38 protein-coding genes and 1 pseudogene (2 of these 39 running past the window's edge) are annotated in these 57,671 nt (G+C 47.6%); 8 read left to right on the forward strand and 31 right to left on the reverse strand.

Annotation, left to right across the window (positions count from 1 at the left end):
• On the forward strand, positions 1 to 599 hold the end of the coding sequence (locus NYE58_RS27355) for a VirB4 family type IV secretion system protein (protein ID WP_341003529.1). Its footprint begins 1,216 nt before the window's first position; the window shows 599 of its 1,815 coding nt (coding positions 1,217-1,815); the start codon falls outside the window, past its left edge; the stop codon is at positions 597 to 599.
• 96 nt (positions 600 to 695) lie between these two features.
• On the forward strand, positions 696 to 1,712 hold the full coding sequence (locus tag NYE58_RS27360) for a hypothetical protein (RefSeq protein WP_341003530.1): 1,017 nt from the start codon (positions 696 to 698) through the stop codon (positions 1,710 to 1,712).
• Positions 1,713 to 1,837: 125 nt separating this feature from the next.
• Here NYE58_RS27360 and NYE58_RS27365 read toward each other — a convergent pair whose 3' ends face one another.
• The 5 genes from NYE58_RS27365 to NYE58_RS27385 form a co-directional block, all read right to left on the reverse strand.
• Positions 1,838 to 2,581, reverse strand: a complete 744-nt coding sequence (locus NYE58_RS27365) for a phospholipase D-like domain-containing protein (RefSeq protein ID WP_341003531.1) — start codon at positions 2,579 to 2,581, stop codon at positions 1,838 to 1,840.
• Between the two features lie 220 nt (positions 2,582 to 2,801).
• Entirely contained in the window at positions 2,802 to 4,556 is a 1,755-nt protein-coding gene (locus NYE58_RS27370; protein ID WP_341003532.1) for an ATP-dependent helicase, read from the reverse strand.
• 108 nt (positions 4,557 to 4,664) lie between these two features.
• The gene (locus NYE58_RS27375) at positions 4,665 to 6,662 is read right to left on the reverse strand and encodes an AAA family ATPase (RefSeq protein ID WP_341003533.1); all 1,998 of its coding nucleotides are present in this window, start codon (positions 6,660 to 6,662) and stop codon (positions 4,665 to 4,667) included.
• Positions 6,663 to 6,973: 311 nt separating this feature from the next.
• Entirely contained in the window at positions 6,974 to 8,059 is a 1,086-nt protein-coding gene (locus NYE58_RS27380; protein WP_341003535.1) for a hypothetical protein, read from the reverse strand.
• A 976-nt stretch (positions 8,060 to 9,035) separates the two neighbouring features.
• Positions 9,036 to 9,191, reverse strand: coding sequence for a hypothetical protein (locus tag NYE58_RS27385; protein WP_179089108.1), 156 nt, complete (start codon positions 9,189 to 9,191; stop codon positions 9,036 to 9,038).
• Positions 9,192 to 9,559: 368 nt separating this feature from the next.
• On the opposite strand from NYE58_RS27385, the gene NYE58_RS27390 reads away from it, so the two are divergent.
• Positions 9,560 to 12,214, forward strand: coding sequence for a cellulase family glycosylhydrolase (locus NYE58_RS27390; protein WP_341003536.1), 2,655 nt, complete (start codon positions 9,560 to 9,562; stop codon positions 12,212 to 12,214).
• 115 nt (positions 12,215 to 12,329) lie between these two features.
• Here NYE58_RS27390 and NYE58_RS27395 read toward each other — a convergent pair whose 3' ends face one another.
• A complete protein-coding gene (locus NYE58_RS27395) occupies positions 12,330 to 12,782 on the reverse strand; it encodes a helix-turn-helix domain-containing protein (RefSeq protein WP_341003537.1) in 453 nt (150 codons plus the stop codon).
• 78 nt (positions 12,783 to 12,860) lie between these two features.
• Positions 12,861 to 13,841 carry a response regulator gene (locus NYE58_RS27400; protein WP_341003538.1) on the reverse strand — a complete coding sequence of 327 codons (981 nt, stop codon included), beginning with the start codon at positions 13,839 to 13,841 and terminating at the stop codon, positions 12,861 to 12,863.
• 94 nt (positions 13,842 to 13,935) lie between these two features.
• On the opposite strand from NYE58_RS27400, the pseudogene NYE58_RS27405 reads away from it, so the two are divergent.
• Positions 13,936 to 14,138, forward strand: a pseudogene (locus NYE58_RS27405) (IS630 family transposase); the annotation flags it as partial.
• Positions 14,139 to 14,274: 136 nt separating this feature from the next.
• On the opposite strand, the gene NYE58_RS27410 reads toward NYE58_RS27405, so the two are convergent.
• From NYE58_RS27410 to NYE58_RS27490, 17 genes are all read right to left on the reverse strand, one after another.
• Positions 14,275 to 17,034, reverse strand: coding sequence for an alpha-mannosidase (locus tag NYE58_RS27410; protein ID WP_341003539.1), 2,760 nt, complete (start codon positions 17,032 to 17,034; stop codon positions 14,275 to 14,277).
• Between the two features lie 17 nt (positions 17,035 to 17,051).
• On the reverse strand, positions 17,052 to 18,038 hold the full coding sequence (locus tag NYE58_RS27415; protein ID WP_341003540.1) for a DUF1861 family protein: 987 nt from the start codon (positions 18,036 to 18,038) through the stop codon (positions 17,052 to 17,054).
• Positions 18,035 to 21,037 carry an alpha-mannosidase gene (locus tag NYE58_RS27420; RefSeq protein ID WP_341003541.1) on the reverse strand — a complete coding sequence of 1,001 codons (3,003 nt, stop codon included), beginning with the start codon at positions 21,035 to 21,037 and terminating at the stop codon, positions 18,035 to 18,037. The genes NYE58_RS27415 and NYE58_RS27420 overlap by 4 nt, the downstream gene beginning before the upstream one ends.
• A 10-nt stretch (positions 21,038 to 21,047) precedes the next feature.
• Positions 21,048 to 22,364: a glycoside hydrolase family 125 protein gene (locus NYE58_RS27425; RefSeq protein WP_341003542.1), complete on the reverse strand. Its 1,317-nt coding sequence runs from the start codon at positions 22,362 to 22,364 to the stop codon at positions 21,048 to 21,050.
• A 36-nt stretch (positions 22,365 to 22,400) separates the two neighbouring features.
• Positions 22,401 to 24,794 carry a GxGYxYP domain-containing protein gene (locus tag NYE58_RS27430; protein WP_341003543.1) on the reverse strand — a complete coding sequence of 798 codons (2,394 nt, stop codon included), beginning with the start codon at positions 24,792 to 24,794 and terminating at the stop codon, positions 22,401 to 22,403.
• Positions 24,795 to 24,861: 67 nt separating this feature from the next.
• Positions 24,862 to 25,716: an ABC transporter permease subunit gene (locus NYE58_RS27435; protein ID WP_052416690.1), complete on the reverse strand. Its 855-nt coding sequence runs from the start codon at positions 25,714 to 25,716 to the stop codon at positions 24,862 to 24,864.
• Between the two features lie 23 nt (positions 25,717 to 25,739).
• Positions 25,740 to 26,639, reverse strand: a complete 900-nt coding sequence (locus NYE58_RS27440) for a carbohydrate ABC transporter permease (protein WP_341003544.1) — start codon at positions 26,637 to 26,639, stop codon at positions 25,740 to 25,742.
• Positions 26,640 to 26,716: 77 nt separating this feature from the next.
• Positions 26,717 to 28,066: an ABC transporter substrate-binding protein gene (locus tag NYE58_RS27445; protein WP_341003545.1), complete on the reverse strand. Its 1,350-nt coding sequence runs from the start codon at positions 28,064 to 28,066 to the stop codon at positions 26,717 to 26,719.
• Positions 28,067 to 28,180: 114 nt separating this feature from the next.
• Positions 28,181 to 29,347 (reverse strand): GntR family transcriptional regulator, encoded by a 1,167-nt coding sequence (locus NYE58_RS27450; protein ID WP_341003546.1) that lies wholly within the window; start codon positions 29,345 to 29,347, stop codon positions 28,181 to 28,183.
• Between the two features lie 166 nt (positions 29,348 to 29,513).
• Positions 29,514 to 30,275 (reverse strand): Cof-type HAD-IIB family hydrolase, encoded by a 762-nt coding sequence (locus tag NYE58_RS27455; protein ID WP_341003547.1) that lies wholly within the window; start codon positions 30,273 to 30,275, stop codon positions 29,514 to 29,516.
• Positions 30,272 to 30,970 carry an MgtC/SapB family protein gene (locus NYE58_RS27460; RefSeq protein ID WP_341003549.1) on the reverse strand — a complete coding sequence of 233 codons (699 nt, stop codon included), beginning with the start codon at positions 30,968 to 30,970 and terminating at the stop codon, positions 30,272 to 30,274. Before NYE58_RS27460 ends, NYE58_RS27455 begins: the two co-directional genes overlap by 4 nt.
• Before the next feature lie 12 nt (positions 30,971 to 30,982).
• A complete protein-coding gene (locus tag NYE58_RS27465; protein ID WP_341003550.1) occupies positions 30,983 to 31,933 on the reverse strand; it encodes a DUF1861 family protein in 951 nt (316 codons plus the stop codon).
• 30 nt (positions 31,934 to 31,963) lie between these two features.
• Positions 31,964 to 33,535 carry an extracellular solute-binding protein gene (locus tag NYE58_RS27470; RefSeq protein ID WP_341003551.1) on the reverse strand — a complete coding sequence of 524 codons (1,572 nt, stop codon included), beginning with the start codon at positions 33,533 to 33,535 and terminating at the stop codon, positions 31,964 to 31,966.
• 50 nt (positions 33,536 to 33,585) lie between these two features.
• Positions 33,586 to 34,458, reverse strand: coding sequence for a carbohydrate ABC transporter permease (locus NYE58_RS27475; protein ID WP_341003552.1), 873 nt, complete (start codon positions 34,456 to 34,458; stop codon positions 33,586 to 33,588).
• Between the two features lie 47 nt (positions 34,459 to 34,505).
• Positions 34,506 to 35,441 (reverse strand): ABC transporter permease, encoded by a 936-nt coding sequence (locus NYE58_RS27480; protein WP_341003553.1) that lies wholly within the window; start codon positions 35,439 to 35,441, stop codon positions 34,506 to 34,508.
• 198 nt (positions 35,442 to 35,639) lie between these two features.
• Positions 35,640 to 37,244, reverse strand: coding sequence for a discoidin domain-containing protein (locus tag NYE58_RS27485; protein ID WP_341003554.1), 1,605 nt, complete (start codon positions 37,242 to 37,244; stop codon positions 35,640 to 35,642).
• 114 nt (positions 37,245 to 37,358) lie between these two features.
• Positions 37,359 to 40,604, reverse strand: coding sequence for an alpha-mannosidase (locus tag NYE58_RS27490; protein ID WP_341003555.1), 3,246 nt, complete (start codon positions 40,602 to 40,604; stop codon positions 37,359 to 37,361).
• Between the two features lie 245 nt (positions 40,605 to 40,849).
• Between NYE58_RS27490 and NYE58_RS27495 the strand changes: the two genes are divergently transcribed.
• Both NYE58_RS27495 and NYE58_RS27500 read left to right on the forward strand, forming a co-directional pair.
• Complete coding sequence (locus NYE58_RS27495; protein ID WP_341003556.1) at positions 40,850 to 44,137, forward strand: S-layer homology domain-containing protein; 3,288 nt, start codon at positions 40,850 to 40,852, stop codon at positions 44,135 to 44,137.
• A gap of 202 nt (positions 44,138 to 44,339) precedes the next feature.
• On the forward strand, positions 44,340 to 46,658 hold the full coding sequence (locus tag NYE58_RS27500; protein WP_341003558.1) for an AraC family transcriptional regulator: 2,319 nt from the start codon (positions 44,340 to 44,342) through the stop codon (positions 46,656 to 46,658).
• Between the two features lie 86 nt (positions 46,659 to 46,744).
• On the opposite strand, the gene NYE58_RS27505 is transcribed toward NYE58_RS27500, so the two are convergent.
• Positions 46,745 to 47,308: a glycosyl hydrolase-related protein gene (locus NYE58_RS27505; protein WP_341003559.1), complete on the reverse strand. Its 564-nt coding sequence runs from the start codon at positions 47,306 to 47,308 to the stop codon at positions 46,745 to 46,747.
• Between the two features lie 230 nt (positions 47,309 to 47,538).
• On the reverse strand, positions 47,539 to 49,191 hold the full coding sequence (locus tag NYE58_RS27510; protein WP_341003560.1) for an extracellular solute-binding protein: 1,653 nt from the start codon (positions 49,189 to 49,191) through the stop codon (positions 47,539 to 47,541).
• A gap of 1,026 nt (positions 49,192 to 50,217) precedes the next feature.
• Between NYE58_RS27510 and NYE58_RS27515 the strand changes: the two genes are divergently transcribed.
• On the forward strand, positions 50,218 to 50,385 hold the full coding sequence (locus tag NYE58_RS27515; RefSeq protein WP_341003561.1) for a hypothetical protein: 168 nt from the start codon (positions 50,218 to 50,220) through the stop codon (positions 50,383 to 50,385).
• A gap of 140 nt (positions 50,386 to 50,525) precedes the next feature.
• A complete protein-coding gene (locus NYE58_RS27520) occupies positions 50,526 to 51,074 on the forward strand; it encodes a hypothetical protein (RefSeq protein ID WP_341003562.1) in 549 nt (182 codons plus the stop codon).
• A 247-nt stretch (positions 51,075 to 51,321) separates the two neighbouring features.
• Here the strand turns inward: NYE58_RS27520 and NYE58_RS27525 are convergent, their stop codons facing one another.
• The 5 genes from NYE58_RS27525 to NYE58_RS27545 form a co-directional block, all read right to left on the reverse strand.
• On the reverse strand, positions 51,322 to 53,565 hold the full coding sequence (locus NYE58_RS27525) for a helix-turn-helix domain-containing protein (protein WP_341003563.1): 2,244 nt from the start codon (positions 53,563 to 53,565) through the stop codon (positions 51,322 to 51,324).
• Positions 53,566 to 53,583: 18 nt separating this feature from the next.
• Positions 53,584 to 54,465, reverse strand: a complete 882-nt coding sequence (locus NYE58_RS27530) for a carbohydrate ABC transporter permease (RefSeq protein ID WP_341003564.1) — start codon at positions 54,463 to 54,465, stop codon at positions 53,584 to 53,586.
• Positions 54,466 to 54,480: 15 nt separating this feature from the next.
• The gene (locus tag NYE58_RS27535) at positions 54,481 to 55,395 is read right to left on the reverse strand and encodes an ABC transporter permease (RefSeq protein WP_341003565.1); all 915 of its coding nucleotides are present in this window, start codon (positions 55,393 to 55,395) and stop codon (positions 54,481 to 54,483) included.
• Between the two features lie 77 nt (positions 55,396 to 55,472).
• A complete protein-coding gene (locus tag NYE58_RS27540) occupies positions 55,473 to 57,032 on the reverse strand; it encodes an extracellular solute-binding protein (RefSeq protein WP_341003566.1) in 1,560 nt (519 codons plus the stop codon).
• 427 nt (positions 57,033 to 57,459) lie between these two features.
• Positions 57,460 to 57,671 carry the 3' end of an MTP-1 family protein gene (locus NYE58_RS27545; RefSeq protein WP_341003567.1) on the reverse strand. The gene runs 754 nt beyond the window's last position, so the window shows 212 of its 966 coding nt (coding positions 755-966); its start codon lies beyond the right edge, outside the window — the gene reads right to left on this strand; the stop codon is at positions 57,460 to 57,462.

Here is a 57,671-nt window from a genome sequence, read left to right on the forward strand (position 1 = left end):
AAGAGCTAGCACTCCTCCTCTTTGACATCGCAAATGGCGGAGATTCTTTCCTCTGGAATGGTCACAGCACCATCCAAACCCATAGCCGCTGCATTTGCCTAGATACACACTCCCTCCAAAACACCAGTGACAACATTAAGCGCACCCAATATTTTAATCTACTCTCTTGGTGCTGGGAGCAGATGTCTCAGGATCGCACAGAACGAGTTTTACTGATCTGTGACGAGACCTATTTAATGATCGACCTAAAAGTTCCTCAAAGCTTGGTATTCCTTCGTAATGTCGAAAAGCGTGCCCGGAAATATGAAGCCGCACTAGCCATCGTCTCCCACAGTGTTGTTGATTTTCTTGCTCCAGAAATCAAGATGTATGGGCAAGCTTTGCTGGATATACCTTGCATTAAGATCTTGATGGGCACAGATGGAAAGAACCTTCAGGAGACTAAAGATTTGTATAATCTAACAGATGCCGAAGAAGAACTTCTCGCCAGTAAGAAGCGTGAACATGCTCTTCTTATGATTGGCTCTAAACGTATCCATGCCCATTTTGAGATTCCCAATTATAAGTTTTCTTATATGGGATCTGCGGGAGGGCGTTAATGATGAAAAAACACAAACAGATTATAGAGCTATTCTTTTACATCGGTCTGGTCATCGTTGGAGTCAGTCTCTTACTGCTGAAATGAGGGGTAACCTATGATCTTATATCTAACAAGCGAGGCTCACGTCAATTTACTGGATTTTTTGGAGCAGGAGCTTCCCATCAAAAGATTAACTGGAAGCTTTAACCTCCTGTCTTTTGTGGTGAAGGATATGCGGAATTTTTCTCATGCCAGCTTTGTTGTAATAGATCGAATGGCAATAAATGAATCCGACGAGGACTTAATTCAAGCACTGCTTTCATATCAAACGATTTATGCGATGCACATTGTCATTATAGATGAGGGGCTGCCGGCCGGCAGCCCTTTGGTTCAACAGCTAATTCAAATTGGAATTTTTGAGATTGTAACGGGTACAGAAATTGAGCAACTCCAAGAAGAGTTAAAAGAGTGCTTTTCAGCTCACGGCATGCAGCGGTTTAAACCCGAAGCACCTCCTGAGATAAAAGAAGAACAAATATATACTCCCCCTCTCCCCGAGCATATAAAATATCATTTTGCCTGCACCAATCTAAGAGTGGCTGTCGCAGGTAGTGATCGACGCGTTGGAACTACAATAACGGCAATGAACTTGGTATCCTGGATTAATGAACACGGTGGAACGGCCTGTTATGTAGAGGCTAATACAAACAACCATTTAGCCCATATTATTCATTTATATGAACCAGAGAAAACAGGAAATGCATATAAGTTAGAAGGCAATGATCTTTATATGACAGAAGAATTGAACCGGGATTACAACATCATTGTGATGGATTGTGGAGTGCTTAGCGAACAGATTCAGGAGAGTTTTTCTGCAGCAGATATTCGGATTTTATGCGGGTCTGCAATGCCTTATGATTTAGCTCGATTTTATCGAGTCATAGAACGATGCAGGAATTTAACTATACAGTCGCTTGGATTGTTTGTTCCAAATGATTTAAAACCGTACATGCTTGAAACAATTGATCCTTTAATTTGCTTTGGAGAATCTTCAAACAACTTATTCAATTCTTTTACCAATAATGCTTTACATCGAAAATTGCTTTCAGCTTATATCATAGCAGTATTATAAATCTTGAAAAAATAATCCATTAAAAAAGTTGGGCAAAGCAAAGATTACCTGCCCAACTTACATTCAAACCAGATTCTCAATAACTACACCCATTCACATCTGGCTATTTTTAGTTTAAAAAACTATTATTTATTTTCTAAATATAATCTCATAAATTCGTCTGCGAATTTCCTTACGAAATCCCTATCCAATGCAGTAGCTAAAGTCTCGTCGTTTTCCCTTGCATTATTGCTCCAATTATAAGATCCATGCATAACAAATTCAAAATCAATAATACAGAATTTATCATGAAGTCTGTTCTTACCGTTTAAGGGAACCTTAATTGTTTCAAAATTTGCTACTAATTTCCCCATTAAAAATCTATTGCTTTCTTCATCTGAAGTAATGATTCTAATTTGAACACCAGCATTTTTTCTAAGTAGTAATTCGCTGAAGATCTCTTTGTCAGTAAACCAGGCTACAGCAACCCAAATTGTATATTTTGCATTTCGAATACCTTGAACAATTGTATCCTTTATTTCGTCGAAGATGGCATCATGTTCTTTAATTGACTCTACATCAATTAATTCTACTGGTTTTGGCTTAATGAATAATCCCCATAGTGAATATTCTTCTGTATCGATGTATACAATTCCAGCCAATTTTTCAAATTCAGCTTTTAATTCATTTGCAGTTTTTAGTAAAGGAACCGGAACTCGTAGGTCTATGTACTCTTTGCGCTGATTAGGAACTCTTGTAAATTCACTTGTTTTCCGATATGAAATTATAGAATGTCTTAAAATGCCAAGTAATTCATCCCTTTTACTTTTATAATGATCATCATATTTTACCATTTCAAGCATTGTTCTCAAAAAAGTTTGTTCTTCCATAGCGCCCCTCCAACTTTTTTTTGCATTTCTATTTTACCATATGGAATATCAAACCATTAAATCTGCATAAAGCTCCAAATAGACATATTATAAAAATAAACAAAATAAGGCCATAGTTCATCCTCAATTTTGGCCTTATTTCAAGTAGCAACTTGTATAAACTTTTGATTTTGATTAATTTTTTATTGTGTAGGTTTTATCCGACTTTCTTCAATCCTCTTTAATTAAATACTTGTGCTAAGTGACGATTTGCATTATACGGTGTTCCTCTATTTGTGTTTCTTCCTGATTCCGCTATTAAAATCAAATTATTTCTAGCCCTTGATGATACAACATAAAGTAGTTTTTTCGAAATTTCATTTTCATCAATTTCATGGGAGAATATGTTATTCCAATGAGGAAGGTAACCCCATAAAAGACAAAAACCTATTACTGTATCATACTCAAGTCCTTTACATTTGTGTGAAGTAATAAAAGTTACCCCTCCTGTTTTAGCAAACCCATTTTTATATACTGATATAGAATCTCCTAATCCAATTCTTCTTTGCTTAATCAAACATTTTTTTTCAAATTGTTCTAGCTCCAACATTAAAACTTGAAACATATTAATATTTACATTCACCTTACTAAAAAAGTATACAAATGCTTCCTTTAAATAATCTATTCCAAGTACAGTGCTAGTGGTAAATGAATTGCATATCTTCAATATTTTTTGTGGACCAATTTCAATATTAGCAATCTCGGGAATTTTCACTATAATTAATTCCCAAAAGTATTTAGCCCACTTTATGCGTTGTATTACTTTGTCTGGTGCAGGAGTAGATAAAAATAGCTTAGAAAGATGAGAAAAAATATTATTCTCATCTCTACACAAAGGAGACAAGCCAACAGCATCTAAAGGAATTTCAGGCGCTATTTGTTTAATTGCTCTTGCCATATTTATTAGCGGTATCCATTGAGGAGCAATTACGGCTATATCCTTAAATGGAATACCCTTATTATTATGTAGATCATATAACATTTCTTTGATGAAATTAGCTAGATCACCAACCGATACTATATTGTTGTATGTGATTTGTGAAATGTGATCTTTATTATCTCCCTTTGCTTCAATCCTCTCCCCATATATCTGAAAATTACTATATATATCTACGATTTGCTGAGTTGACCTGTAGTTACCAATTAAATTTTTTTCATGTATATGATAGCCACCAATGCATTCTTCTATTTCTTGATGTGTTTTCGCTACCCCTCCAAGTGTTTGATAAATACTCTGATTGGGATCGCCAACAATTAATAACTTAGTTTGATTTCGGCTGGCTTTAATGAGTTCACCAATTATTTGATATTGTAATTCTTGTGTATCTTGATATTCATCTACTAGTAACCATTTAAAAATAGTGGATAAATTTTTGGCTATAGAGAAATTATCCCTCAATAATTTATATGAATAATACAAAATCAAATCAAAGTCAACAAAACGTTCAATTTTCAGCTTACGATCATACTCACGGAGAAGTACATCATTTTCTTCATTTAGGTTTGTAAATTCACCATTTGCATTACGACGAGTGCTGTAATTAATCCAGCCCAAACTCATAGTATCCTTAATACTATCAATAATTTCTTCTGCATCTTCTTCATCTATGAAGGAATATCCATACCTTAACTCTTCAATAAGATGAGAAAATGGCTTCAATATCCATTGTGTACAAAAAGAATGGATTGTGCCTCCCCAATAAAATTGATCATCAATGCAATTAGCCTCTAATCTATGCTCAATCTCTTCAGCCGCTAGGTTTGTATACGTAATAGCTGCAACTTTTTGATTTTTCTTAAGCTTATTTCCTTCATAAACCAACTTTGCAACAAGCGTTCGTGTTTTCCCACTACCTGGACATGCAGTGACCAATATATGATCATTAAATTCAACAACCTCTTTCTGTTCAGTATTTAGCGAATTAAGGAGCTTCAATAATTTTGCCCCCTTAGAAGTATAAATTTTGTAATAATACTTTCTTGATTCAGTTGGCAGAAGGAGTTAACAATATTAGCAGCAGTAGGGTTTGTTCCGTACAACAGCTCAACATAATCTAATTAAGCTTCTGTAACCAGTATTACCCAAATGGTATTGAATTATTGAGAGTATATGTCTTGTATCTATTGAGGCAGCAAATGCTATTGCATTAAGTAAATAATCGGGAATAATAGTATCCTCATCTAAACGCGCTGCAATTGCCAGGGCCAGCCAGCCCTTCCCCTCCATTTTGGCTAAGCGTAATATTTCTTTTCCATAAATGCTGATATCTCGATTCCTAATCTTTTCCACAGCATTATTTTGATCTACAATACGCTGGTATATATCATTTCGAATCACATTCTCAATGAGATCTTCATTTCCTACTTTTATTAATTCAACTTCAAAAGTAGTGGGAGCATAAAAGACTGAAAGATAGTCATTACCTACACAATACTCATCCAACTTTTGTTTTCGTTGTTCTCCAGCTATTTGAGAATCTCCGCACTTTTTTTGAAAGGCTTTATCTGCATAATTATCATCATCTAGTGGTACTATCGAGAGATCATTGTCGGTAACGATAGCGCATTTTCTTCTAATTCTTTCTTCTGAGAACAAGCATGCTATATTAGTAAATTGGGTACTACCAACATTAATGATACTAATTCCAATCTCATCCAATGTTATTCCAAAGACCTTCTTCACCATTTCTGGAATAAGTATAAGTTCAGCATCACCTTCTACAAGTATCACAGATTTTGCAAATAACAGCGTCGATCTCGTAGCATCAAGATAGCGTTCTATCTTTCTTACCTCATTAGTGCTTAGTCCCGTACTAGGTTGGGATACTTCACAGCAATTATCCTGAAGATAAACGATGTTTACAGAGTTCAAAGAACTGGATGAAGAAATATGGCTTGAATGGGTGGTCAATATTATTTGGGTATTTTCATGATATTGATATTTTTGAAACAAAGTCTTTTGAATATGATTATGCAAATGTGCTTCGGGCTCTTCAATTAACAGAAAGTGTGCCGCTTTATTCTGATCATTGTCAAGCTTACTGTATTCCTCAAGTTTTAATGCTAGGTAGAGTAAATTTGCGCCACCAAGACTCATCTCGTTTAAATCACCAATATAGTCCTCACCAATTATTTCACCCGCTCGAATATTCAATGCCTTTAAAGTTTGTTTGAAATCGTCCGACAAATTAGAGTTAATCTCTATTCGAGGTGCATATGTATGTCCCACGGTCTTATGCAATGACTGAGATACTCCAACTGCCAATTCTTTAATTTCACGCAAATTTGTTATGTGCAGGTTCAATTCTCTAATAGTACTACTGACTGCTTCCGTACTTGATTCATCAATATTAAGATTGCTTAATAATCTGAGTAATGGTGAAGTTCTTGGATTTTTCAAATCCCCAATAACATCTCTCAGTGCTTTGGCATAAGTACAAGCAAAATCATTTTTAAAGATTAGTTGGTTTGCTGGTATTCCGAGTAAAACGCTATCTTCCTCATCGGGATTAGGAAAACTAAAATTAGTAAAATCCCCAACTAATGCTTTATATATCTCATCATCACAAAAGTCAGCTGAGCCCTTACCAAACAAAACCGACTCATAATTATTAATCTTCAATGAAGAAAGATAGTTTACAAATTCTTCGTCATCTGCCCACTCCTCCGTCATGTCGTATAGCTTCTTCCGTACTTCATACTTCGGTCTAAAGTATAGATTTAATGATCCACTATTTTCAACAGTATGGGTTCCTTGAAAGACTAGAGCTTGAGACGAGTCTTCGTCTGATAGGTTTTCAAAATAGAGACTTATAACGATCCAATGACCACGCCAATTTACTAGGGAGCGATTAAAATCTGTATCTAGAAGATTCGTTGAAGATCTTGGTAAATTTTCGTCAATTATAATTCTTAATGCATATAAGGCATTCGTTTTACCTGATCCATTAGCTCCTATTATTGTATTTACTCCATCTTTGAAAACAAAGGATGCCCTTTTAAAGTTCCGAAAGTTCCGAATTTTCAAGCTTGATATATGCATAATAACCTCCGATTTACTAAATTACGTCGAATCTTCAAGCCACATTATTTCAAAATTATACCATGTATTCAAACTACTATATAGGTTATACGTCATTAGATCTTACAGAAAGAGGGGAGTTTATTTTCACACAAAAAAAAGAAGAAACCCATGGCTATAGCCCGGGTTTCTTAATTGTTAGTATCTCTTAAAATTGATCTCAATAATAATTTCAATTTCGTTGATTGCTCAATAGATTTATTTTTTTACCTGTTGTTACTCAATCAAGTCGTATACATGTTATTTTACAACATTAAAATAATTCACAACTTTCATTCTTCTAGAACATCCTCGAATTTCCATATTCCATCACGCTCGACACCATGAGAGTTAGGCTCTCCAACGTCTGGAAATATTTTTATCGAACAATTTAAGCATTCTGCAGCAATTGACTTGACCCAAATACTTAAAGGTGCTCCCTCTCCGTCAGTATCAAAGTCAGTTTCATTACTAACAAGAAGTGTTTCCTTGCCACAAACAAAGCAAGTAACAACATCCATATCATTAATAGCATTTACAATTGCATTAGCTCTTTCTTCTACCTGATCAAAGTCTAAACTCCAGGCAGGTATTGTGTAGCACGCAAGTCCATATGCTTTAAAAAAAGCAATACGCTTATAATTAATTCGATCTCGTCCTGATCTTATTATTTCGTTTATTGGGTCTAATGGAGCTTTTCTATACTTCCAATAAGATTCTAAGTTATTGTAATTACTTACTTTTATACATCTCGACACTAAAGGTAGTACATTTTGAGAAATAAACTGATCCAACTCATTAATTCGCAGGACATATAATCCCTTATGCCAAACCCTATTTCTTAACTGATTTAAGTCAACTAGGGTTTGCTTATTTTCGCTAATGATCTTTGATACTATAGGTATACTACCATCATTAAGTTTCATTAAGCTTATTACTCGATTTAGTGATGTCATAAATTCTGCAGTATTGTCTTTTGTTAAGTCTTGTGAATTCTTGTTCAAGAGTATATCCAAAATTAAAGTAGAGTTATCACCATCTAGCTTCACCTTATATGCTAGTTTTGGATGCACACTAGCCAATACATCCTTCAATAAAAGCTCGAAAAAATGGTGAAAATGAAATATGCATTGTAGATACACTTCTTGATAGTCTGTATTGTCACAGAATGAATCAATGCGTTCCATAGAAAATTCATAGAAGGCATCGTCTTCATCGACATACATATTTTTAACTATGCCTTTCTCAGAGGCTACCTGATAAGTTTTAAAATATGATTTATGAGCTATTCTTAACGAAGCGAGCGCAGATTTAGTAACGTTTTCTTTATTCTTAACCTTCCCAATCAAACGTCCATGTAGCTTATTCAACTTAAACAAGTTTGACTACCCCCAGGTAATAATAACGTTTATTCCCCTTAAAATGTATGTATCCAGAACCTATATTATCACAGCCTTATTAAATTAGCTAAATTAACGTATTAAAAATGAATACCTTTGCTCTCACATGACAAACAGCGCATAACCTTTCATATGCGCTATTCCTTAATCTTGAGCTTTTGTGGTAATTCAATCTCTCATTTCTTCCAACTCATAAGTGTGTGAAATCACACATAACTGTAGAGTTTTATATCAAGCATTCGCCTTATTAAATATTCAACAAAAACCTAAATCTAAGGGTACTGCCTCCTATTTGCGAGACAGGGATTTAAAACAACTTGCAAGTTTAAGCAATAGTAGCCAGAATTCTATCGGCGACTGGTTATTTCGTTTGAATTCGGAATGAGTTATAGTGGTAATGTAGTCTCGAAGGTGTTTCACGATTGCCTTCGTTGTGCAGGTTAACCCTTCAAAATAGAACGTTTCAGACTTTAGCGTGGAGTGAAACAATTCAATGGAGGCATATTTCGACACAATTTCGCCGTTGTAAAGGTCCTGAATGCTCGAGAAATACAACACTTTACCGCCAAATAGCAAATAGATAATGTCCTTGACGAGCCTTTGCATAGACGCTTCGACGTGAAATTGGCGCTGGAGCAGATTTTCAGCTGGTTGTACAGGTTGCCCGGTGACTTTCGTTTGTCACCTTCACGCAGCACCGGAGCTCCTCACGCTATATAATCCGCTGGACTCGTTTGTAATTTATGCGTTGTTCTCTTCTAAGTAGTGCTGTAATTCAATACCCGTACCGGAATTTATGGCGGATCCCCCCGAATGTTCTCTACCGTCTTGTCCACATCCTTTGTCCCCAGAGCCTCTTTCCATAAATAGGTTGCTTATGAACAGCCCTCAGACACCGTCACTCTATCCACTAGCAGCAGCGACTGCTTTTCCCCGCAGACTACTCCAAACGGTGCTATTCACCTTTTCTACACCTTCTCATCCATGTTTTTAACTGTGTGTTAATTCGTATTCCCAGTTCTTCCATACCCCCTCGTACCGGAATTCCTACCGTTCCCATTTCGATAATTTTCATCTTTAGTTCTACCAGGTAACTCACTCTAGTCGCCAATGCAAAAACACCTCCAAGGTTGTCTGCCTATCTTACGACAGGTTTCATTCTCTAGAAGATGTTTGGATTCATCTCACTTTATGGGAGCAGTCCTTTGGTTGACGGTCTTTTGTTTGTTTAATTTTTTCCATTACCACTAATTCAGTTATACTTGTGATCACAATAAGCTAAAGATCAGAATCCCGTCTTTGCAAATAATATCGAACTTGTAATAGCAACTAACCAAGATATTGTCATTCTAAGATTAGAACTCCAAACGTCCACACATTCCATCCCGTTCATCCCCAAATCTGCGCATGAAACAGCACAATGGTCCATACATTGAATGAGGGATCAAGGAGATCACTTAAATGGAGGAGGGTACAAAAATGCAGAAGAAAAAAACTGCTCGGAGAACTTTAAAGGCATTATTGAGTCTCATTATGCTGTTTTCCGCAATCGGTTTCGGAGTTGAATCCACGGCAAATGCTGCAGCAGGCTTGGGAAGCGCGGACTTTCTAAAAACGAACGGAACCACCATCCGCAAAGCAAGTGGCAGCGGGGAGACCGTTCATTTAAGAGGGACCAATGCGGGAGGCTGGCTGGTCCAGGAAGACTGGATGAATCCAACCAATGCACCTGACCAGAAGACCATGATGGATACATTGAAGTCCCGGTTTGGCGCCGCAGTGAGAGATCAGCTGGTGGCTGTCTATGAAGACAACTATTGGACTACGCAAGACTTCGATAATCTCGCAGGCATAGGGATGAATGTAGTCCGGCTGCCCTTTTCTTATATGAATCTGACCGATGATAACGGAAATTTGAAAGCGGATGCATGGAAAAGACTGGACTGGTTCGTAAGCAACTGCAGCCAGCGGGGAATCTATGTCATCCTTGATATGCACGGCGCTTTCGGCTCGCAGAACGGCATGGACCATTCAGGCGAAATTAATGACGGCAATCAGCTGTACGGCAGCCCGTCCAACCGGGAGAAGACGCTCGCGTTATGGGAGAAGATTGCCGAACATTTCAACGGCAATCCCGCCGTTGCCGGTTATGACATTTTGAACGAGCCGGGAATCAAAGCCGCAGCCACCACCAGTCTGCAATGGGATTTCTATAATGAAATCTACAAACGGATCCGGGCCAAAGATTCCAATCACATTGTTATTATGGAATCCTGCTGGGATGCAGGCAATTTGCCTAACCCGAGCCAATACGGCTGGACGAATGTAGTCTATGAATACCACTACTATCCATGGGATGCGGTTTCCAGCACCTCCGGCCAGGCTTCTTATATTGCGAGCAAGGTCGCTGACATCACAAGCCACAACTATGGCGTTCCGACCTATATAGGGGAATTCACCTCTTTTGACCAAGAGGATGCCTGGAAGAATACCATGTCATCCTTCAATCAGCAGGGATGGAGCTGGACGACCTGGACCTACAAAGTAACCGGAACCAACTCCTCATGGGGAATTTACACCCATAATCCGCAAAAGGTGGATATTTATAACGACTCCCAGGATACCATCCGTCAGAAATGGTCAGGCGTCGGCACCTCAAACGCAACCGTGAACGCTAAGATCCACAATGTTATCAAAGCCTATCTGCCTGGAACGGTCAGCCCCGGAACCGGCGACGGCGGTGTTACCTTCTACGAAAACGATAATTATGGCGGGCTTGCCGTTATGCTCGGAGCAGGCTCCTACGATTTGAATCAAATGGTGGCGGCCGGAATTCCTAACGACAAAATCTCTTCAGTCAAGGTGCCTTCCGGGCTGAAGGTTACCCTGTACGAGAATCTGAACTTTGGCGGGGCCCAGCGGGTTCTGACCTCGGATGTATCCCAGCTCAGCGATTTCAATGATAAGACCTCTTCCATTAAGATTGAAAAAGCCGGTGCGACTCCATTCAGTGACGGCGAATATTATCTGACCTCGGTGGCCAATGGAGGCGTGGTTACGGCTGATAATGCTGGGGCGGAACCGCTAGCGGCCATCCGGCCTGCCATTGGTGGCGCATGGGAAACACTCTCGTTGAAAAACAACAGTGATGGAAGTGTCTCCTTCCTGTCGCAAGCCAATCAGAAATATATATGTGCGGTGATTGATGAATCCAACCAGCTACTGGCCCGCAGCACCTCCATCGGCACCTGGGAGAAATTCCAGCTGGTCAGCCTGGGTGACGGCACTTATGGAATCAAAGCCAGCGCGAACGGCACATTTGTGCAGGCCAATATGGATAATGGCGGCAGACTGGAAGCGACCAAGGATCAAGTGAACGGTGCCTGGGAAGCCTTCAAAATCACCAAGGTCGGTGACAGCTCGGGCTTGGTCTATGACGACAGTGTGGCCTCGAAAAAAGCGGAGTTTTTTGTGGATGCGGGCTATCAGGGGAAAGCCGTCCAGCTTGGAGTCGGCACGTATAACTATAACAGCCTGGTCAGCAAGGGGTTGTCCAACGACGCCATTTCATCTGTCAAAGTGCCCAAAGGCTACAAGGTAACTCTATATAATGATGATAACTATAGCGGGGGAACCAAGGTTTTATTTGAGGATGCATCATCCTTAGGGAGTTATAATGATAAAGCCTCTTCATTGAAAATTGAGAAGGCCAGTCTCGCCAACCTTGCTGCCGGTAATTACTGCTTCACCTCGATCGCGAACAACAAAGTCGTCACGGCCGACAACAGCGGCAAAAATCCGCTGGTCGCAAACCGCGATTCCTATAGCGGTGCCTGGGAGACCTTTACGCTCGTGAACAACAGTGACGGCACGGTTTCCTTCCGCTCTGCGGCCAACAACCAATATCTGACCGCTGTCGTTGATGAAGACAGCCAGCTATTGGCGAGAAGCACCACCATCGGAAGCTGGGAACGATTCTATATTGAGAGTATTTCAGGCGGACAATACGGTATCTATGCCGCCGCCAACGGCAAATACATCAATTCAGACCAAAATAAAGGCGGCAAGCTGCTGGCCAACAGCGAAACGATAGCCGGTGCCTGGGAAGCCTTCTGGATTACCCTAGTCAACTAAGAGCAGGAGAATTTGACGGTGAGTTAATATAAGAGCAGCAGCCACTCTGCTATTGCAAAATGGCTGCTGCAATTATTATCTCAAAACACTAACTTGATGATATTTCGATCATTAACTATAAAGGCTGATTTTCTTCACTTTTCATCATATGCTCTTTTCTATACTGGCCGGGACTAGCGCCTACATGCTTCTTGAACACTTGACAGAAATAACGCTGGTTATCATATCCGACATTAGAAGATGTTTTCGAGATTTTGAAGCTGCTTTCCCACAGCATCTTTTTCGCTTTCCGGATACGCAGCCAAGTGACATATTCAAGAATCGTCTGCCCGGTTGATCTGGAATATAAGTTGCTTACATAGGAAGAATTGAGATCGAACCGCTCAGCCAATTGATCAAGCTGGATATTCTCATGGTAATGAGATTCGAGATAAGCTTTGATTTCATGAACCACCTTTTCTTTCAGGGTGGTCTTCGTTATGTTCAAATAGAATTGCACGCTTAACGCCAAATCCTGGCACTGCTTCTGCAATGATATCCAATCCGGTGCTTCCAGCATCCTGTCCATCAGCTGCGTGCGGTCGCCGCTCACTTTCTCAAGCTTGATTCCATAGTCCTGCTCGATCAGATCATGAAGCCGGTTAGCCTATTGGATCCCCGCCTTCTTCAGGGAAGCAGAAGCGATCAATCGCCCTGCCCCCCATTCCACCAAGCTTCCCAGCAGCTCTTCGAATTCTTTATAAACGTAGCGGACGCAGGAATTCACCTGGTCAGACCAGTCGGAGAGCCATCTCCCGGAAACGTGACAGATCTCCGTCCACCGGTCCGCCTCCATAACCGGCATGCCGAAGAACAAAGCCATTTGGCATGCCTGCTCGGCTAACAAAAAAGAGAGATGCGCCTGCATGACTCCAGTCACAACCTCACCGATTCCGACTGACAACGCAATACCATCCGGTGAGCTGTCACCCGAAAATGCCGCGGCTTCCGCCATCAGGATATCCGTTAATACTGCGCAATCCTCCAGACTCGTCATGCACAACAGGATGATTTTCTGCTGCTCGTAGAGCAGCTCCACAACAATTCCGCGATCTGCCAGGAAGCTTAGAAGAGCATCTGTAACGTTATTGTTCTTCATACGTTCTACCCAGACCGCTGACGGGCTTCCGATCAGGATGGCCGCAAACTGGTTGTATCGTTCATATGGCGTTTGATCAAACGACCGGCTTGTCCCGTGAACGATGAGATCGGTAAATACCACTTGATTGAGTGCTCTGGCGAATCGAAGCTCCGGGCGATTTCCCGATTGCTCTGATTTGCGCTCCAGACGCTGGATCGCCCTTGAGACGGTCTTCGCTACTTCACCCAGCTCCGCGGGCTTGACCAGATAATCCACGGCCTCCAGCTCTATGGCCTCCTTGGCGTATTCAAACTCGGAATAGCCGCTCACGATAATGCATTTCGCTTTGCATCCTTTCCCCTTCAGGGTGCGGATCAGATCAAGCCCGTTCAGGCCTGGCATCCTAATATCGGTCAGGACAATGTCCGGGTTCGACCGGAGAATCCTTTCCAGCGCCTGCCTGCCGTTGTTGCCGTCCCCACGATCCTTATCCCGGAAGCGTTCCAATCAATCATGGCCGACAGCGTTTCGACCACGAGCTGCTCATCATCCGCTATAAACAGTTTATACATAACGCGATCCCACCTCCATGGCCCGGTGATTAAATATTGCTGAAATTGAGCTGAGCGTCATGACGCGTCAATGTTTAACCAGACGGATTCCGTCGATGGATGAACTAGCTACTGATTTCCCACTCGCTCAGTTAGTACTCGGAATGCTTCTCAAAAAGGTGTAGATTGGCAATTCACTACCGAAGATGCGCGGATCAAACTTAATACATTATATCCACAATTTAAAGATTGATGCTCTACTAGCTTTAGCAAATTCTCTACAAGACTAGACCCCTGACAGTATCTACTGTCAGGGGTCTAGTCTTAAATTGCAACTTATGAAATTGAACTCTTCGCTGAGGCAATTCAACTGCGGAGGCCGGAATTCATCAGGAATCCGTTTTCAAGTTCCCCCGCCGAACACCGACCGTAACGATCTCGCAGGAACCCACAGTCAACGTTATCCCGTCATCCTGGGTAGTATGAGAAAATTCCTTCCCCCTGCGTTCCAGCACATCACTTTCATAGAAGCTTCCTTCCATACGCAGCTGTAAGTGGGCGGCTTCCGGCTGCATGTTAAACCACCGGAGCGTCAGATCTCCCGATTCTTCTCCGATCTTCGCCGAGGAAAAAGCGATGCCTTCCCCTTCCCAGGCGAGCAGCCGGTAGTCGGGGACTAGTGGCCCTTCGTGCAGTCCGGTCTGGATGGCTGTCCACGGCACCTGGAATTGGTATGCCGCCGGATAAGCTTCCAATGCCCCTTCACCCGCATGCGTCATAAGAAGCAATTCCGCTGTATGCCTGCCCAGACACTGGGCTTCAGGTGTAGGGAATATCCCCCAGTCTCCCAGCTCGGATACCGAGCGGAGCAGCGTGACAGCGATCGTATTGCGGCCATCCCGCAGCACCTCGTATTCATGCAGTCCGAGGTTTGCAACCGTAAGCCCCTGCACGCCGTCACTTACATCCACGAATGCCTGCTGATGCTGCGTATTGCTCGGATTCACCCACTCCGCAGCCGGTTCGTTATCCCTTACAGCCACCTCGAAGATCGAGTCCGCACGGTGAACCGCCGCCTGCAGATCTGTCGGGAACAGCGCCCGGATGCGGTGATCCGTTGCTTGATTGTCCAGTTCAACACGAAGACGGATGCCGGCGGCGCTTCGTTCCAGGCTGACCGTAGTCGTAATCATCAGCGGGACGGTTTCTGCCCTCCGCTGTGATTTGCGCTCCGCATAATAGACCGCTTCGCGCTTCTCCTCTTCGAACCGCTCCTCTGAACCAGCCGGAATATTCAAACGATGAATGATCTGAAGTGCAGCGCGGTATGGCGTATTCTCTGCAATCGTGATCTCGGCAGCGATGCCGCGTGTCGTGATCGCCTCCTCGCCATCCGGCTGCTTATACATATATTCATTTCCGATGTCGCCGGTGTCCTCATATACGCCCAGATCACGGTATGCATGGCCGCTGGTCAAATCCGTGACTGTGAATGAACCGTCATCCGCAACCTCCAGGCGCAACCTGCCGTTATCAAGCACACGGTCAGATCTGAGCAGAGAATGCTCTTCTTCCGGTACCCTTCCACCGGCATGCACCCAGCCATAAGTTCGTAGGCCAAGCGCCGGCACATCCACCGCTTCGAAGGTGAGACGAACCCGGCGGCTCCAATACGGCTGGCGGAACTTATCGTCCGGAAGATCATACCCAAACTGCAGACCAAGATCCTCCATCCGGCAGGAAAGGATTTGATCCTCACTGTTTACTAGCACCCGTCCGGTAATATCGGCCGCCTTCATCCGCTTGATCATCTCTGACCCTGCCAGACCTTCACGGAAATAAATCTTGGCAGCCTCCAGTTCAATAGTAACCGTCCCGCTGCGTTTCCAGCCCGTGGTGTTGAAGACCACAAACGGCAGGGCATCATTGCCATACCGGCTCAGTCCGCTCGTATTGACCTTGCCGGCTATGGCAGTTTGGCTTCCGCCGATAAGCGCTTCCGCGACATCGCGGCTCTTAGCAAACCGCGTAATCATCTCACGGTGAACCTCATCCACACTGCAGCCGCAAATGCTGTCGTGGGGATGATTCTGCATCAGCGTCTTCCACGCATAGGTGAACAAATGATGAGGATAGGCTTCGCCAATCGTGTGTGCGATCGCCGCCAAGGGTTCAGCCACACCGCTGAGCAGCGACTGCCCGCGCTGGTTTAGCTGCTTCAGATAGATCCGCGCGGAGGCGGTATTGACCAGTGTCGACCATCCGTCCGTCCGCTGGCTACGAAGCTCCCCCTTCACCACTGACAATCCCTCCGGCTGCGCTTCTCTCAGCGAATCTAGGTATTCCCCGAAGCTGGAATGAACGAACTCCGTCTCTGGATACAGCTCCCGAGCCATGGCAAGCGCCTCAGACAAATCCGTCTGTACCGGCTGGTGGTCACAGCCGTTCATGAACAGAAGCTGCGTTGTCGAAGCATACTTGCCGGCATCAGCCAGCTTATGCTTCCAGTAACTTACGGCTTCTGCTTCATCCACCGGAATTTCCATGCCATTGCTGTACCAGTTCGCAAACAGAATGCCCAGCACCTGCGAGCCGTCCGGCCCTTCCCAGATCAGCTCCGAGAAAGAGGATTCGTATCCGGCATCGGAGACGGTGTTGTTGAAGCCAGTGGGCTTCACGCCCCGCCCGAACACGGCATTGTCAATGCCGGCCTGGCGGAGAATCTGCGGCGCTTGCCCGATATTCCCGAAGGTATCCGGGAAATAGCCGACCTTCGCAATCCTTCCGTACTGCGCCGCATCCCGGTGCCCGATTTGCAGATTGCGCAGATTGGCTTCGCCGCTGGTCAGGAAGGCATCCTGAAGGATATACCAGGGACCAATGGAGATACGCCCTTCTTGGATGAACCGTTTCAGTAGCTCCTGCTTCTCCGGACGCACCTGAAGATAATCCTCGAGAATAATAGTCTGACCGTCCAGATGAAAGCTGCGATAGTCCGGGTCCTGCTCAAGCGCATCCAGCAAGGTATCCATAAGTCCAATCAACAGCACATGGTGTTTCTCATATGGCAAATACCATTCCCGGTCCCAGTGGGTATGCGGGATGATATGTGCCGTTTGACGGACGGCATTCGTTTTGCCTTTTGTCATGAAGCGTTTCTCCCTTTCTAATTGACTATTCTGCCATGGCCTTCAAAAGGATTATCGATGGTAATCCGGCCTGCTTCCGCATCGCCGATTCCACTGTACAGATCCGCTTTACCATCCGGCCGCAGAATGATTCCTGCAGAGAACGCACAATCCGCCAGATGGGGTCTTTTGGCTGGCCCGTCGGGGTAGCAGGCCCTTGTGCCGATAATCTTCAGCTCCGATGCTTCGTGCGTTGTTGGATCCAGAACAAATGACATGTTCATATACGACTGTTGAGGAGTCCCCATTCTATCGATCGCATGATATGCGATATGGCCTATAACTCCAATTTTCCCGCTCTCCAGAAAATAGGCCTGATTGCATCCCCCCCACTCATCCTTGCCGAATAAGTTAGGAATAACAGCTGCATTCTCCAGTACTTCGGCAGAAAGCTCATCAAGTCCGCCTATCACCGTGAACCCAATCACCGATTCACTGCCATACTGTCGGCGGATGTCCTCATTCCGGGGCCGCGAGAATACACCTATCTGAGAATTAGGCATTTGCACAAGCCGGATGTCTTTCATAAGCTCCGGTCCTGTTGTGAAATAATACAAATCATGCAAAGCGGAACCTTTATAGAAATAACCATAATAGGTTTCGGGCTCGTTCTGCTTGTAACGAACATGCGTCCCGCCCATAATCAAGTTTGCATCAACAAAACTGACAAATGGATCTTCCAGTGGATAAATCATTGAATCCGGCACAAGCGTCCATTCGTCCTGTCCGGTCTCCTGAAAGAGCCGTACCCATGACCTGGCCCACTCCTCCCGTCTTTCGATACGTCCGAAGATATACTTGCATCCCCCCCACTCAAAAGGAATAGACACATTATAGACATCAAAGCCTTCCACGTTGTTGAATTTCAGCTTTACACTTTCATAGATTTTATTCTCTTGTTCAAAACATTTCCTCATACCGGCAGCATTCATCGCAGACAACCTTTCAAACTCAGGTGTGATCAATCTCTTATCCTCACACGCAGACTTTTGATCTCAAAGGGGGTGAATTCAAGTTCAACCTCGGTGCTATGCTCCCGCAGCAGCTCTGCCGGCCGTTCCATCAGATCGCATTCCTCAATGGACAGGCAATCGAGACCGAAGGATACTGCAGTGCGTGCCCTAGTCCCATCCGTTTCGTACAGACGGAAGATGAGATGCTCACTGTCCTCAGCTTTTTTTACGGATTCCAGCATAACGGAAGGATGACCCATCCGGATGAGCTGAACGGGATCACGGCGCGTTTCCGTTGCGATGTTGCCTTCTGCCAGGACAAGCGGGATATTCAGCTCGTATCCTTTGCGATGGACAGCGGCGGTCACAGAATCTCCGGCATGCGGATACAAGGCATACGTAAACCGGTGGCTGGCACGGTCAGCGTCCGGATCAGGATAGATTGGACTTCTCAGCAAATTCAAATCCAAAACATGCCCTTGAACACTATGTCCATACTTGCAGTCATTCAGCAGCGCGACCCCATAATCCGGCTGAGACAAGTCAATATAGTGATGTGCCGCAACTTCATCCTTGGCGAACTCGATCAGTGTATTGCGCGTTGTGGGCCGCTTGATCTGTCCGAACTGAATATCAGAGGTGAATTGGTCGCTGGCAATGTTTACCGGAAAGGAGACCCGCAGCATTTTTCCTGATTCGTTCCATTCAGCTTCCGTCTGAAAATCTATCCTTTCCGAATCTGCAGCCAGTACAATTTTCTGGACAAGGAAAGACTCCCCGTATTGATAGTGTTGTTCCATAATGGCCTGCGGGCCATCGATACGGAAGATACTGTTCATCAGCTTCATGGTTCCGGCAACCGTTTCGCGGTAGTCATGCGGGAAATCCCAAGCGTCACCGGTATCTTCATAGACTGTGAACACGTTGGCCGCTGCTTTCGGATAGATGACTTCTCTTTGTTGGCTGTGGTCATATATGGAGATCACATGCCCTTCTTCATTAAAGCTGACCGTAAGCCGCGAATTTGCAATCATTCCATCAGACGCTCTTATCCCTTCGGCATCCTTGTATTGGACTGCATCCTCAAGCTTTAGATAGCTCATGCCGGGAACTACTGCCCACTGCCATTTTTCTCCGCAGCGAATCCATTCCTTCCGCTCCCACGGAAGCGAATTGAAGATGGCCGTTTCCCCGGCCCATCCCGCCAGACCGGCGAGTTCCGCGTATCTCTTGCCGATTATCGCATACACTTCGTCATACAGCTTGGCATACCGCTCCAGCGATTCGTCATAGACCCTGGTTATGGAGGAACCGGGCAAGATGTCATGGAATTGATACAGCAGAACTTCTTTCCAGATTTCCTCAAGCTTTGCCGCTGGGTAAGAAGAACCGCCTAATACATGAAGCAGGGAAGAGCCAAATTCAAGCTCCCGAAGCGCCTTTTCCAGCTTGCGGTTATACCATTTATTACGCGCTTGGGTGGTCAGCGTCCCCTGGTGCTTCTCCAGGTACAGTTCCCCCTTGAAAGTATCAAAGCGGGCAGCTTCCTGTGCCAGACGCTGAAAGAAAACCAGAGACGGTTCCTGGACAACCTGAGGCAGGCCAGACAGATTCTTCTCACGTGCCAGCCGTTCCAGATGCTCTTCGCCAGGTCCGCCGCCCCCGTCACCAATACCGAACAGCATCAGCGCATGTCCAGATACATTCCGGTCCAGATAATCACTCTCAATCTTGACCAGCGACCGCGGTGCAGCGGGACTGTTGTAAGTATCCTCTGGCGGCAGATGCGTCAGCACCCGTGTTCCATCAATACCTTCCCAGTAGAAGCTGTGATGCGGATGGTCGTTGTATTCACTCCAGGACAATTTCTGGGTCATCATATATTCGACACCGGATTTGGCAAGAATCTGCGGCAGGCTTCCCGTATAGCCGAATACATCGGGCAGCCACAGCACTTTCATTTCCTGGCCGAATTCCAGTTCGAAAAATCGCTTGCCATACAATATTTGCCGGACCAGCGCCTCGCCACCAGAAATATTCGTATCCGGTTCCACCCACATCGCGCCCTGCGGTTCCCAGCGGCCTTCCTTAATTCGTTCTTTAATCTGTTCATAAAGCTCCGGATAGCCTTCCTTCATCCACTGATAAAGCTGGGGCTGGCTGGCCCCAAAGACATATTCCGGGTACTTCTCCATGTTGCGGAGAACCGTCGAGAACGTTCGTGCTCCTTTGCGGATCGTTTCCCGGATCGGCCACAGCCAGGCCAGGTCAATATGCGCATGTCCAATCGCACTAACAGTAAGACTGGGGTCACCTCCCTGCTTGGCAAGCTCACGTCCGACGATCCCGGCAGCCTGTTCCACCCGCTTGGCACTGATTACAGACAAGCAATTGGAGGCATCATACAGGGATTGAGCTATCTTCGCTTTACGGGAGCTTGTATCCGGGAGCTTCTCTGCCAGCTCAAGAAGCACTTCAAAATCATAATACAAGCTGCGGATATCCTCATGGCATACGGCTATAACCGCCTCCTTCAGCGTTCCGCTCCGGTAATGCCCAAACAGATCATTACAGCCCGCGTCCCCCCATAGCTCGATCTTTTCACCGCCTGCCGCTGAGGGCAACAGATCCACTACCCGCTTGCCGGGCAGACCAAGCGCAAGTTCAAACTCGGAATTAATGTTAGTTAGCCCTTGACGCGGCGTTCCCGACTCATCCACCAGGCACAGTTCTCCGTTCACATCGATAAGCAGGACAATCTTGGCCCCGGCAGCCTCAGTCGGAATGACGCCCGCGAAGCGGAACCATGCGCAATCCCACAGTTCACCCCAGCGGGTCCCTTGATGGAGCCTGACATGTTTCCCTACTGTTTTTTGGCTGTAGCTCACAGGCTCTTTCGTCACCCATGCTTCAACCTCCAGCAGTCCAACCGTATGATAAATTGCCTCATTAAGCTTTTCCTTCGTCTTCATTATTTTCATAAGCCTGACTTTGTCTGCTTCGTATGGCATTCTCTCACTCCTATATTTTCATGCCGTGCAATTGATAAATAAGTGCGGCAAAGAGGCTGTTTGCCCACGCAAACCAGGTTCGCGTATATTCAGCGGGATGATCCGGATTAAAACCTTCGTGCATATAGCCTGTATCCGCATCTGTCGTGGTCAGCATAACCAGTATTTCGGCAATCTCCTCAGGGTCAAGAGCTGTTAATCCCTGCATCGCCAGTCCGATATGCCATATATATCCGTCCGGTGTATGAGGGCTTCCGACACCGCGGGCATACTTCCCTTCGAAGTAATACGGATTAGTTGTACTCAGTACAAAATTTCTGGTATTCAAATAGAGCGGATCATCGGCTGCGGCATAGCCCAAATACGGAATGGACAGCAGGCTGGGTACATTGGCATCATCCATGAGATGATAATTGCCAAATCCGTCTGTCTCGTAGGCATAGATCTCGCCAAACTCGGGATGATTTACCTTACCATAGGTTTTGATACCATGGTCGATTTCTTCTTTCAGCTTGGCGGCCTGATCCGCCGTCTCCGTGTCCTTGTATACGGCACGCAGTATTTCCTCCATATATCCCAACGCGACAACGGCAAACATATTGGCCGGGATCAAATACCCGAATACACAGGCGTCATCGCTTGGACGGAAGCCGGACCAGGTCATCCCTGTATAATTGACCGGCATGGACGCACCGCTGTTTCTGAGCGTATCGCTCGGAGGGCAGTTCAGCCTCTCAAAACGGTACGGAGAGCATTCATGATGTCTTTGCTCCACCGTCCACAAATCGATGATGCGGTGAACTGCTTCCTTGAAAGCATCATCAAAAATATCGGTGCTCCCTGTCTCCCGCCAATACAAATAGGCCAGTTCAACCGGATAACACAGCGAATCAATCTCATACTTGCGTTCCCAGACCCAAGGGCTGGATTCGGTTAGATCATCTCCATGCCCTTGACCATTCGCTTCTTTGTTGAAGGCATTCGCATAGGAGTCTTTATTGATGCAAAATATTTGCTTTTGAATAAGTCCTTCAATCACTTTCCGCAATTCCGGCAATTCCGTCGCAAAAGGAATGTAATGCTTGACCTGAGCCGTTGAATCTCTCAGCCACATCGCCGGAATATCGCCGGTAATCACAAAAACGGAATCATCTTCCAGGTACTGTACAGTCGTTTCGATAGTGCTCATGAAACAATTGGCAAACATGGCAGCCAGCTTCTCCCTGTTCAGGCCTCTATCTGAAAAATACCCCTCTCCTTGTTCTACAACGTGTATAAGTTCCTTCCATTTCACCGAATCCTGAAAATCAATAACCGGTTTATTCATATGCTTGCTCCCCGCTCCTCTTCTATAATAACTTGTCTATGAAGCTGAAATATTCAGGTTCCACCAGCTCGGACCATACCCGTTGCCCGGAGTCCGGTCGCTGAAGCGGATATACATTATTTTGTCGGGATTATTGGCCAGCACTCCTGAGAGGTCGCAGGTCTCCGAATGCCGCGCGGAAACACCACTGGAATAAGCAAAATTCCCCCAATTCACCCCGTCCCGTGAGACGTCCACATTAAACTCTCCCGCGATGTCCAGCACCATGGAAGCTGATGTTACATCATCCTTCAGATCAAATTTATAAATGACTGTCGAATCCTTGTCGGCGTAACGGTGATCATTATCGATGCTGCCTGTGTTCTGAACAATATATTGATTATCCGCATAGCTTGGCGTTACAAGGTTTGCACCTGTTCCCTCCGTGGAGACCGAAAGCCGATACAGGCTTGGACCGTTGCCATTCTGGGGGCTGCCGTCTTTGAATCTCACATACACTGTTTTCGCCGGGTTATTATTCAACCAGCCGCTGATATTGGAATTCTCCACCGTTCTGCCGGTACCGCCGTTGGCATGGGCAGCGTTGCTCCAATTCATGCCGTCCCGGGAGAGGTCGACTACATAATCGCCGCCGATGTCCATCGTCATCGTTGCTTTTGTGACAGCCGGGTCCAGGTTAAATTTGTAAATCCAGTTGGAATTCCCATCCGCATATCGGTGGCCGTTGTCCATCGCCGAGGAATTGTCTTCGTACAGATAGACGGTCTCTGCGTCATTGTTGTTCGCGGCGAAGCTGATTCCCCTGAGTTCCTGGTTCAGCTTGTTAATGGTGGCAATTTCATCGCTTGGCTTCAAAAATACATATTTTCCGGGATAGTCTGCATTCAGCCGGTCCACCTCAGCCTTCACTCTATTAAAGAATAAAAAATTCCCGTTGGCATCCTGACCGTAACCTGCCAAAATCGGATAAATATTATGAAACACCGGTCTGGAAGGGTCACTGTTCACATTTTTGAGGACATTATAGATGTCGTCTTCATTCTGCACCATGTCACCTTGGGCAATCGTATAGATTCCATGGTATGCACTGATGGGCTGTACATCATCACCCCGGAAGAGACCCGCTACTCCAGTGCCGACCAAACTGTCCGCCATTTGTTTGTGGCTGGTGCTGTTGACACTGCTGTGCCAGATTTGGGAAGTGCGGATACCCGCATCCTTTAGCCACTGTTTATTCAGGTTCAGCCATGCCGAATATCCGTTTGTATAATCCTCGGGATAAATAAACTGATAGCCCGTAGGTCCGGCGACAAGCTCAACGTTATCGGTCTTATTCGCATAGAAGTAATCCAGGAAAGGTGACGCAAGTTCTTGTGCGGAAGGGGTAATGGTAATTCCAACAGGAACCTGCCCTTTCGCAGTACTCTGAAACTGTCCGTACAATGATCCTTGGTCGAATTGGATATTATCGCCGTCGCTCGCCACGATGGAGACATACACTTTGCCCGGCTGCGCATTTATGGCAGTACCCGCCGGCTGAGAATAGGTGCGGTTCGGAAAGCTGGACCAGACACTGCCGTTCGAGTAATAATCCGATACCACATAACCGATGCCGTATGGATTTACCGTTGCGTTCAGTTCATCTCCGTTTGGCGCATAGCCCATCACGGCCGTACCCGGTGCGTAGTTGCCTCTTTGCACAATTTTAACAATTTCCTCACGTTCGCTTTGGACTCTCGGGTCAAGGTAAAATACAAATGATTTGCTTGCTGCGGCGTAATCGAATACGAGCCATGGGTTACCCGTCCAGTTATCCTTAGGGTTAGGTTCTGTCGTCCGCAAACCAGCAGAGAAAATAACCTGCTTGTTCAAGGAAGGCATCAAGTGATCCAGCGCCCAGTCATAGGCAGCCACCCGTCCGCTCCAGTTCGAGCGGATATCCTCTGCTGTTTTCGTTCCAAATTCGGAAATCAGACTATTTCGGATACTGTCCGTCACCGGCAGTCCGCTCTCCAGGCTTCCCTTCATCAACGCAATATTGAAGGTCCAATCCGAATTTCCATCCCATACAATGAGTTTGGATACCGTATTTTTATAATCTCTGTACAGGGTTCTGAGGCCCGGATTGGTTCCGCTTAAGGGCGTCACATTCTGATAGCTCTTCCCGGTCGTATTCAACCAGCCGATGTCGATATTGTCTCTGGTCAAGACATAAATCTTGGCTGAACCTTGATTAATTAATCCCTGTAGTGCCAGCGCGGACAGCTTGGCTTCGGGGGAATCATTCCGCAGGTCATAGACATAGAGGGTATCTGCTGCTGGTAATTTGGGATATAAACCGCCAGCTGCTTGAGCTTTAGGGAACCCTGAGACCACTGTACTTACAATCAATACAATCACAAACAGAACCAATCGCAGGCTTTTTCTCATAACCATCCTCCTGGTAATTGAGCTATAATCCTTTAATGCATCAATTCTACCTATCTGCTGCTAAGTGCTATCCTTTGATACCGGCACTGGCAAACCCTTGAACGATGTATTTCTGCGTAAACAAAAAAATCACGAGTGGCGGTATAGTGGCTATAGTGGAAGCGGCGAAAATAAGCGGGTAGTTGCGGTCGCCAAACTTGGATAAGGCGCTTACCAGCAAGCCAACGTACCCTGTTATGGTGGTATATTCAATTTTGTTCACAAACATAAACGGATTCAGCCAGTCGTTCCAGGTGCCGATGGCTGTATTCAGAGCGATTGTCGCGATGATTGGCTTCTGTATAGGCAGGATGATCGTCAGCAGTGTCCGAAAAAAACCACTTCCGTCAATCGAGGCCGCTTCCTCAAAATCCCGAGGCAATGCCGCTGTCGATTGGCGGAACAGATAAATCCACACCACATTCGCGGGACCAATCAGAACATATAGTACCAGCGGATTGTTGATCAGGCCGTGGCCACCTGCTCCAAACCAGTCATTGCCGCCCATCAGCGGAATTTTTGCCATCAGTAAATACGTTGGAATCAGTGTCAGCACACCCGGCACCATCTGGATCAGTATAATGAAAAAGAAGAAGAAGGTTTTGCCGGGAAACTGCAGCCGTGCCAGCACATAGCCGACGAAGAAGGCCATCGATGTCACAATTAATGTGTACCAGCTTGTTCTCAGTACCGTATTCAGCAGAGGTCGGAGCATCGTCGGCTCGAATAGACTCTTGTACCAGGCAATCACCCACCGTCCGGGAATCGGCAATAAAGAGCTTATGTGCGTGAAGTCCTCTTTGGGAAAGAAGCCTGCCAGTAATGAAAATAAGAAAGGATACAGCATAACCAAAGCAATAGCCGTCAATATGAATGTCCACAACGATTTTATTAATAGACTCGTTTTCATAGATTCTCCTGCCGTCTCACAATAAATTGGATATAAATAACCGTTAATATCATGGTTACAAAACCGAGTACCATGGACGAAGCTCCCGACATGCCCATATTGAAGCTTTCCAGACCATCCCGGTAAATCCGGTACATTAGCACGTCAGTTGCACCGACAGGTCCACCCCTGGAGATAAACATTACCGAATCCCACATTTGCATGGAACCGATCAGCCCTGTGATCACGATATAGCTTGCGATAGGTCTAAGACCTGGCAGAGTGACATACCGGATCAATTGAAACCGGTTGGCACCGTCTATTTTACCTGCTTCGTAGAGGGTCGGATCGATGGATTGCAAGCCTGCGAGCCAGATTATTGCTGTAGGTCCCACACCTCTCCAGACGCCGTAAGCAGTAATCCAGAATACCATCCAAAACGGAGAATACGACCAGATCACAGGGTTTAAACCCAATGACTGTAAGAACTTATTAAGCGGCCCGGATTGAGGATTTAACAGTGCAATAATAACTGCTGTTGTTGTCGCTACCGACGCAACATTGGGCACATAAAAAGTGGACCGAAATAAGCCCCTCAGCTTCATGGGAACGTTCAACATCAACGCAAGGATGAAGGCGATCAATGTATTGGCGGCAAATCCCACCCCACCAATCCATAACTGCTTCCACAAAGAGATTAAATAATCAGGACTTGTAAAAAAAGTCTTATAATTCCCAATGCCGATCCAATGCGGGCGACTCGTGAGTCCATTCCATTCTGTAAAGGAAATAAATATGCCAAGTAGAATTGGAATGATAATTACAATGGCAAACCATATATAGATCGGCCCTATGATTGAATAGGCAAGCAAGGCTTCCTTCCGCCTTGGACTGATCCTTCTTCCTTTAAACTCCATGGTAAACCTCCTTGATGTCATATGAACGGGAAAGGGTGCGGCAGCAGATTGCCATGCCCCACCCAACACCCTTCACATTATTGCAACTGCTTCTCCGCTTCAGCCTGGGCTTCTTTCAAAATCGTATCAATGGGGTCGTTTGTCATGGTAGCTCTGGAAATAACTTTGGTATTGATGACATCCCAGATTTGCGAATTATTCTTATTGAATACAGGCAAGCCCTTCAATTCTCCGTTTGCAACTTGTTCAATTCCTGCTTTAAGGATAGGATTAGAATCCAGCACCGCTGGATCGTTCTGTAATTCCGTTGTAGCCGGAGGGGTGATATCGTGTATGGATGCACTGCCAAGAATATCTTTGCTCAGCATCATACGGAGGATGTTGAAGGCCTGCTCTTTATTCTTGGAAGCATTGGTCACGCCGTAATAATCAAAGCCCACCAATGAATTTGACGAAACGCCGCCTTCTGCAACGGGCAAAGGCACAACGCCATAATTCAATTTCTTGGTGATGGCATCATTGGCCTGCCATGTGCCATTGATAGCAAATCCGAGTGTCTTATCATCATTAAACATCGCATAGAGTGGGCCTTCGTCGGTGCCGTTGCCAATGCCCTTAGGGAAATTATGGTCCATGTCTCTGAGGAATTGCAGAGCTTTAGCCATTTCCGGCGTATTGATCGTTACTGTGTCTCCACCGCCCCAATCTGCTCCGACGCTACGAGCAATAGCCGTGAACCGGAGCGCGCCGCCGTTATGCGGGTGGGAGGGAATGCCGCCTCCAAAAAATTTGCCGGCTCCCGCCGCAGTCAGCTTCTCGGATACAGCTTGCCAATCCTTCCACGTTTTTAACTGAACGTTATCTGCATCGATGCCGGCCTGTGTCAGAAGATCTTTATTGTAAAAGAGCAGGAAGAGATTCCCTTTCGGCGATACAGCAACCGGTTTACCCTCCTTGTTATTCAGCAGAAAGTTTGGGTTGACCGCACTAACGATATCATCCGGCAGTGGAGTCAGAATATCTTCCGATGCGTAGATTGGCATGAAGGTCTCGCCATGCACGATGTCTGGCACACTGCCGCTTAAAATAGCTGCTCTCTGCTTCTTGTCCAGATCCTCGGCCCATCCCCAGTTCTGATAATCAACCTTATAGTTGGGATATTCCTTGGCGATGGCATTTCTTGTCTGATATCCCAGGTTATTGGGATTCTCAGTCTTAAATTTTGTCATGCTGGCATCGTCCCAATCACCTCCAACTACCTGCAGTTTAACGCTTTCATTTTCACCTTGATTAGAAGTGTTAGTCGTGCTTGAATTCTTGTTGCTTGAAGAAGAAGTGTCTGTTGAATTGTTGTTGCCTGACCCGCATGCCGTTAATGACGCCACCACTGCCAAGGATAACAATCCCATCGAAAAACGCTTATACATTTCTAGCCCCCCAAATCTTTGATATTGTTTACAGGCCTATTATATATCAATAGTATTTATAATTCAATAAAGAGTGCTGATATATTTTATATATCAGCACTTGGTCTCAAACATTCAAATTATTCTATCCACCGATTTGTTTTCTACAATCGTTGTCTCTAATTTAATGGTCTTCAATGGCAGATCCGGATTTTCCAGCCTTCCCATTAACAAGTCCATTGCGGATTCGCCGAACAAATCCGTTGGCTGTTTGACCGTAGTAAGCGGCAATGGATACATATCTATCACTTTGTTATCGGTAAATCCGGTTACCGACAGATCTTGCGGAATTCGGATGCCCAGCTTCTCGGCGGCATACACCAGCTTTATCGCCAGTATGTCCTCCGTACAACAGACTGCTGTCATATCCGAGGAGTTCTTCAAGTAGTCCATGAGGACCTCAATAACAGGATCCTCCGAGAGATTCACCCTTTTCATCATGCCGTTTGTTTCTTCAACCGAATGGATCAGCTTCGTATAAATTCCTACATGTGAGTCAACCAAAGCCTGGATATAGCCCTGATAACGTTCCTCCCGGCTTCTGGCTACATCCATCTGATTGGTCAGGAATCCGATTCTTGTATGACCATGATCAATTAAATATTGGGTAATCTGGTAGGCTGCCAGATAGTGGTCATGAAGCACACAATCGAAATCAATCTCCTTAAACGAACGGTCCAGGATCACTATGGGATATTTCGCCAGACGCAGCTTCATTAGCTGTTCTCCGCATACCTTGCGGCCCCTCGGGAACAGAATAATTCCCGCTACATCCGGGCTTGCTGACATTTCCTGAAGAATCTGCTCTTCATTCTCTAGGTCCTCACTGAGCTTCACTACCAGATGGTATCCGTGCTGGCTGCATGATTGTTCAACCGAATGAAGGATGTTGCCCGTAAAATCATCGATCATCGGCAAAATTAAGGAAATCAGCTGCTTCGCTTTATTCTTCAAAGGCTCTTTGCCAGACCGGGTGGCATTATATTGCAGCGCACCTGTATTAATATCCGCTACGAAAGTCCCCCTTCTAGGAAGCCTGTACAAGATACCTTCTTCTTCCAACGCCTGAATCGCCATCTTGCTGGTCATTCTGCTGACATCAAACTGCTCTGCCAGTTGTCCTTCCGAAGGAATCGGATCATGGGGCGCAAGCCCTTTTTCTACAATAATTTCTATAATTCCTTCCTTGACCTGCTCATAAAGCTTGTTTTTCCTTTGCTTGATAAGTTTGACTTTATCCATTTTAAGCCCCTTTAGTATTTTGATATAATAAATATATCACAACATATTTTTTATTTCATCTCTATATCAAGGGGCTGGATTTGCTTGGCTTGCTTATATAATCTAAAAACCGGCATTTCTCAATTGTAGAAGAAATTGCCGGCTGTTGTTGTTCAGATGAATTTACTTATTCCCTTAGCAGATAATTGCGTATAGCCTGGGCTACACCATCTTCCTCATTGGTTCCCGTAACGGCTTTGGCTGCCTGCTTCACCGCCTCCTGGGCGTTGCCCATAGCAATGCCCAGACCGACGGAGCGGAGCATCTTCAGATCGTTCAGACTGTCCCCGCAGGCGGCAACTTCCTCCATTCCGATTCCCAGCAGCCTGCAGACCTCGCGGATTCCGCTTGCCTTGTTAATCCCTAGCGGATTAACCTCAATATTGCGGGGGCTGGAATTGGTAAGCTCGTACCGGCCCGTGGCGTCCAGAATCCGGTGAATCTCCTGCAGACAGGCCGGATCGTCGGAGTGCATTCCGAATTTGAGCCATAGATCATCTTCAGGCCGCAGAATCTGCCCGGGCCAATTCTGCGCAGTGAATACTTCATTTACAGTGTAGGCCCAGTACCGGCAATTGCTCTCAAGCGCCAGCGCGTACAGATCCTGAACCCAGTTATCCTCTAGTGTATGGCGGACCAGCAGGCTGCCGGGAGCCCGCCACACCTCACTCCCGTTGACGGCAACGAGCGGAGAACGCAGACCGAGCTTTTCGACATAAGGCGCAATACTCTGCACCTCGCGGCCCGTGGCGAACATCACGGAAATCCCTTGTTCAATCGCCCGGTGTATCCACTTGCGGTTCTCTGCGGATATCTCGTGGTTCCGGTTCAGTACCGTCCCGTCCATGTCCAGTGCGAGCAGCTTATATTTCATTCCTTCATTCCTCATATTCCGATCTCCATTTGCTGTATTCCTGCGTCACGGTTAAGCGACATGGTGGATATCTTCTGCTTCATATCCGAATGCTTGCTGGATAGGACAAAATGCATCCTTACTGCACCGCCTTCCAGCATATCCATCTTGAAGGATTTCACCTTGATCCCCTCATCGCGGAAGAAGTTCAAGAAAATCCCGGGATCGCCTTCCTTCGCCACCGTTACCGTATACACTGCCGTTTTGCTGGACGGACGGATACGCTTCTCCACCCACTGGAGCACAAACAGACAGACCAGCACCGAAACAAAGGTGAGGATAGCCCCGTAATAGAAGCCGGCGCCAATGGCAATACCCATTGCGGCGACTACCCAGAGCGACGCGGCTGTCGTCAATCCGGAAATCGTATTTCCGGTGCGCAGAATCGTTCCGGCTCCAAGGAAGCCGATACCGCTGATAATTTGTGCCGCCAGCCGGGCCGGGTCCAGCCGGACATTAGGTTCCCCGGCAAATTGGCTGAAGCCGTAAATCGAGGTGAGCGTAATCAACGCCGAGCCCAGGCAGACCAGAATATGGGTCCGGAATCCGGCGTGATGCTGGCCCCGCTCTCGTTCCAGTCCAACGAATCCACCGATCAGGAGAGCGAGGGCGATCCGGAGGCTGATATCCATATAGCCAATATGCCACACAGCCGGATTGGCAGTCATCATCGCTTCATCCCTTTACACAATCCGGCCACATCCTGCGAATGGATAGTCAATCGTAATCCGGCCCGCTTCGCAGTCGCCCACACCGCTGTACAGATCAGCCTTGCCGTCCGGCCGCATCACAATGCCGGCGGTGAAGGCACAATCAACCAGATGCGGTGTCTTGGCCGGTCCCGGGGGATAGCAGGTACGGCTGCCGATCAGATGTAGGCCCTCCGCTGTGCGGGTTTCCGGATCAAAGATAAAAGCCATGTTAAGATAGACCTTTACTTCGCCGCCGCTTGCATCCTTATCCCGGTAACAGTTATGGCCGATAATACCGATCCTTCCACTGTCAAGCAAGTAAGCCTGATTGACCCCGCCCCACTCGCCTTCGCCGAAGATGCCCGCGATATAAGGAGCTTGCTCAATTGTCTCTGCCGTAAGCTGATCGAGGCTGTCAATCACGGTAAAGCCGATCATGGATTCACTTCCATATTTGCCGCGTGTTTCTGCGCCGCGCGGACGGGAGAAGACACCTATTCTGCCATCCTGCAGTTCGACCAGACGGATATCCTTCATTTTATTGGGACCTGAAGTGAAATAATACAAATCATGAAGATCCGTTCCTCTGTGGAAATATCCGAAATAGGTCTTCACCTTCCCCCCTTCACGCTGGACATGGGTGCCGCCCATAACGATTTCGCCGCCTATCAGACTGACATAAGGGTCCTCCAGCGTATAGATCATGCTGCCCTGCACGAGAGTCCATTCATCCTGTCCGGTCTCCTCGAAGAGGCGGACCCAGGAGCGCGCCCATTCATCGCGCCGCTCGACCCGTCCGAACAGATAACGCTTGCCATCGCGTTCAAAGGGGATGGAAATGTTGTATACATCGAATCCCTCCACCCCTTGAAAACTCAGGATGGCACGGTCATAAATATGTTTGGTTTCCTCAAATTGAATTCTTTGCTCCAGTAAAGTCATATGCTCACTCCTATTCTTTTCTCTTTTCAATTATTTTCCCTGATTGGCCTGATATTCCTTGAACTGGCGCTGATATTCAGCAACAACCTTATCCAGACCCGCTTTTTTCATTTTGTCTAGCGCTGCGGGGAATGCCTTGTCATACTCCTGTACCCCCATATAAATCGGCGTGATGCTGGCGGCCGCTTCTGATGCAATGTTGGTGTATTCCGTTCTTACATTGGTTGGATCAAAGGCAAAGTTTGCCGCAATGCTGTTAATCGCGTTCGGATTCGCTTCGAACAGCACCTTGTTGTTCTCGGGAATACTATTTTCCAGATCAAAGCGCATGAAGCCTACATTGCCGCTCTGGGATTCCGATCCCTTGTAACCGGGTTTATTGTTGTTGTCCGGGTCATTGATGGCTTTCATGCCCTTGTCGCCGTCCTTGGTATAATGCTTGCCTTCGATTCCGTATTGGACGAGATCGTAATTCTCCTGGCTGGCCAGCATCCAGTCCATGAATTTGACCGCTTCCTCGGGATGCTTGCTGTTAACCGGAACCGCATTGCCGTTCTTGAAGGTAAGCGGCCGCAAATATTCTTTTTCCGGATTGAAGAAAACTACGCCGATATCGTCAACCGTCGCTTCCGGATTGTTCTTCTGCAGCGAACTCAGGCTTCCGGCCGTGCCGAGATTTACGAACCATTCTCCGTTGTCGGTCTGTGCCTTGGCCTGCTCCACCTTCATGACGAGAATATCCGGGTTGGTAATGCCCTTCGTGTAGAGTTGGCGCATGAATTCCGCGTCCTTCTTGAACTCTTCGGTCTCAATCCAGGACTTGACGTCACCGTTCTGGTTCACATAGAAAAATTTGTCTTTGACCGTGAACGGAAAAGAGTCATAAGTACGGTGCAGAATCGTGGTATGCAGGCTTACCGGATCGAAATCCGCTTTGGTGGAGTAATACGGCTTGCTGCCGCTCTTCCAGTTCTTCATCACCGTTTCCCACGCGCTGATCAGCTCATCCGGAGTGGTTGGCTCCTCCAGATTGTTCGCCCGGAGAACATCCCGGCGGATGTTGAACTCGCCTTCGCTCGCCATTTCCACCCAATAGGAGGGAACGGCGTAATATTTGCCGTCGATTTTGGCACCATCGAAAATATCGTCCGGGATATATTTCTTCAGATTCTGCCCGTACTGCTCAATCGCCCCGCTGATATCGGCCAATGCCCCGCGGTTGTAGTAGCTGGAGAACGGCGTACGGTCCTGCATGATATGGAACAGGTCGAAATCCTCACCGGTGGACAGCATCAGATTAAGCTTCTGGTCCCAGGCATCACTTGGAATGTAGGTTTTCTCAACCTCTACACCCACGCCATCCGCAGCCAGCTTCTCGTTGATCTTCTGGAAAACTTCCTTGTAATCCTTCGGTTCTGTGCCGGGTACTACGTATTTGATCTTGACCGGCTCAGTCTTTTTCTCTTCACCGGCTGATTGCGTGGCGGCAGCACCCTCTTTGCCCCCTTCATTCACGGTATTGCCGGAATTCTTGCTTCCGCATCCGGCAAGCGCGGTAACTGCAAGCATGGCTGCAAGGGCCAGAGTAAAGCTCTTTTTCATGTGAAATCGACTCCCTTATAATTTTGTATATAAACCCCGAAGGGATTATATTAGCCCTTAACCGATCCAATGACCAGTCCTTTGACAAAATACTTCTGCAGATAGGGATAAAGAAAAATGATCGGTCCGATCGTGACAATCGCAGTGGCCATCTTGACGGATTCCGCAGGCAGGGTTACGTCACCCGCTCCCGCCAGCATCGTCATCTCATTGAGCATGCTGATTTCGGATTTCAATTGTAGCAGCATGAATTGCAGCGGATACAGGCTTTTGTCGTTAATCAGCATAATGGCGTTCCACCAGTTGTTCCAGTAATCAAGCCCGTAAAAGAGCGCAATGGTGGCGAGTACGGGCGTGCACAGTGGAAGATAAATGCGAAAGGCGATCGTAAGGTCATTCGCTCCGTCGATGGTCGCCGATTCCCGCAGAGAGTCCGGAACCCCGTTCATGAAGTTGCGCACCAGAAAGAGATTGAAGGGGCTGAACAGCAGCGAAGGAATGATCAGCGCCAAGATATTATTCGTGAGCCCGAGTGAGCGGTTCATTAAATACCAGGGCACGATTCCGGCGGAGAAGATCATCGTAATGAAAAAATAGAGTGACAGGGCGTTGCGGTACTTCACACTCTTGTTGGCCAGTGTATATCCGGCCATGGATGTGATCAGAACGGCCAGGACCGTTCCGACGAGTGTGACGAAGATGGAAATCATATAGCTGTGCAGGACCTGTGATCCGCCGGTGAAGATTACCTTGTAGGCATACAGGGAGAATTTCTCCGGAAACAGGCTGTAGCCGTTCTTCAGGATCGTATCTTCATCCGTAATCGAGATCATCAGGACCAGCAGCATCGGAACCAGGCACAGTGCCGAGTACAGGGTAACGCAGGCATACATAATGGTAGTGCTGATGGAGCCTTTTTTCACCTTGTCTCCTCCTCAAAGTTGTGTTGATCCTACGCATCCTAAAAATTCTAGTAAAGTGCGCCGTCCTTGAAAAATTTGCGGGTAATCGTATTGGTGCCGAAGACGAGGATAAAGCCAACCACGGACTGAAACAGTCCGACGGCCATCGCTTCCGAAGGATCGCCAATCTGGCGCAAGGAACGGAATACATAGGTATCAATAATATCTGTTGTCTGGTAAAGGGTTCCGTTATCGCCGATTAAGGCATAGATCATCCCGAAATCGCCGTACATGATCTTGCCGATAGAGAGCAGCGTCAGGATGACAACCGTCGGCATCATCAGCGGAAGCGTAATCTTCCTGCACATCTGCCAGCGGTTCGCCCCATCGATCTGGGCTGCTTCGTACAAGGTGTCGTCAATGCCGGTAATGGTAGCCAGATAGATTACGGCACTCATCCCGGCGCCCTTCCAGACATGCATAAGCGTCAGGATCACCGGCCATGCCCTCGGCTCCGTATACCAGTTGAAGGATGCAAAACCGAGCTTGTTCAGCATCTGGTTCACAATCCCCATATCCATGGAGAAGAAGGCGTATATCACATAGCTGATGACAATCCAGGAGATGAAATTCGGGAACAGCATGACTGACTGGCTGATTTTGACAAACAGTTTCTTGCGCAGCTCGTTAAGCAGCAGTGAGATAGCAAGTGCCGTCAGCGTGCCAAAGAAAATAAACAAAAGATTGAGAAATATCGTATTAAAAGTGACTGTGAGCGCTTTATTGGACCGGAAGAAAAACTCAAAGTTTTGAAAACCGACCCAATCACTGTGGAAGATACCTTTCGTGTAATTGAACCGCTGGAAGGCGATCAGCATATACGGATAGGTCATGTACCCGAATATAAATGTGTAGACCATTGCCGGCAAAACCAGCAGATAGGATGTGCCGTTGGCCCGTATATCCGCTAGAACCCCCCTGCGTCGACGAAGCTTCTTTTCCAATTTCAAATCCTCCCGTTAACGTTATCGTGCTTTGGCTGCTTGCTATGACGTAACTTTAAGCAAAATTCCGGCTGCTGGCTATTTCAAATACCGGATATTGCTTTAACTATCCGGTGACCGGACCCTCAAATTCGGCGGAGCGGTTTCATATATCGTACAAACCTTTAGAAATATGAAAGCCGTTCTTGGAACGTCTCCTCAGTTGATTAGGATTGAGGACGTTCTATCGCTCCAACCCTCTGGAGTTAAAGACGAATCATCCGCTGTCCGGACTAATTTGGCTCCCAGAAAATTGTCGTGTTCATACAATTCCACTGCCGCGCCGCCGAATACGCGCAGCGAGGTAATGTCATCATTCTGGATGCCCGCTTCGAGCAGAGCCGCCAGCGTGTAGCTGCCGGGAGCCAGTGACACCGCATAACCGCCATAGCTTCCATCCTTATAGAACACTGCACCCTTATCCAAACCGTAGGCCTCCAGCTCATAAATCCGCGCTGACGTATCGGTACTGAGGGCTCCGGCGTCTGTAATGTAGACCCGGATGTACCTCCCAAAGGTGTTGACGTCATGCAGGGTAATGTCCCGCGTATTTCCGGTCACTGCTGCAGCATCGGTCCAGGCGCTGCCGTTATCGCTGACCTGGATTTTGAAGTTCCTGGTATTGATGCTTGGCGTCTCACCGCCTGCCGCTGCATGCTTCACCACAAACCGGTACAGGTTAACCCTCTTGCCAAGATCAATCTGCAGCCAATGCGGCTCGGGTCCGGTTGCACACCATTTGCTGTTGCCAAGGACGGTTCCGTCAATAGCTTTATTAGGTGCTTCTCCCTGCACATAACCATCCGCCGTGGCGGTTCCCTGTGCCGCAACATTCACGTAACCGGCAGGCAAAGCTTTAGCTGTGCGGGGGATTTGGATAGTCAACTGCACCGGATAATGGTCCGAGGGATATAATCCGTTCTCGTTATAACGGTTGATATCCATCGACTCCACGGTTCCGGCACCACGCTGGAAAATCCAATCAATATGGTGGCCTGTTGTGTTGCCGTTATAATTACTGACGGTAGAAGCATTATTGAAGTCATGCCCGCTCTGGGTCCAGACATCGCTGAAATCCGACTGCTCAAGGATGGAGTAAGCGCTCTCAGTTTCGGGAGAATTAAGATCTCCGCCAATAAATACCGGCGTATCCGGTGAAGTCACAACCTCCGAGACCCTGTTTAAGATCAACTGGGACGATAGCGCCCGGGCGCTGCTGTTCAAAGAGAAGTGGGTATTGAAATAATAGAAGACGGTTCTCGGATCGTCTTTCGCCTGGAATTTGGCCCAAGTGCATATTCGGGGCCACTTGTCATCAAATGAGCTGAGGCTTCCGACGGCATCGGGCGTCTCACTGAGCCAGAACTGGCCGGATTCCAGGACATGGAATTTATCTGCCCGGTATACGATGTTGGAGTATTCATCCGTCTTGTTCCCGTATCTTGAGGTTCCCAGTGACTGGTAGTTTCCGTTCAGATGACTTATAAAGTAATCGATTTGTACAGCATAAGCCTCCTGCATGCCGACAATATCAGGACCAAATGAATTGATGACATTCACTGCCTTGTCTTTACGGTTATCCCATGAGTTTATAGTTCCGTCATCTCCGTGCAGGTTTCGCACATTAAATGTCATAAGCTTCAGCCGTGCCGTTTGCGTCACTTCCGCCGCTTCTGCCGTTGATCCCGGAGCCACCATGCCTCCAAGCCCGGAGACCCAAGCACCCAACATCAGCAGTGCCATCCATTTCTTTTTCTTCATCATCTATTCACTCCCCATTTATGAAACCTCGCTTGCTTCCTTCATGCTAGAATAGCCGCCTTGATCCTGTAAATTTCGAAATCCTGCATTCCCTTACAAATTGCAGTTTTTCACCCTTTAAAAATCGGCTGCGGCTATCAAATTCTGAGAATGGGATAGGGCAAGGTTCAACGTTTTGATTTCATACGGCGCCAAAGCGAGTTCGATCTGCTGACCGGTAAAAGGGAGGGCAAAGGGATGCTCTTCCATAAGGTCAGTTTCCTCCACCGAGCAGAGCTCACCGAGGTACGGATCAACCGTTACGGATGCTTTCGTGCGAATCCCTCCGAATTCATACAGCCGTATAATCAGCGTGTTGCCAAATTCAGCCTTTTTAACAGTATCGATCATGACATTACGGGCGTCCGTCTGTATCATTCCAAGTTCATCGGGGAGCCTGGAGCCATCTTGCAGCGCAGCTGCCATCAGCGGCGCATTCAGTTCACACGCTGCCTGATGTGTTTCCGCTTCATACCATCCCCCGCTGTGCGGATACAGTGAATACGTGAACTCATGCAATCCCTGATCGGCATTGCTGTCAGGATAAACGCCGGATTTGATCAGGCTCAGACGGATGACGTGATTCCGGATGTCGTGCCCGTATTTGCAGTCATTCAGCAGACTGATGCCATATCCGCCTTCGGATAAATCTGCCCAGCGCTGGGCAACGGATTCGAATCGGGCATAATCCCAGCTTGTATTCCAGTGTGTCGGCCTCTCCACGTTGCCAAACTGAATTTCGTATGTCGCTTTGGTTGAGCGGATGTCCACGGGGAAGGCTGCTTTCAGCAGCTGCTGATGCTCCTGCCAGTCCACCCGGGTTTTGAAATCAATGCGCGGATGATCGCGGTACACAATTAGATACTGCTCGATCGTAGAGCTCTGGTAGCAGTACACCAGCTTCAGCACGCCTCGCAACGGGCCGGCTTCCAGCACAGACAGCTCCTTCAGTCCGTCCACAACGGTCATTTTTTCCTGATAATAAATGTCGATATCCCAAGCGTCATGCGCCATAGGCTTGTCTTCGAATACCTGCAGCATGTTTGCCGGCTGGTCCTTCTTCAGTACTTCACGTTTGGCCTGTTTATCATAGAGCGATGCGATCTGACCTGCATCATTCAGAAGAATACTATAGTAAGGGGTTTCGAGGCGGCCGGTACCGATGCTCCATGATCCAGAAGACTCCAGCCCGATACCCGCCGGATTGCGTAGCTGCTCATGCTCCGCTTCGGGACGTCCATAAATGGTCGTATATCCGTAAGCGGGCACATCCCGAACCGCCACCAGTACTTTGCATAAAGCTGTCAGATTCGCCTGTTCACTTACCGCAGCCTGAGCATCCAGCTTGAAGCCTTCTACCGTATGCCATGAGAAATTCTCTGCATCATCTATATCGATTTCTGCAAGGAATGAGCGCTTCCAGCCAAGAGCATTAAAAATGCGGACAGGTTTTCCCTTCCCCTCCGCTTCGCGGCCAATTGCTCCATTCAAGCTACGAATCCCTTGTTCAATCGTGGCAAGCGCAAACTGCTCCGATTTCTCGTATTCGAGTCTGCTGTCCTTATAAACCTCATGAATCGATGATCCCGGAATGATGTCATGAAACTGGTTACGCAGCACAATCTCCCAGCTGTCAGCCAGCTGCACTGACGGGTAGGCATACTCCGGATTCAACGCAAGCGCGAATGCATTCAAGAATTCCGCATGATGCAGCAGCATCTCCATCCGTCGGTTCAAGCGCTTGTTGCAGGCCTGGGAGGTATACGTTCCACGGTGGGATTCGAGATACAACTCACCATCCCATAAATGAAGCTGCGGCTGGTCCTTGAGCTGCTTCTCAAGCTGCACAAAAAAAACCTCCACTCCCCCTGCCTTGACCCGGGGAGCACCTGGCATATCCTCATACCGCCTTACAGCCTCGAGCATATCACGGGTCGGCCCCCCGCCTCCGTCTCCCCAGCCGTAAGCCAGCAGCAGCTGATTGTTGATATCCTTCTGGCGGTAGTTGTCCCATAACCCTTGAACAGAAGCACCCGTCACATTGCCATTGTACGTATAGTACGAGTTGTTGCCGTTATCCGGCGTGGTAATGTAGTGCGTTAGAATTTCCGTCCCGTCGATCCCCCTCCACGTAAATGTATCGTAAGGGAAACGGTTATATTGACTCCAGCTGATTTTGGTCGTCATGAAATAATCGACGCCACTCTTCTTCAGAATCTGCGGAAGCGCCCAGCTGTAGCCAAATACGTCAGGCAGCCATAACACACGGTTATCCACGCCGAATTCATCCCGGAAAAAGCGCTTGCCGTTCAGAAGCTGGCGGACCAGTGATTCTCCGGACGGAATATTACAGTCTGCCTCCAGCCACATAGCCCCGGTAGCTTCCCAATTTCCGCTCTGCACACGATCCTTGATTTTGGCATACAGCATCGGAAAATCCTTCTTCAAATAGGCATAAAGCTGCGGCTGTGACTGCAGAAACACATACTCCGGAAAACGTTCCATTAACATGAGCACTGTAGAGAACGAACGCCCTGATTTCTCACGCGTATGCTGCAGGCGCCACAGCCAGGCCACGTCGATATGGCAGTGTCCGACCGCCGTTATCTGTGGACGGGGCCCCCGCGGGATACCTTCAAGACGCCCGCGCAGTATTTGGCGTGCCTGTGCCGCAGAGGTATAAAACGCCTCCGAGTCGGGTCTGCTCCAATCCAACTGGCGGAATGCCGCTTCCAGTGCGTCCGTCAGCCCATGTCTTTCCAGCTGACGTTCATCCAGCTGCTTCACAGTCTGGAGCATATGCATCGACGTATAATACAGGTCGTCCACTGCCTCATCGAGTACCGCAAGGCTCAGCGAATCAATCCGGTGATCAAACGGTATGCGCCCGTCCGGCGCCTTCAGTCCGCTCCACGCATAAATGGCCAGCTCTGCATAGCCTCTCTCCACTGCATCTTTCGGAAAAAACAGCTCCGCATGATTGCGGTCAAGCGCCTGCAACGGCTCTCCGTCCAGATACACCTGTGCTTCATACCCGCTGGTATTCCCTCCGCTTGTATCCCCCAGCTTGATGAGACCAATGACATCCTGCCCCTTCCAGTCGGGCGGAAATTCGACATCCGTGATAAACCAGGCATAACGGTCTCTGCCCCCCCAGCGGTCACCAACACGAACCGCCGTTCCACCTTCCAACTGCTGACGCACTTCAGCCAAATCCTTCACATCCGGAGCAATATAAACGTCAGCCAATGTCCGGCTTTCGCGGTATCTTAATCCGGCAAGCTCCCGGATGCGGCCCTCCAACTTCTGCAGAACGAATTTCATGCTTGATTTTTCCCCTCCTATTTGTTTCGATTACCCGTCTCTATTGAAACCATCCAGACTCATATCTTGCTCCTTCATGCTAAAATAGTAACTGAACACTGTATATCTCAAATCGCTGCATATCCTTTTAAAATACGGTTTTCCCTTATATTTGAAACCCCGGACCCGTTTTCGAAATAGATATTACTTCCTGCCTAACTTACATTAAAAGAGAAGTAATAATATTAGATTAGGAGGGAAAGGGAATGCTCACGAATGGAAGAAAGCGTGTGATCCTGTTGCTTGTGGCAATGCTCATCTTTTCCGGATTTGAGTTAGGTACCCATTCAGCACCAAAAGCACAGGCTGCAGATTTGGACTCGTACAATCTGAAATTAATGACATTCAATGTCCGCAACGGGGGTACGGGGAAGGAAGCAGAGGAATGGGAGAATCGAAAAGCCCTGGTCGCTCGAACAATCGATTTGTTCGGCCCCGATGTGCTAGGCATGCAAGAAGGCCATCTGCAAGGGATTAATGATTTGCTCAGTAGTTTGAACGGAACCTATGCTTCGGTTGGGACCTCACGTTTTGGCAATACGGATGAGGAGTATAACAACATCATGTACCGTTCCGATAAATTCGATGTGGTGCAATGGGGACAATTCTGGTTAAGCGAAACACCGGATATCGTGGGCAGCAAAAGCTCTTATGATCCTGCCTGGCCCCGCATGTGCACCTGGGCCAAGTTTAAGGCAAAAGATAACCCGGGAGCTGAGTTCTATTACTTCAATACCCATTTCGGCTTGACTGAAGGCGCCCAGGTCCAAGGTGCCTCCGTTATTCTGGATCAAATCGCCAAATATGTGATCTCACCCGATGTACCCGTATTTGTCGGGGGCGATTTGAATGTGCAGGAAGACAGCAAAGCTTTCAAAACGCTGGAAGAATCCGACCTGAATGATACTTGGGCCGGTGCCGGTCATGCCTATACGGATAACGATGGTACCTTCAGTAACTTTGAAGGATTAACGAATACAGGACATATCGATTGGATTTTCCAGCGCAATGTTCAGCGGATTCATTCCATTGAGATCAATTATAATCATGAGAATGGTCTTTATCCTTCCGATCATTATCCAGTTCAATTGGTCGTAGACCTCCCGCTAACAGGCCGTGTAGGCCAGACTGTTCCCGGTGCACCTCGCGATGTCTATACGGCTTCCGCAGAGGGATTGACCCAAGTGGTCTTCACCCCGTCTCAGGATGATGGCGGCAGTGCAATCCTGAATTATAAGGTAACCGCATGGCAAGGTGATCAAGCCGTCAAGACGGTGGAAGGGCCCTCGAGTCCGATCTCCGTGACAGGACTGGACTTGGACGGGGAATATACGTTTACGGTGTCAGCCGTGAATGCTGAAGGCGAATCTCTCCCCTCGGCTCCTTCAAAACCAATCCACGAATTGGCGAATCAGTCACTTGGCAAGCTGTACCTATCGGGTGCCCTATCGTCCAGCTATCAGCTAAGCGGTACGTTAAGCATCACACCTACGAGCGTGCCGGTCTACGAGCAGGAATATGCACTGTACTGGGGGAATGCAGGCGGAAAGCTATCCGAAGCCCTGCCGATCGCAACGATCCCGGCGGGTGAGGGCGACGTCAGCTATCTGTTCGACAAAACACCGGTTCCAAGCGGTGCGACGGCAGTTCTCGTGTATACACGGATACTTGGAAGCGATTCCACGACCTATGCCCAAGAGATGTTGCCAACTGCTGGTGTTCAGCCGATGCAGATCGAGGACTTCACCGACGTTTCGGACTGGACAGACTTGAGATACGGCAAAATCATAGCAACCGACGGCATCGGCGAGATCAGCGTATCGGGTGCAGGCAGATCTTTCGGATATGCAGGGATTCCGGTGACTTACAATCTTACCGATCTTCCCATCCTTCGAATCAAGATTGACAGCTTGGACGCCGGGACCCTGTGGGCGCTTAAGCTTCATACAAAAGCAGGCCAAGGTTCAGGAGATATTAAGATACAGGGAGACACGGATAAAACAGGCGAATTCAGCTTCGATCTGAGAAAGGCAACCGGCTGGAATGGCGAGAAGAATTTCATTATCAAGCTGTTCCCGATCGGAGGCGAGAATAAGTCGTTCCGCATCAGCGAACTCTCGGCAAGACCGGCAGTGGAGCTGAGCAATGATGAGGGAAATCCGGTGCCGGCGGCGCCAAGCGGCCTCATCGCATCGGCAGGCGATGCATCGGTGGCCTTGGCATGGAATGCTTCGCCAGGCGCGGACAGATACAAGGTGTACAAGTATGCAGGTACAGCTGCGCCGCTTGATCCCGCTGACTGGCAGCTCGTAAAGGCAAGCGTGACGGGCGCGACCTACACGGTAACGAGTCTTGAGAACAACACGAGTTATGCGTTCGCGGTAAAGGCTGCAAACGCTGAAGGTGAGAGCGATTATTCTGCGGCTGCGACCGCGATGCCGGCGGCACCTTCAACACCATCAGAACCAGCAGTACCTTCAGAACCGACGGTTCATGATAATGTTCCGGTTGTCGACAACACCGTCATCAAATCAGCCAGCGGCAGCATCATCATCCCTGCCGGTAGAATCGGTGAGGTCGGCCTTGAAGATGCGGCTCTCGTCAGAGTGCCTGCGGGTGCAGCAGATCAGGAACTTCGTATCACAATAGCAAGGCTGCTTGATAAAGCACTATTGAAGACGGATCAGGGGAAAATCGTCAGCGATGTGTTCGAGATCCTGAAGAATATCTCCGGCAACTTCAAGAATCCGGTCACGGTATCACTGAAGTTCGATCCGTCGGAGGTACAGGAAGGTCAAAGGGTCGCGATCTTCTACTATAACGAAGCTGAAAAAACATGGGTTGAAATCGGCGGCAAGATCGAGGGTAAGCGGATCACTGCCGAGGTGGATCACTTCACCAAATTCGCGGTACTGGCTGTGAGGCAGGACCAAAGCATACAGCCGAATCTGCCTTTACCGAAGTTCTTGGACATCGCCGGGCATTGGGCAGAGAGCGCCATCATCAGTGCAGTGGACATGAAGCTGATAGGCGGTTATCCGGACGGTTCGTTCAAGCCAAACAAGTCTGTCACCCGCGCTGAATTCACGGTCATGTTGATGAATGCGCTGAAGCAGGAAAATACTGAGGCAACAACAACATTCAAGGATCAGAACGAGATCGGAGAATGGGCGATAAATTCGATCGCCCAAGCAGTCAGAGCTGGTATCGTCAGCGGTTATGAGGACGGCAGTTTCCGCCCGAATGCGGTCATCACACGAGCGGAGATGGCAGTCATGATTGCCAAGGCGCTTCAACTGCCGATGCATCAGACCACTGATACGGACTTCGCTGATGACGCGAATATCCCTCAGTGGGCCAAAGCAGCGGTAAAGAATGTTCACGAACTCGGCATTATCAGCGGTCGTGGAGGAAGCCTATTCGCAGCGAATGATGCGGCAACCCGAGCGGAAGCCGTGACCTTGCTGCTGAGAATGCTGGAGCAGCATAGATAGGGACCGTTACCGATTCGGTCAAAGACGGATCAAAGCCAAATGACCAGCTCCTAATCAGAGAGCTGGTCTTCTCGCTTTCCTAATCATCCCTGTGCTTTTCAAAAAAGCAGAATAGCTTTCATATTTAAGCAAGGCAGTACCATTTTCACCAATTTTGTCCTATAGTTAAGAGGCAAGTTCAGCAGCATTGGAGGCAACATACATGCGCAACACCCTGGGCCGGCTTATCCGGTACAAAACATTTCAGAAGCTTACCATCTCTTATTTCCTGCTTGTTCTTATCACCGTCAGTCTGCTTTCGAGTGTTCTTTTTTCGCTTTTCTCGCGCAGCGCAGTCAATGAGATTGACCAGAATTCCAAATTAATGCTGTCCCAAATCAGCTATGCCTCCGATGTAGTTTATAACCAGGTCATGACTATCGGCAACTCCCTGATCAACGATCCGCAGGTGATCTCTTTCCTGAATGGCATGCAGGAAGACAAGACGATAAATTACCATGTTTTCCGGCAGATGTCACAGATCAAGAGCGCGTATCCCTTCATTCACAGCATCGGGATCTACCGCCCTTCCACCGACACCAATGTGGATACCTCCGGACTTCCGTTTGACAAATCCCTGTATGCGATCAGCGCCCAAAAATACATGGAATTCTATCCGCGTAAGCTATCCGTCAAAGGGATCAACAATAATAATCCGCTGCAGTTTCTGACCTTCCTGCTCTATCCGGACTATTCGCTGCATTCCTCGGCGAATCCGCTCATTTACATCAATGTGGAGGAGCAGTCGATTCTGACGACGATCCGCAATATCAGCAAAGCCGATTCTGCAAACAATGTGTTCGTGATGAACAGTGAGGGAGAAGTGCTCTCACATACCGATTCAGACCTTTTCATGGAGAATATGTCCCGGGAGGATTACGTCCGGCGGATTCTCGGGGAGAATGAGCCGGAACACAGCTTCACGGCCACTATTGCCGAGGAGAAGCATCTGGTCACTTATGTAAAGTCATCAGAGTTGAACTGGTATTTCGTAAGCGCTTCCCCCTATAAAAAGCTGATTTCCAACATCCGTGCGCTTCGGACCGTCACCGTGATGGTGACTTTAGTGCTTGTGCTTGCCGGTTTGTTAATCTCCGTTTTTCTGACCAAAAACATGTACAAGCCGATGTCCTCTCTTTTTGAGATCATCAAGCCGAAATCGCTGAACCTGCCGAAATCTCCACTCATTGATGAATATCAGGTTCTGGCAGAGGTCTTCACTACGCTGGAGGAAAAAGAGAAGTCGTTGCAATTCGTCATCAGCCTCTCCTCAAAAACGATTCAGGAGCATTATCTGCAGGCACTCCTCAAAGGGCACACACGCGATATTGCGGTCCCGGAAGAGATTATTCAGGGTATCGAAGAAAAGATGTCCGGACCTTACTTTTCTGTGATTGTGTTCAAGATTGATGAAATCGAAGCCGTGAAAAAGCGGGTAAGTGCCGAGCAGCAGCCTCTGCTCCGTTTCGCACTTGGCAACATTGCCAAAGAAATACTGGAGCAATTCGGAGCTTGCGACATCTTGATTACTGAGGAGAACGAGGCGGTGGCGATCGTCCAGTACGAAATGAATGAGCTTCCCGGAGAATTGAATAAAGCCCTGCGCAGTGTGCAGAGCTTCCTGAACCGCTATTTCAAACTGACGGTCTCCATTGGAGTCGGGGATATGGTGTACGGTAGGAAAAACATGCAGTATTCCTTCACTTCGGCCCAGCAGTACGTAAAATACAGATTGATATACGGAAGCGAGTCGATTCTGGATGCTTCCACAACCCGTTCGCATCTGATGACAGCCTTAAGCTATCCGACTACCCTAGAAAAGAAGCTGATTGAAGCTGTACAGTCCGGGAAGGCAGACGCCATACAGAAAAGTATCCAAGAGTTTATCGGAGTAGTCGCTGCTGGCTCCTGCAATCAGATGATCACTTATTGTACCCAGCTGCTGCTCTCGCTGCTGAAGCATTTTGAATATCTGCAGTTCTTGCCGGAAACCAATTTCAATGAATACCTGGATGCCATAACTGATATCGAAGAAGCGGATAGCCTGGAGCGTATCACCCATATCTTCGGAAGCTACTGCGCCAACATATGCGTTCTAATAGAAGAGAAGAACCATTGGCTTAACGCACAAAAGCACAACAGCGTAATCGAAAAAGTGCAAAATTACATCCAGGACCAATACGCCGAACCGAATCTGTCCCTCGAGTTCGTGTCCAACTTTGCCGGGCTGTCTCCCAGCTATCTCGGCAAGCTGTTCAAAGGCTCCACCGGGCAGTCCTTCAGCGAACACCTGAACCATACCCGGCTTGAGAAGGCACGGGAACTGCTGCTCACCACCAATGAAACGGCCGCCAAAATCAGCGAAACGGTCGGCATCTACAATATCACTTACTTCTCTACCCTGTTTAAGAAAAAATACGGGGTTTCACCCTCTGTATTCCGGGAGCAGGCAGCTATCAAGCGGTTGGATTCCCGGTATTGAAAGCAAAGGGAGCGCCATAACTGGCGCTCCCTTTGTGATGATACCGGATAATCCGGTATCATCTGTTTTTGGAATGGCTATGATCCTCAGCCTAATGTAATTCGGAAGGTGTTGATTTCATAATGCTTGAAGTCGAGGCGGATGGCCGGACCAGCCACCGCTTCCGCCTCCAGCGGCCGCTCCATCAGATCGTAGGCCTGCCACGAGGCAACGGAGTAATCGATGCTGAGCGTTACGGAGCAGCGTGTTCCCGTATATTCATGCAGCCGGACGATCCAGCCGCTGCCATCCTCGGCCAGCTTGATAGCATCGATGGCGATGTTCGGAGCATCGCTCGTGATCAGGGATTTGCCGCTTCCGGCGGCATCCGCCTCCAGAAACACCTCCTGATGGTTGGAATCCCCCCCTTGATAAGGCTTGCTGTCCAGAAACAGCAGCGACTCGAAGCCGCTGTTGTTGCCTCCGCCTGTCCGTCCGAAGTCGAACAGTCCTACGACCCGTTTGCCCTGCCAAGCTGCAGGCACCAGTACTTTCCTCTGCAGCCACAGGTATACGTCGCTGCCTGTCCAGTCATCCCCTTGATGAAGCTTCCGGCCATCCGCAATGGCAGACGGATAGACTCCATTATTCCCATCCTTATCGTCAGCCACTGACCATTCATTGAGCGGCAGAGACTCGCGATACCGGTACCTGATGCGGCCTTCGATGTACCTTCCTTATATTTTTTAAAAGCGCTTTTCCGTTACCTGACGGGTTATCGGGATACATGGGTTATTTACATTGTAGGCCGTCCGCACACAAAAAAACGCCAACGAGACGAAGATTTTACTCCGCCCGGTCAGCTGGTAAAGGGATTCTCGCCAATATAGTATTCTTATATTTACTTAGATTCCAAATAGTCTTGCAGTTGCTTCCGCAACTCCGCTTTAATCTTCCTGATATCCTGCTGTAATGCTTCATCCACTTCACGGCTCTTCCGTAACTCCGCGTAGCTTGAGGCCGGATGGTCCACCATTGCCAGTTCATAGGCGAGATCCTCGGCTCGGATTCTGCTGAATTTCGGATTGGCCAGTTCCGCTTGGACAGGTGCCTGGTTGAATACGAAATTAGCAAATGGCGACTCATAATAGGACTTTTCATCGGCCTGGTACAGGTAATATTCAATCAACTCATCCGGCACACTTGCCGACAGGCGGATATAATTCGGGTTCCAGGTCATTAGATAACCGGGAAATGTATAGTTCTGGCTGATATCGGTATTTTCAGGCAACGTATATTTGTCCTTGCCGACAGGATTCCAGTGTTTCCCCGGAATGCCCAACTCAAACAGGTCATGATGATCCTGGCTGGCAAACAGCCAGTCGAGGAACAAGATGGAACTCTCTTTATGAGCCGAAGCCTCCGGGAGGCATAAATAATTCCACGCACGTGAATTGACGGGCAGAAGATCGTTGGGCTGCAGCTTGTCCCTCATCTGGCGTTGCACAAAAAAAATGCCCAACTCAGCATCCGGCACACTGGCCTTCAGTTGAACATTGATCGCTTCGAAATTGGACACTCCTTCGATCATCGCCGCAGCCTTCCCGGACGTGAACCAGTCGCGAGCATATTTGCGAACAATCGGCTCCTCTTCAATGTAACCCTTGTCATGCCATTCCCGAACTGTGACAAGCCAGGAGTCGTCATAGTGGTTATACGGCTCCGGAAAATTCGCAAGCGCCTCATCCTTTTCCCCGCTTAACCCAATACCCTTGATTTGATGATCCTTCAGAAATACCGATGCAGAGACAGAAGGCCCAAGATTAAGATCCCATATGCCGGCCCCCAGTCTGCTAGGGCTATCCTGATTGCCCCAAATCAAATCGTTCGCCCCATAGCTTCCGTCATTCTTCATCACTAGAGGGGTGAGTGTCTTATCATTTGCAAGTACGCAGTCGAAAAAAGCAAGTAAATCCGCATAGGTCTCAATAGACGGTAAACCGTATGCAGCAGCCAAATCTTTGCGGTAATAAAGTGTACTCAGTTCACCCAGATACCGGCTTAGTGGCAGACCGTAGGAGTGAATCTGATTGTCTGGTCCGGTGATTTTGTTATTATCCATGTACATGCTGCTGAACGCCTGCTTCAGCCCCGGGTACTTATCGTTGCCGAAATATTGATCTAGATTTGCATAGCTGCCCTCCGCGATAAAGGTGTTCATGTTCATCCAAGGCGCATCAAACACAATATCGACCTGTTCGCCTGCAGCAAGCTTTAGCTTCAGTTTGTTCACATAATCCGCCTGCGGCGTGAATGTAATGTTCAGCCTCAGATGGAGCGTATCCATCGTCTGCCGCTCGAATTCGGCCACCACCTCGTCGAACTGCTTGGGCTTGTCTCCCCACAGCATAATGTTTAAGGTTACTGGCTCCACCGCTGCCGGCTGCTGTTTGCCACCTTCCTTCCTTTCTGAACTATAACAAGCAGTGAGCAAGCCGCCACTCAGGATAATTAATAATGAAACCAGGAATACGCGTGCTGTGAACTTCTCCATAGACAGCCCTCCAGTTCTTCTTGTATACACTTTTATTCCCCACCAGTATAGCATGAACGGCTTAGCGGAATCATGATGGATAGGGTTCTTGTATCGCTGCCCAGCGTAAATCCTCATTCCTATCCTCTCAATGACAAATAAACAGTAGCCACCGATAAAGTACCTGCGAGCACGCTGTTTTTATGTTACTTGAATTATAGAAACGGATCTGGAAAAACGAAGGGATTTTATTGCCGCTGGGTTAAACATGTACCATTTTGAAAGCCTGATTCAGGTGGTTTCAGCCATTTCCGACTTGGATGAATCTCTTAACGGCCCAAGCCAGTCGAACTTCCTTTTTGGCAGACTTCAACCACTGCATTCGGTTTGTGAACGCCCCGAAAAATTGTTGTTGGCTCAATCAAATTGATATCTGACTTAGCATTTTGGTACAACGGCTCTTGAAACGCAGTAGACGACCGTTGTTGGTGAGCGCGCGCACCTGGACGCGCCAGTCCGGCGTGGTGGCGTAGTTGATTACGTCAATGCACCGGCGGGATACGCAGGAACGTACAAGTGCGCAAAACAGCGAAAGAGCAGTTGTTCCCAGTAACTCTCGAGATGAAGCTAGCCGAGTGATGAGGTGCTTTTTTATAGGGTGAAATCCTTCAAACTTCTTTTACTGTGGCTATGAATTCGCTTTTTATGCTGGAAATCGAATTTTCAGATATCGTAAAAGAGAAACATGAACTGGGTGAAATCAACTGTGTATTAAAACTCAGATTGGTACCGAGGAGCCCATATTTACATCACTAAAATATGTAAGATCTATCTTCAAAAACAAAACTCTTTGGTGAACTACATTAACACGGGGCTACCATATAAAGAAGAAAACGATATGCTGAACACAATCACCTTGATAATAATCGGTGCTCCGCTGATCCTGTCGAGCGGGGCGATGGTCGAAACTCGGGGGCGACGCTAATGCTGCCGGCACACGTAAGGCTTGTATGTCGTCTTTGTCCGTACCGATACTTATTTCCAATAATGAGAGAACAGAACGGTTTGCCGGTTGATCCGGACACGCTCGTCGCGCGCCTGGAAGCCGAGAATACGAGCTATGCCGTTTCCCCGTTCAGCCATAGTGTCGGTCGCGCGGAAGACAATGGCTGGACAGCAAACGTTGCTCAGGACAGCCCCGGCTTTATGCTCTGAGGACCGTATGCTTCTACTTATCCTGCAGGCAAGCTGACGGCAACTTACCGGATCAAAATAGATTCACTGGCCGGCAACAACGACAAAGTCCTCACCCTTGAATTGCGGGACAACACAACTGGCTGTGATACACATCGTATGTGTATCGCAGCCAGTTCAAGGCAAGCGGCCAACACCAGGATTTCAGTCTGGCATTCAATAATACCACCGGTCACGAGTTTGAGCTCAGAGCCTACTATCACGACAACTCCGCTGTGAATATCGACAAGGTAACGATTACGAAGAACATCGGCAAATACGAAGCTGAAGGCTCCGTAATCTGCCGTACCGTCGGACGCGCAGTCGAAGGCGGCTGGCAGGCGGACCCGGCACAGGACAAAAGCGGCTTTATGCTGTATGGCCCTTATGATGCCAACGTTCCTGCCGGTGCACACAAGATCACCTTCCTCATGAAGGTGAACAACAACAGCGCCGACAATGATGTAGTCGCCACAATCGACATCCGGGATGCGACTACCGGCGAGACCATCATTCAGAGGCAGCTTACCCGCCAACCGTTCTCAGACGCCAATCAATACCAGGATTTCACCCTGGATTTCAACCATACCCAGCCCGGGCACAAGCTTGAGTACCGCGTGCGCTTCGAGGACAAGGCTACTTTGACGATCGACAGCGTAATCAATAATTAAAATCCGTAAACGGGCAAAACCATAACAGACGGGATGAGGCGGCTTTAACCGCTTCACCCCGTCTGTTTTTGCCGATATGCAACTGTTCCCTGTGAGTCAGTACCTGTCCAGCTTGCAAACACCAATATGCCCTGATTCCCGCCTGCATGCGAACCAAAGCCTCCAGATCGTAATAATCTCCCCATAGATATGTCCATCCGGCGCTCGGCCGCCTCTGACGTGATACGAACCCTGCTTCAGTAGTCCCTCATTGAAAAGATGTGAAGTTAGTTTTGCGATAAGCGCCGGGAGTGGTCCCTTCATACTTCTTGAACACTCGTATAAAACTGACATTGTCTACAAATCCGACCTCAAGCATAATATCCTTTACGTTATTATCGGTTTCCACTAGAAGCTCTTTGGCTTTTTGAACGCGGACAAACTGAAGGTAGTCCAGAGGGCCGATCCCCATATGCTTCTTGAAATGTTTTGACAGGTACGAGACATTTACTTCAAAACGTTCCGCAATACCAGAAATCGTGATCTCGTGCTGAGTATAATTTCGGTTGATATATTCCACTGCCTTATTATATAAGTCTTCACCGCTGGTAGTACTAGCTCCCTTGGCTATTTTCTCCAACTCATCTATGATCAGAGTGGCCTCATCCCTCAGCTCTTGAAGCGTCTGGCATTTAAATAATCGATCGTTAGGACGAATTTTCTCAGCCGCCTCCTTACCGAATAGGACCCTCGGGTCCTCAAAGACACCCGTCAACGAATGGATGACCATAAACATACGGCTCTTCACCAATTGAATGGAGGACAGTTCCAGCGAGAACCATTTGACAAAGATAGCATGCATTAGTTCCCTTACCTTCACCCAGTCATTTTTCAGAATGAAGTGAACAATCTTCGCTTGATCCTGCATTGGATTGTTGCAGCCCGTTTCTTTAATTTCCTCCCCTTTCTTCCATTCATTGAAGAACAGGATACCGTTTTCCCCCAGCAAGACCTGCAGATCCATAGCTTCCTTCGCTTCCTCGTATGCCCTAGCAACATTCTTATAATAGACGGGAGAGCTGTTAGCCGATACAAGAATCCGGATTCTGAATTTACTCTCGATAAAGTCCTTCCCCTTGCTAATAGCTGCCTTCAACTGTCCTTGCGAATGAACGTCCCGCCCTGCGATCCGGATCAATCCGATGAGATACTGATCCGAATCGAAGAACTGTGTTTGATGGGTCTCGTTTATGCATTCTTCCATGATATTTTTCAGGATAAACCGCGATAATGCCAGATTCTCGTCGGCAGATCTCTCCATATTTTCGTTAAACAGGAAATAATTCAGATCGTGAATATTAATGATGATGATCTGGTAGGCATCTTGATCCTCAATCGGAATTCCGTATACCTTGGCGATCTCACAGATCGAATCGGGATTAATGCTCCCTTTCATCCATTGCTGCAGAAAATAACTTCTCAGAATCTCACCCTGTTGACTTATTTTTGACGCGAATTGATCCTTCTCCTTGACGATTTTCGATAAGGCCCGCTGAATAAAATCATATTCGTTGTCCGCTTTCCCCCTGAATTCTTTAACCTCCTGCTCCATAGAGCGGATCAGCTTCTCGACCGGAGTATAATTTCGCTTCGCGAACCGATAGGCGATAACGCTCCCGATCAGAATACAGACCAAAAGGTTCGAGGTGAAGAGAATTTTTGATCTCGCCGCTTTTGAGAAGAATATACTTTTCGGGATCAGAGAGACATAGGTGAAATCCCCCACGTTAGAATCGACGGTTGTGACCACGGCATTCGGTCCGTAGTCCGTGTTCGTTTCGGAAGATGGGCGGATAAACAGCTGCGCTTGAGGCTCCGGTCTCATATTCTGCATAAGGGCATCAATTGACGACTGCCTGATCAGGATAATGAGCTTTCCCTGAGCGGTGCTGCTTATCCGATTGGTGAGCGGCTGAATATAGACGATAGCGTTCCGATTCTCTATGGGATGGTACAGCATGAAGCCTCTGTAATATTTCTCAATCCACGCTCCGGCCAAGGCCTGATTATGCGGAAGAACGGAATTCACAAAGCGTTCGGCAGAATGCTGGCCGTTAACCGAGATCGCCACATCCGACTGTTCAAAATATAAATAGATATTATCGATAACCGGATTTGCCAGCTCGTAGCTGTTAAGCTTTTTCTGGATCTGAACCAAGGTCAAAATATGTCTTGGCTGCAAGGGTCCCTCCCATTGCAGCATGGTTTGAACATTGCTGTCCATCGCAGTCTGAACGTATGTCATGTACAATTCCTGCAGCTTGGCATCCGTCAGCTCCTTTACTTTCTCCAGGGCATTGTAATGCGAACTTTCAATTTCTGTCTCTGTGGCCTGGATGAAACTCAGCCATGCGCCAAAATTGATGATGAGTGTAATCAAGATCACGATAAAATACGAGAGCAGATATTTTGGAAACAGCTTGTTCCGCCAGGAATATCGTTCGAGTCCCATCTGCGACCCCCTCAAAATCTATTCCTTCAGCGAGCCAATCATGACCCCTTGCACAAAGTACTTTTGAATAAACGGATACATACACAGAATCGGAACTGTTGCGACGACAATGGTCGTATATTTAATCAGCGGCCGGTAGTAATCTGTATCATTGACATTAATCGACTGGTAGGTAGTCATATTGGCAATCTGGTTTTCCACCAGAATCTCCTTCAAAATCAGTTGCAGTGGAAACATTCCGCGGTCATTCAAATAAATCATGGCGCTGAACCACTCGTTCCAGTGACCGACCGCGTAGAATAGAAACATAACCGCCAGAACTGGCTTAGAGAGCGGCAGAACAATGCGGAAGAGAATGGTAAAGTCATTGGCACCGTCGATTCGTGCAGATTCCTCAAGACTTGCAGGAATGGACGCAAACGAGGTGCGGAGAACGATTAAGTTCCAGACACTGATGGCGGAAGGAATGATTAGCGCCCAGCGGGTCCCGAGCAGGCCGACACCCTTAACCAGCAGGTAGCTCGGAATCAGCCCTCCGCTGAAAAACATGGTGACGGTCACCAGAATCGTAATGGAATCTCTCCATAGAAAGTCTTTGCGCGACAGAACATACGCACCCAGTGAAGTCATCAGAAGGTTAACCAGGGTTCCTGCCGTCACGTAAAAAATCGTATTTCCATATCCGGAAATAATACTCTTATTGCTGAAGACCAGTTCGTAGCCTTTCACCGTGAAATCCCGCGGCCAGAACATGACCCCCTGGCTGCGGGTGATACTCCCCGGATCACTGAATGAAGCCGACAATACATGTAACAGCGGTACTACACAGATGACAGCCATTGTGCATAGAAATAATGCGTTTATCCAATCGAATGCTTTATCGCCAAGCGATGTCTTCATGATGCTTCCCCCTCTTTACCATAGACTTGTCCGGGTTAATTTGCGGCTCAGCCAGTTTGCTCCCACCAGCAGAACGAAATTGATGACGGAATTGAACAAGCCAATTGCGGCGCTGGAGCTGTAATCGAAGTCAATCAACCCTTTGCGGTAGACAAAGGTGGAAATTACATCCGCTTTATCGTAGATCAAGGGGGAATAGAGGAGCAGGATCTTCTCAAAGCCTACATTCATAATGCTGCCCAATCTCAGGATGAACAAAATAATGATCGTTGGAGCAATGCAGGGCAGAGTTACATATACTGCTTTTTTCCATCTGCCCGCTCCATCCATGGTGGCCGCTTCATATAGCTCCGGATTGATGCCGGCAATTGCGGCCAGATAAATAATGCTGCCGAAGCCAATTTCCTGCCAGATGCCGGAGCCAATATAAATGGAACGGAAATATTGCGGATAGGATAAGAGATTCCCTTCCTGTCCGCTGATCCAGAGCGCCAGATTGGAGAGAAGGCCGCCCGAACTTGTGAAATCAATGATCAGTCCTGCAACCACTACCATGGAGATGAAGTGGGGGATGTAGGTTAAGGTCTGTACCGTACGCTTCAGCATCTTCTTTCTGACCTCGTTCAAGAGCAGAGCGAGTAATATTGGGGCCGGAAAGCCAAAAATCACATCATACACGCTGATCAGCAATGTATTCTTAATGATGCGAAAGGCATAGACGCTGTTAAAAAAGTTGGTGAAATGCTTGAAGCCCACCCACGAACTGTGCAAAAAGCCGCGCATCGGATTATAGTCCTGAAAGGCAATCAGCACCCCGTACATCGGGATATACGCGAAAATAATAAAATAGGCCACTACCGGCACGGCCATAAAATATACATATTTGTATTTACTGTAGTCCTTGCGGATTTCCTTTGGCGTTATACGCATGAAGCCTGCTCCTTTCCAGATTGAGCGGTGTAAAAATCTCTAAATATTAAGAAGGGGGAGCAACTCCCCCTTTTTCCTTACTTGCGTGCCTGATAACGATCCAATGCCGCCTGCTGCAATTCGATCGCTCTGTCGATATTCATGGACTTCACTTTCTGCACGAACTGGTCATACGTATCGAAGGAAGCGTCGCCGATGATGAATCTGAGGGCCATCTCACTGACATAGGTATTAATGTCGCTCATGATTTTGGAGTTTTCTTCACCCTCTGCAGGATTCATTGTAAATGGCGGCAGCAGATAATCGGCGGTTGCGCTGTCGTTCCAGATGGAGCAGGCTTCATTCTCCGTTTGTGTGTAAAGGAACATTTCACGGCTCCAGTCACGCACGGTGGACGCGCCCTGCAGAGTATATTTAGCCAAGGCAATATTCGGCTTTACGCCTTCTTTATTCTTTGTAACTATGTCCGTAAAGAGATACTTGTCTCCTTCCTTGGTGTAGGTCTCCCCTTCAATTCCGTAGTTGGCAAGAACCTGCCCTTCCGGACTGTAGAAATAATCCAGCCATTTTACAGCTTCCTCCACATGCTTCGCCTTTGAGGAGATGGCGACATAGTTGCCGCGGATATGGCCGTTATACTGGCGGAAATGCGGCTTCTCCCCCTTCTTCAAGGAAGGGTACGGCATGGCGACCAGCTTCATTTTGGGATCGCCCGATATTTTTTCCAGCCGGTCCAGCTCATAGAACCCGAACATCGTTGCGCCCGTCTTGCCGGTGGCAAGATATTTCTCCTTGTTTTGGTTGCCGCTGGTCGCAAAGTCACGGTCGACAAGTCCTTCGCTGTACCATTTGTTCATCATAACCAGATAATCTTTATAGCCTTGCTCCAGCGGAGCATATTTAATTATGTTGTCGACCTGAAAGAACCCGCTATTGACTCCAAATGCACCTACAAATGCATCATTTGCGGGGTATCCGTTATTATCTAAAGAAAATGGAGCGGTTGCCCCCTTCTTGTCCTTAAACGCTTTCAAAACTGTGTACCAGTCATCAAGGGTCTCCGGGGTAGGCAGATTCAATTCATCCAGCCAATCCTGGCGGATAACCGGTCCATACCATGCTGGCTGCTGCTCCAGCTCAATCATCGGAAACCCGTAGATGTTGCCTTCGTCTGTCGTAATTTCTTTTTTGATCTCCGGATAGGTATCGAGAATCTTCTTGAAATTGGGAGCGTGTTCATCAATCAGCTCGTTCAATCTAAGATATACTTTATCTTGAATGGCCTTGTCCGGGCCGCCCGGATACGAATTGTCGTCCTGAATTAGGTCTGTATAGTCCCCCGACCCAATCATTAGGGTGAACTTCTCCTGCATTTGATTTTCAGGCGGATGCACCCAGTTGATATGCACTCCGGTTTCCTTCTCCAGTTCTTGATACACGATATTGTCATTATAATCCTTCATGATTTGCTGATAGGTATTAGGGAATTTGGCAAAAAACGAAAACGATACCTTCTCTTTGGAGTCTTTCCCGGTTTGGGTTTCATTGTTCGACGTACCTGAACCGCATCCCGAAATCAACGTTGCCATCAATGTAGCTGCACACAGGCTTGCAGCCCATTTATACTTCTTGCTCATGCTTCTTCCCCCTCAATTCTGATTGACGGAATTCTGCGAAATCTGCCGCCTGTATTCAGTATTCAATGTTTAGGCAAGGTTGTAAATTTTCACTATTTTCGCATATTCAATAATTGTCTATCCCGCAAAAAAACCGGTGTGACGCGGTTTCTGCAGTGACGGCAGCATAAGGATGGCCGGATGCCGGGAAGCGGAGCCAGCACTGTTTATAGAAAGAGCCAATCAGGCGAAGGCCAGTGGCCCTGCTGATTGGCTACTTATATATTCCGCCCTAATCTTCCTGGCCGCTAAGCTGTTTTGCCTTGTCCGTCACATAAAGCAGAGCTCAATATGTCCCAGTACCGTCAATGACAAAGCTGTTTCGCCCCAGCCTGAAGTCCCGCCGCAGATGTCCGGCGGGACTTCAGAATAGAGCAGATGTAGAGGATCAGCCCACCAGTGTGGACAGAATCTCCCCATGTCCTTCAAAAGGATAATCAATCACAATTCTTCCGGCCTCGGCATCGCTGATTCCGCTGTACAGATCCGCTTTGCCGTCCTCGCGCATCACAATGCCGGCAGTAAAGGCACAATCGATCAGGCTAGGTCTTTTGGCCGGTCCAGCCGGATAGCAAGGACGGGTACCGATAATCTTGAGCT

The organism is Paenibacillus sp. FSL L8-0708, from assembly GCF_038009325.1.
Lineage (GTDB): Bacteria > Bacillota > Bacilli > Paenibacillales > Paenibacillaceae > Paenibacillus_AQ > Paenibacillus_AQ odorifer.

Bases quoted from the DNA above. Each gene is read 5' to 3' on its own strand.
- NYE58_RS27360 (WP_341003530.1), top strand. From the start codon at position 696: ATGATCTTATATCTAACAAGCGAGGCTCACGTCAATTTACTGGATTTT.
- NYE58_RS27365 (WP_341003531.1), bottom strand. From the start codon at position 2,581: ATGGAAGAACAAACTTTTTTGAGAACAATGCTTGAAATGGTAAAATAT.
- NYE58_RS27375 (WP_341003533.1), bottom strand. From the start codon at position 6,662: ATGCATATATCAAGCTTGAAAATTCGGAACTTTCGGAACTTTAAAAGG.
- NYE58_RS27390 (WP_341003536.1), top strand. From the start codon at position 9,560: ATGCAGAAGAAAAAAACTGCTCGGAGAACTTTAAAGGCATTATTGAGT.
- NYE58_RS27395 (WP_341003537.1), bottom strand. From the start codon at position 12,782: ATGGACAGGATGCTGGAAGCACCGGATTGGATATCATTGCAGAAGCAG.
- NYE58_RS27410 (WP_341003539.1), bottom strand. From the start codon at position 17,034: ATGACAAAAGGCAAAACGAATGCCGTCCGTCAAACGGCACATATCATC.
- NYE58_RS27420 (WP_341003541.1), bottom strand. From the start codon at position 21,037: ATGCCATACGAAGCAGACAAAGTCAGGCTTATGAAAATAATGAAGACG.
- NYE58_RS27425 (WP_341003542.1), bottom strand. From the start codon at position 22,364: ATGAATAAACCGGTTATTGATTTTCAGGATTCGGTGAAATGGAAGGAA.
- NYE58_RS27430 (WP_341003543.1), bottom strand. From the start codon at position 24,794: ATGAGAAAAAGCCTGCGATTGGTTCTGTTTGTGATTGTATTGATTGTA.
- NYE58_RS27440 (WP_341003544.1), bottom strand. From the start codon at position 26,639: ATGGAGTTTAAAGGAAGAAGGATCAGTCCAAGGCGGAAGGAAGCCTTG.
- NYE58_RS27445 (WP_341003545.1), bottom strand. From the start codon at position 28,066: ATGTATAAGCGTTTTTCGATGGGATTGTTATCCTTGGCAGTGGTGGCG.
- NYE58_RS27450 (WP_341003546.1), bottom strand. From the start codon at position 29,347: ATGGATAAAGTCAAACTTATCAAGCAAAGGAAAAACAAGCTTTATGAG.
- NYE58_RS27455 (WP_341003547.1), bottom strand. From the start codon at position 30,275: ATGAGGAATGAAGGAATGAAATATAAGCTGCTCGCACTGGACATGGAC.
- NYE58_RS27460 (WP_341003549.1), bottom strand. From the start codon at position 30,970: ATGATGACTGCCAATCCGGCTGTGTGGCATATTGGCTATATGGATATC.
- NYE58_RS27465 (WP_341003550.1), bottom strand. From the start codon at position 31,933: ATGACTTTACTGGAGCAAAGAATTCAATTTGAGGAAACCAAACATATT.
- NYE58_RS27470 (WP_341003551.1), bottom strand. From the start codon at position 33,535: ATGAAAAAGAGCTTTACTCTGGCCCTTGCAGCCATGCTTGCAGTTACC.
- NYE58_RS27485 (WP_341003554.1), bottom strand. From the start codon at position 37,244: ATGATGAAGAAAAAGAAATGGATGGCACTGCTGATGTTGGGTGCTTGG.
- NYE58_RS27490 (WP_341003555.1), bottom strand. From the start codon at position 40,604: ATGAAATTCGTTCTGCAGAAGTTGGAGGGCCGCATCCGGGAGCTTGCC.
- NYE58_RS27495 (WP_341003556.1), top strand. From the start codon at position 40,850: ATGCTCACGAATGGAAGAAAGCGTGTGATCCTGTTGCTTGTGGCAATG.
- NYE58_RS27500 (WP_341003558.1), top strand. From the start codon at position 44,340: ATGCGCAACACCCTGGGCCGGCTTATCCGGTACAAAACATTTCAGAAG.
- NYE58_RS27510 (WP_341003560.1), bottom strand. From the start codon at position 49,191: ATGGAGAAGTTCACAGCACGCGTATTCCTGGTTTCATTATTAATTATC.
- NYE58_RS27515 (WP_341003561.1), top strand. From the start codon at position 50,218: ATGAGAGAACAGAACGGTTTGCCGGTTGATCCGGACACGCTCGTCGCG.
- NYE58_RS27525 (WP_341003563.1), bottom strand. From the start codon at position 53,565: ATGGGACTCGAACGATATTCCTGGCGGAACAAGCTGTTTCCAAAATAT.
- NYE58_RS27530 (WP_341003564.1), bottom strand. From the start codon at position 54,465: ATGAAGACATCGCTTGGCGATAAAGCATTCGATTGGATAAACGCATTA.
- NYE58_RS27535 (WP_341003565.1), bottom strand. From the start codon at position 55,395: ATGCGTATAACGCCAAAGGAAATCCGCAAGGACTACAGTAAATACAAA.
- NYE58_RS27540 (WP_341003566.1), bottom strand. From the start codon at position 57,032: ATGAGCAAGAAGTATAAATGGGCTGCAAGCCTGTGTGCAGCTACATTG.